Source organism: Enterococcus thailandicus (assembly GCF_001886265.1).
Taxonomy (GTDB): domain Bacteria; phylum Bacillota; class Bacilli; order Lactobacillales; family Enterococcaceae; genus Enterococcus_B; species Enterococcus_B thailandicus.
This window is the reverse complement of the sequence record NZ_JXLE01000015.1, coordinates 1-57671: the sequence shown is the minus strand read 5'-3', so window position 1 is coordinate 57671 and position 57671 is coordinate 1. Positions and strand designations below refer to the sequence as shown.

Genomic DNA, 57671 nt, shown 5'->3' with positions numbered 1-57671 from the left:
CCAACTTTCATCAAATAGAACAACAGTGCTTTCTTCTCGATCACGTAAACCAAATAGTTCACAGAATTTTCCTATAGACATCATCAACATGACCGACTTTCTCTGTGTAGCACTGTAGTCACTGCTAAGTGTTTCTGCACGAGGCATTTCTAAACCTAAGACTTCTAGGACAGTGACTTTATTAGTGAGATTCAGTCCTTCATTTTCACCATAACTAAAGGCTAATTCTAAGATGGAACCCTGTACCGATTTCTTGATTAAGCTGGCTGTATCTCGAACCTCTTCCTGTGTACTTTCTAGCATGAAGTCAACTACATGAAGTAATCCTATCCGTTCGCCTTGATCTCTTCTTTTTAATACTGTTTCTATTCCTTCTAACATTGCCAATCTTGATTTTTTCTCTCTAGCACTAGTAAAATCATAAAGCTCTTCAAATAAATCTTGAGCCATATCTTTTGCAGCTACTCGATTAGGAATAAAGCAGAAGGGATCAAGAACACCCTTGTTACTGGTTTTATTTGGATCAAGTCGTACTTGGTGGAAATGCTGTTGAATGAAAGCGCAAGTGTCAGGATATTTTTCTTGATAAAGTGGATTATTGATAACCTCCATAATCCAATCAAAGAACTCAGATTTAGGGTCAACGTACAAACCTTTTCCATTCATTAAAACTGAAAGGAAGAAAATAAACTTTGCCAAGTAGGATTTCCCATTTCCAGTGGGCCCAGTGATGGCAATGTGCGGACTATTGGCTTTTTTATCGGTGATATCATTTTGGTTCCCAATAGCTGGATTAAAGAAAACAGGTTTTCGACTAGTTTTTGCAATTTCTTTTGGTGTTAGGTTTCGAGTATTTTTCAATTCCGAGACCATACCGATAGGAATCCCTACGTTATCACCAATCCGATTTTCAACACCCAATAACATTTCACTGATGCCTTCAACTGTAGTGTAATGAAGCCAATTTTTTTCTTGTCCCGGTTTGTTACCAGCTAAAAATTGATGGAAGAGAAAGACTTGATCGGCTAACCCTTTTACAATTTCTACATTTCGAGATTGGCATAAAGAAATGACGGTACGAATCCGACTGCGACATTCTTCTGGTGTTTGTCCAAAGACACCAAAAAGCCCCAGCCATTTAATGACAGGGACTCTTAAATCTATTTTATTATTTAGGTCGGTTAAAGCGTAACGATTAAAGCGGCTGGATTTCATTTCAGCATCGCCCATAGAGACTGTTTCTTTTGCGCTGTTTTTTAATCTTTTGGCTGCACGAGAAGACTTTCCTTTTAATCCTCTACCACCTTTTAAGGGTTCAAAATGCCCTTTGAGTCGAAACTCCACTGGAAAGGGGAGGCTTTGCACTACTTCTGCTACATGATTGAATGCCAAATTAGGGGCAAATTTATGAATAGGAAGCAGTGCAATGTAGCTAGATCCTTCGGGGCTTCTTAGCTTTAGTAAGCCTTGTTCTTCTGTAGGATCAAGAATGGTATCTGTTAATGAATAGTTGCTATTTTCCACAAAATCAAGATCAAAAGAAGTCTTCATTCCACGTACATAAGGATAACGGCAGGCTTGTAGCACCTCTTGTTCAGTAAGTCTACGCCCATTAATCGTTCCAACGAGTTGAAAGATTTCTGACTCTATTGAACGGTATCGTTTTAAAAAATCTTCATCAATAGTTAGGTGATAGTGGTTCAGGGATAATAGTTTTCCTGCGTAATAGTCAACGACTTCCATCGCTTTTCCTTTTATGGTTGTTGCAGAAGATAAGCTAGAAAGTTTAACCCCAATATAAAATTTTTCCGTTGTAAGGACTCGAAGTTGATTTTCTAATTCGGAAAGTGTTCGATCAACTAAACTATCGCCCATTGATTTTGCTTGTTCATCAAAATTTTCGGAGAAAGCTGCTAGTCGTTCGCTAAGATTATAAGAATGCGGATTTAGAAATAGTTCAAAGTCTTCAAAGCGGCGTAAGCTTTGCAAAAATTGATTCCATTTTTGTTTGTGTTTTTCTTGAATTTCTTTATTTTGACCAATAACATAGTCGCTAGGGCAAGTGAAGTATGCCCAAACTTCATTATCTGTAGTAAGCAATAAATTATGATAAACCTTATGAAATGGCTGCTTAAACTTCATTTTTTTCCACCTTCCTATAATAATCTAGTGATTCGCTTACGAATGGATTGCTTGATTAGTGACTGATATTGTTCTTTTAATTTAGGGATTTTTGACATTGGAATAACCCCATCTGTAAATTGTCGAAAGAGTGTCTTTTTCATTAATAACACTTCGTCATCTGTTTCAAATAATTCATAGAAACCTTCTTCTTTAGCATTTAGTGATTCAAATTCATGGATTAGTTCTGGAACAACACTATCTTTTATTTCTTGCTTCAATTGGTCAATATCTAAGGTATTCATTTTTTCTTCTCCTTCTTTTTTTAGGAAAAGCTGTTCAATAGTGCAGCGGTCATAAATTACTTTTTCTTGTTTAAATGAGTGAAGTTGTTCATGATAGAGCAATTTATGCCCAAATACAAAGGTAAGAAGATAGACAAAATAATCTTTCAAAAAAATATCTGCTCGCTTTCCGTCTGGTTCAACTCGGTTAAATAGCTGTACTAAACCATAAGGGATAGCTAGAGAAACCATGACGACTAATTGATTTATCCCAAAAAGCATCAAGAGAGCACTAAACACAACCGCAAAACTGATTGTTGCGACAGTGAAGTCCTGTGCATAGACGACAAAAGGTAAGTGGACGTTTTTGGCGATTTCTCGAATCATATAGGGAGCATTGAAGGGCTCTCTATAGTCTAATATCTGCTTTTCTTTATTCATGACTATAATCCAAAGTAGCTTTTTAGATTAGAAAGTGAATTAAGAACACTTGTAGGATCTTTAATAACTGCGTAAATAATACCGCCAAAAAAGAGGATCGCAAAACCTTGAATCCATTTTGAATTCAGAAATTCTTTGATAACTAAATAGACAACAACAACTCCAAAAATTGGCGCAATCCAGTCGTTCAAGATATAATTACTAGCTTCTTTGGCATTAGCATCCGCATAGGCTACAGGAGATAGTGAGAAAAAGAATAAGAGGCTGCTGAATATGGTTGTTAATTTTACGGTCAATAGTTGTCTTTGGTGAGGTGATTGTGTGCTCTTCTTTTGTTTCATTTAAATTCCTCCTAAATAATGATGAATGGTTTCAATGAAATAAGTGTTTTCTCGTTGCTTCAACAATAAAGTCATAGTTTCTTTGTGTCCTATTTTTGTTTCGCCATCAATAACATCAAAGGTAACAAAAGCAAAGAGTTGTTTGTCTTTGAAGAAGGGTTTAATTTGGCTATTACTTATTTGATAATTACCTGTTAGAATTTCTGGTTCTTTCATCATAAATGCCATATCTTCCAATGAAGCAGATACATATTTATCAAGGAATGACTGGATGAAACTGACAACCATTTTTTCTTCTTTGGTATCCACTTGTTGGTACTGAGAAATATCAGGCATTTTTAGTTGCCCATTTTTTGAAGTTAGTGAAGGCTCAAGAGTAAAATAAGGATAGGCAGTCACTTTAAACGATTGATTTTTTAATTGTATAAAAGGGATATTTAACAACACACGATTTTCAATTTTTTCGTAGTCAATATATTTTTCTTTGGTGACTACTTCTTTATTACCTTCTTTTTTCTTTACATCACGTTCTTTTGTAACTTGAGCATTGATTTCATAAGCAATACGGTATTGAGCCACCAATTGTCCATTTTCACTGATTAGATTATAAAAATCAGAAGAGAGTAGTTTTCGTTCAGTCCCCGTATTCTTTTCTTCATCTAGGGTAATCATGAAATAGGTCTCTTGGAGTGAATTAAAACGTTTTTCAAATGCTTGCTGCTCGGTAGGAATATTAATGTAAGCTGTAATGAAAGGCTGTAGAAACTGTTTATACAATTCTGATGTAACAGCTGTATTTGTCTTTTTTGCTAATTCTTTGTGAATCGTTTCAGTTAATGTGGTTTGTTCTTTGCGAATAAGACTTTGCATTTGGGTAGATTTAACAAAGGCAAAGGGACCACTGCTGATTAACAAAAGCGTTAGGATTAGAAAGAAGGTACGAGTCGTTCGGATACTAGCGGCTTTTTCTTCTTTTGGTAAAGCTGGGGGATGATTCTTTTTCTCTTTGATAAATTTCATTGAATTACTCCTTTGCGATTATTAAAAAAGGGAACCCCTTTACCAAATAAAGGAGTTCCTTTGCAGAAAGTTGCGTACCATAAATTTTTAAACGACTAGGCTGAGAATTGAATAGATAGGTAGCTTTGTAAAAATCATACGAATAACCAAGATAAATACCGGAATCGCTATAACGTTCTAGTCCTTCAATATAAAGACTGGTGTGTTTAGAAAGAATTCGTTCAAAACAGACTTCTTTTTTAGAAATAAAAACCAGATTTTCTCGTTGAGTTAGTTTTTTTACAGTGAGAAATTGCCGAGCTTGTCTTTCGGGAATTTGTCCTTCTAAATAGAAAAAGCCATATTTTTTGAGTTCTTCTTTGAGATATTTCTGATTCATGACAATACCTCAATAATAGTATTGTCGTTTGCTTGATAGAGGCGTCCATCTTGGCGTAAATCTTCACCAATTCCCCCATAGTCAACATTCCACTTGATTAAATCAGGAACACCAGATAAATAGCCAAGATCATCCACTAATTGTTCTGCATAGTCTTTATAAGAATAACAGTCAGAGTAGACTTGAATTTCATCAATTTGTTCAAATGCATCTAAAATATCGCTGAAAAATCCGTACTCTACAAGTTCATCTAAATAGTGAATGGCTGGGTGTCCACTATGCTCATCCAGTTGTTCTGCTACTTCATTCATTTCATTAAAATTTTCATAGTGAGAAAGGGTAAATGGTGCCATGTAGTCTGTTATTAAATGTTCCTGCCCATCCTCCAATTCGATTTTTTCTTTGACCTCTTCCCAATCAATAGGTAGTTCAAACCATCGCCCTTTATGGGTATGAAGATTTTCGATATATAATTCAATCATTTTTTTCACCTCTCAATTAAATAAAAATTGTGCTAATAGTTGTTCGACTTCATCTTGTGTAACAGTTACAGAAGAGGGAGTAGCTGCTTGAGCTTCTTCTTGTAGCAATAATTCTTTTATTGTTGTTGTAAGTTTTGCCAGCTCTTCTTGATCTTTTTCTTTTAGCTCTGCTTGCTGAATTCTAGACATTAACTCATTTTTGCCAAACGTTTGATCCATAATCCAAATTTTCTTTAGCGTAGGAGCAAGATAGTTTGAGAGCCAGCGTAACGCTTTGTCATAATTTGGTTTTTCACCCTTCATGGTCAATCGTAATTCTTGCATACTTTCAATGACCATACGCCAATTTTGACTGTAATGAGTGCGCAGTCCATTTGAGTCGCAATCATATACTTTGATGGCAGTATCAATTAATTCTTTGACGATCCATTCAATTGTTTCTCCTGTAGAAAGTAAATACTCAACAAAGAGATAGGCTTTTTCGTCAGCTAAACGGATTTCATAACGATTTTTAATACCATATTTCTGACGAGCCATTTCAACAGATATTTCTTCTTTTTTTGCTAGTTCGTAATCTTTTTGGTAAAAGTTTAAATAAAACGGCGATTGTCTGGAACCAAAATAAAGAGAGAGTCCTTTGTTGAGCCGCTGCCCACTCTTAACAACAATTCCTCCTGTAAAATCAAAATTGCGAAAAGTGGTATCGACTAATCCTTGTTCAACTTTTTCTTTCAATTCAAATAAATCATAATTGGGATAAAGAAGAGAGAGATGTTCATCCAGAGCCAAATCAATTCGCGTAATTTTGGTGTCAATTATTAGACCTTCACCAAAAATATTCGATTGATAAAGCCGCCAAAAGAATGTCGTCCAAGTTTCTTCTTGTTCTTCTAGTACCAATTCATATTCTCGACAGCCTTGTCCACGCAGTTCAATCATCACTCCCATATCTAGGTTTTCTGGATTTGAGAAAACAAAGATGTCACTAAAACAATAGCTTTCAGTATAATGATTAAAGCCATAGTTTTTGTAAATGAATACATCTGGATTCATTTGTAATATTTTCTCAATTACTTGAGAAGGGGAGTGGATTTTGAATCGAACACGAAGAAAATCAATTTTTGCTTCCATGGGTAGAAAGCCACCGTCCAAATGGAATGTTTTGCGTATTTTTTCTATGGATTTTTTTGGGATCGTTCGTTTACCAGTTTCAATCATAGAGAGGTATGATTTACTCCAATCAAGCTTTTCGGCAAATTGCTGTTGTGTTAATTGTAGTCGCTTTCGTAAAATTTTTATTTCTTGATTATTCATGGGTCACCTGCCTTGTTGTTCACAAAATAAATGAAAATTGTTTACAGCTTTATTCTTAAAGAAAAGCTTTATTAATAAGGGATTTTGATAACCAATTTGTCTTTCTTGTAAAAAGTTACCCCCATGTTATTTAGCGGGGGTAACAGGTTAGAGCGAGCGCTGCTCGCCCTAACCACGCACAGTCATAGGCAGGAAACCTGCCTATTCCTTTTCGTTCTACCGCCACACACCAAAGTGTGCGGCTTTCACAAGGAAACCTTGTTCATAAAACGAAGCGGTTAGTATCAGCTTCTTCCATCCGCTGAGGCAACGAAAAAAGGGCAACAAAAGATAAAGCTTTTCCTTTCCCTTTTTTCATTGATATAGGGAGTATCTCACCCTAATTTTTTCTGTGAAAGTCCAAAAGCTGAATGTGCTTCATTAATTTCCTCAGTAGTCATTTCTTGTAAAAGCTCTTTTATATTTAATGTTTGCATAGTACCTATTTGTCTAAGTTCTGCTAGGAAATCATATTTTTTCGGAACAAGAGGGGCATAGAATTCACGAGGAACTCCTGAGCCACTATCGCAGTAGCCTCTGCCTTTCATTCGTTTATTGATGAACGCTTTTCCTTTTTGATCCGATCCAAAAGTCATGTAATAGCCCTGTTCTGATAGCTTTCCCAAGCTAACTCGAAATAGAAGATTATCACGTACACCGCCACCAAAGTTATCTGCATCAGGACGTTGGGTTGCTAAAATGAGAAAAACACCTGCTTGTCGTGCTTTTAGAACAAGTTCCTTTACATATCGCAGAATTTCGTCCTGTTCTTTATAGGTTAAGGTGCCAAAAAAGGCTGCCCACTCATCAACAATAATAAAGTAGGGAGGAATACCATAGTATGCAAAGTTTTTCCCTGTTATATAGTTAGGAAGAGCCTTCATATAAACATAACGTCGATTCATTTCTTCTACAGCATTCTTTAAACATTTCGTAATCCATTTTGTCCCGTAAAATACGTGATTTTTGAATAAATGTAGACTTTCTAAATCTTTTAAATCTGCTTCTTTTGGATCACATACATCAACCGTTCCAATCTGAATGAGCGCATGAATTAAGGTGAGCAGAAAGTAGGACTTGCCACCCCCTGTGCCTCCAGTTACTAACATGTGAGGCACTTCGGCATAGTCCCATACAACGCCATCCATGAGTTTGACTTGTCCATTTGTTACGATACAATCTTCAATTCCAATCCGCTTACTGATCACATCAATCATTAATATATAGGTGGTGAAGCCCATCTCCTTTTGTTCCTCAATGAAGTCAGCAATGTACATTTCTTCAAAAGTCTTTGCAATTTTTTGAAAGCGATCATGCCATTTCATGCCATCTGTGGGAACCGTTAAATAAAGAATTTCCTTGGTATTACGGTAATAAACTTTTGGAAAAACCATTTTTTCAGTAGCCTGTTCTTTTGATTTCCGTTCCTTCTTCTCATACAATCCATTACTTTTCAAGAGACGAGCTAACATTTGTCGTTGGTAGACTCGATAGAAGAAACCACCCTTTAAAAAAGAAACTCTGCGAATCATGACCAAAACTAACAACGGCAAGAAGAGTATTAAAAAAAGCCCTCCAATGGGAACTAAGAGGGCAATCCAATCAATTATTTGTCTTTGTTGCATCATCTGTATTAGCGGATAGATAAAAAGGTAGCTATAGTAACCAGCAAATAATAGAAAAGGAAACCAAGCTAGTAGAAGGTAGGTACGATAAACAGATAGATGTAGAGGACGAATTCTACGTCCACGATAATGAAAGAATGTGTTCATAGTTGCCTCCATTCAATTAGTTTTTCAGATTTTGCTCCCCTTTGGCTTGCTTTACATTAACTGATTCTACTTTTTTTAAGGATTCTGCTCGGATTTTGAAGGCTTGCTCTGACTGAATCGAATCGTTATAACCAGTATAAGAAGAAAGCCAAGCAAGTGCAGTGACTTCTCCTGTAAGCTCTACTTCATCATCATAAGAGAACGCTGTAGTATCAACAGTTTCTGGAACAGTAATATCAATTTGGTCATTTTTAGCTTCGGAATAGACAGTAATGCGTTGTTCACGAACAAAATCTGTTCGGTTACCTTCTGTATCTGTTTCATAAATTTTTTGGCTATTCAAATAGAATAATTTTCCAAATGTTCTACGTGTATCAAAATCTTTCACAATGTTATCTTCAAATTTTAAACTCATCATTTTTCTCCTTTTCTAGTTCAGTGTCAGCAGTTGTTTAGCGAAAATTTGTAATTCAAGTGATCGACTAACTGTTCCAATATTATTTCGTTTGGCACTAGGAACAAGTGTAACTTCATGCAGCTCGACTTCTTTACGACCTTCAAAACGTAGGGAGTTTCGTAAATTTGGAACGATAATTTCAAAGTCAGGATGAAGAGCAGAGGAGGCTGTAAAAATGCGACAAGGGATTCTTTTTCCCTCTACATAAATTTCTCGTTCTTCTTTAACGGTTGCTTTGATTTTATTTCCTAATTGATTGTCCTTTAAGACAATGCTTGTGACACGATTGGACATCTTTTTTCCTTCTTTCTTTTTTATAATAAAAAAGAGACATTGAACTGCCTCCGTTTTTTCTAATTATCGTTGTGATGCTTTTTCTTTTTGTTGTAAAGGTAATAGCCAGCAACTCCAGCTAACAATAAGCTCCCTAAAATAATTCCTGCAAAAGAAACAACTTCACCAGTTTGTGGTAAGCTTCCTGTTACAGAAGTTTCTTTTTTACTTGGAATCATTTCATTTGTCATGTTACATTTGACAACCTCACCATCTTCTTGAATTTCAAACTTAATCGGCGTTTCGTCTATTTGATAGCCAGTAGGGGCTTTATATTCTTGGAAATAGTAAACTCCTCGTGGTAAGTTTTCAAAACTAAAACGACCTTGATGATCCGTCTTTCCTTCAATGATGATTTTTTTATCTTTATCAAGAATACGAACGCCTGTATCTGGTAGCTCTTTTCCATTGGAAACATCCGTTTTGGTTAGTTCAGCAATCCCTTTGACTAAATGATTTTTAATCTCCAGCAGTAGAAGTGGCTCTTGATCGGTTTGTGGTTCCTCAACTGGGGTAGTTTCATTCGTTAATGGCTTGTTTGGATTTTCTTCTTTCTTCTCTTCATTAAGGATTTCACTAAGTAAAGTTCCTTTACTGTCATAGGCTTGAATTCCTTTTAGAGTAGAGACGATTTGATAGGTCTCAGGAGATAGAACATACTGTTCAGAAGCTGATTGTTTTTCTTTCAAATAGAATGTTCCCACAGGGATATTGGTAAAGGTAGCAAGAGATTGTTCATCTACAGTGACTGTTTGAATCACTTCTTTTTCCTCATTTTCTAAAGTGAAAATAGTGCCTTTTCCATTACCTGTGAAAGCAAAATCATAGCCACTTCTTTCTTTTAAAGTGGCTTCTTCATTCACTTTTTTTAGTGAGAATTGGTTGAAGTGAAGCTTATTTAGAAGTGGTACAGATTTATCCTCCGAGCTTTCTTTCGCAGCATAAATGTCGATTACTTTTTCGGATTCGTGGTCAGCAGCTGTAAACTCAAATTCATGATGGCTAGTGTCAATATCATGATTTTCACCAGCATCTAATTCTTTAACATAATAGTTTCCTTCCATTAATTGTTGCGTAGGGAACGTAAGCTCACCATCTTTTACTGTGCCAAATCCTAGTAGAGAATCAGCAGGCAGCACTGTTTTATCTGTCATTGTAAATTCTTGATTAGTGAACAGACCGAATATTTTGTCGTTGGCTTTGATTTCTTCTACAATTGGTTTATTTTCTTTCCATTCCTGAATTTGCTCTTCATTTTTATGGAGAGTGATCTTTAGTTGTTGAAAATCGTTTTTTGCTTCAATAGATTGAGATACAAGTTCAACGTTTTGTCCTCATAGGTGAATTCAAAAGGAAGCGGGGTGGTATTCATCAAATAGCCAGCAGGTGCAGCTGTTTCAATGGCTTCATATTTTCCGAGATAAAGTTTTGGCATATTCGTTAGTTCACCATTGTTATCTGTTTGAACAGTGGCAACTACACCTCCTTTTTTTGCATGAACATAGTTGCCTACTTTAATATCTTCACGAGCTTTGATGGTGAAAGTTACATCCGCCAGAGGAACATAATCAAAAGTGATTTCATGGAGCTTTCCGTAGTCTGAATCTTTTGCTGTAACACTAGAAGCTTTTTGCCCTGTTTTCCTTAGGTGAAGCAATCCTTGTTGGGCTTTATTTCCAAACACTACTTCAATTGTTTTATTGGGTTCAATCGTAATTTCTTTAGATTCGCCTTTATTTACAAAGCCATTGCTGGCAGTTACTTCGGTGATTTTTATTTTGGTACCAGCTTTTAAGTCATTTATTTGAGCTAAACCATTCGTATCAGTGACAATTTCTTTGGATTGTCCGTTAAACTCAAATTTCATTTTTGTATTGGGGACAGGCTGTCCGGTATCCTCATCTACTTTTTTCAATTTGACATTACCGTTTAAATTGACTTTGATATTTAGCTGAAAGGAGCCGGCATTAGATAATTTGAAAGTAGCTACTTTTTGTTCATTGGGTTTGTTGAAAACAAAACTTGTACCAACATCATTCGTATTTGCGATATTGTACTGTAATTTTCCTGTTTCTTTTGATGAACTGTTTGCGGTTAACTTCAATTGGTTTCCGGATTTATTTAGTTGTAGATTAGCAGAATTACTAGCTAGATTGCCATACTTACTTAAAACACCGTTTGTATCATTAAGTGTGATTGTATCGCCAACATTTAACGTGATCGTCTGATTATTGAATGAAGGTTTTGTATTGTGAGCATTCACTTTTGCTAGAATTTCATTTTTCCGATTTTGATAGTTGGGAAGGGTGGTAGACAGTAGCTGATCGCCAAACGACTCCCAAATCATATTTTGAGTGATTCCATAGTTTTCACTTGTAGGATTCGTTTTATAGCCATAATAGGCAATCAGAGACAAGCGGTCTTTTTCAGCAATTGTAAGTTCTGATGGATCAAAACCAGAACCACCGTTTAAAATGGTACCATGTTCAATACAGAAGGCAGGCTCGCCCTCTGCTTTAATCATGTGAACACCGTCGTCTGTCCAGTGAAGACCAGCAGGATTCGCTAAATACCAGGTAGAAACGTAATCAGCAATTCTTGTGTAGTTGACGATAGCAGCAAGAGCAGTGATAGGAGTAACAAAAAAACTAGCCATCATTACTATCAATGCAAGATAGCTGGCTAGTTTGTGTTTTTTATATTTAGTTGTCATTGTTTCTTTTCCTCCTTGAATTATTTTTGTTTTTAGAGTTATGAGAGGGACTTCTGATTGGTGGGGACAAGGGTTTTGGTTCAACTCCTTTTTTATTGTTTATATATTTACGTTTACATTTGCACAATAGGTCTATATTATTAATAATATGATGATTTATTACTTGAGGAGGTATAACTTTGTCAAATGAAGCTATATATATGAAATTGCCCTTTGATTTGTCAGGCTCTCGAAGTAAAAATAGATTTAGATACGAGATACTATGGGGTCTCAGTAAATTATTTGATATATATAATGAAAATGAGTCATTTGTTATGGTATTTGACTATGCATGTGATATCGAAGTACACAAAGATACTGGCTTTGATTTTTATCAAGTTAAATCTAAAAAAGACGGAGCAGTTTATACTCAAGGAGCATTACTAAAAAAGAAAAAACTTGAAGAAGAAGAAAAGAGTTTTTCTATTCTAGGTAGGCTTTATGCCCTTGCAAATAATCAAAATAAGAATATTCATGTAAATTTAGTTTCTAATAAACCATTTCAAGACTCTAGTAAAAAAAATCATACAACAATTGAAAACTTGGATTTCAATAATCTAGATGAGGAAGTGCAAAAAACAATAGAATCTAAACTTCAAGAGGAGCTAGGTTCGGACGTTACACCTGATATGTCAAAAATTAGTTTTATTTATACTTCGATTGACCTTTTCAGTCCTGATGATACATTGAGAGGAAAGACTAGCAAATTTTTCTTTGAATTAACAGGAAGTGAGCCAAACAAACCGAATGCTCTCTATAATTTACTTGTTGAAACGATTTCTGAAAAAGCTTGTTATGAATTGCAATTAAATTGCTATTCAGACATATTAAATAGAAAAGGTGTTTCAAAAGATGATATTGAAAAAATAATTTCACTTTATTCTGAAAAAACTGATAGAGCAGTAGAAAAGGCTTCAATATTTATAGACACCAACATAAACAAACCAATAAAAAGATTGAAAATGAAAACGATGCTTGGTAAAGTGGTTTCCGATATTGAGAGTGGCAATAGATTAGTTTTACAGAATGAAGAGCTTATTGTTCAATCTATCTTTTCAAACTTGGAGAAATATGATGTTGAAGAGACTGTTTTCATTGATTTGTTAGTTTCTGAGTATTCAAAACTTTTCACTATTGAGTATTCAGAAGACTACAGATATGCCTTTTTTTTACTAATCTTAATGAAAGTCGAGGAAAATATTTATGAATACTCTGACATTTAATAAATTATATATTTTTTCAACATTTGAAAATAAAGCGAAGTATATTGAATTTACTAATGGAAAAAACATCATTACTACAGAAGATGATGTTATTGGAAATAAGAAAGGTAAGTCTACAATTCTTAAAAATTTATATTATACTATGGGAGCAGACTGCTATTTTGAAGATAAGTGGGATGTCCAAAAGAAGATATCCGTTTTAGAATTTTCAGTTAACAAGACATCATATATTATCTTTAGGCAGGATAAGCTGTTTAAAATTTTTGATTTAAAGAAAAATCTATTATTTAAGACTCTCAAGAGAAAAGAATTATCAACTTTCTTAGAAAAAATATTTAAGTTTACTGTAAAATTACCTAATCGTCACACAGACAAATTAGAGATTGCACCGCCAGCTTATTTTTATCTCTTAAATTATACAGATCAGGATAAAATGAATGGAAGTTCATTTGATTCATTCAGAAATCTTGGTGAATATTCTAATTTCAAATTAAATACACTTTACTCCCATTTTGGTATTTTAGATGATAGATACTATGAAGTTATGAAGCTAGTTGAACAGTTAAGTGAGCAAATTAAAGCTCTTGATGATGAATGCCAGCTATTTTATAAGATGCTTGAAAAAATTGAAAACGAACTTGTTGATAAAGTTAGCTTTCCTACCAATTTTGATGTTTTACAACAAGAAGTTGATAGCACGAAAAACCAATATGAAAAAATTGTTCATTCATTGCAGCTTACTAAAAATAGATTAATCAATCAACGAAATGATAATTATGAGGTTAAGCAAGAACTAGCCAATTTAAGGAAGATAATTAGAAAAAATGATAAAGACAAAAAGACGATAAACAGTCATACTTGTCCCAAGTGTCACTCCATTATTACTGATAATCTTGAATTGAAAATCAATACTTTAAACAATGAAGAGGACTTTTTGTTCTTAGCTAACGAACTTGAAAAAGAATCTTTGAAAGTAGAGGCTAATATCTATAAAGAAGAAAAAAAATATCAGCAATTATTAGATACTCTAAAAAAATATGAAGATAAATTAGCATTAAGTTCAAAAGAAATTAGTAATGTTTTGAAGCATAAAGGATTAATGGAAGTCAGAGATAAGCTGATTATGGATATTGGGAACAGTCAGGTCAATTTGAAACAGGCTCAGGAATCGTTAAAAGAACAGAGAAAAATTTTGAAAGAATATTTAGAATTGAAAAAGCAAATAAATGAAACTTATTATGAATTAATGTTGAATGATAAAATTCATTTTAACTTAGAAGAACTGGACTCTGATAAATTTAAAAAAATTGATTCTAATATAAGCGCAGGCGGAAGTAATAAACCAATAAATACTATTGTCTGGTATTTTAATCTTTTGAAAGTGAAAAATAAATTTAATCCGGATGCTATACGTTTACCAATTGTTTTAGATAGCCCTGCAAATGCAGAACTTGATAGAGATAGTAAACATACCTTGTTAAAGTATATATTTGAAGAATCAGATAAAGATAGTCAATTAATAGTTTCTACTATAGGATTTTCAACTTCTGACTTTAAAGAAGAACATTTTGATAATGTTATCGAACTTTCAAATTCTAAATATGAGTTATTGAATACAGAAGATTATGAGCTTTATAAAGAACTGTGTAAGGATTTAGTTTTAATAAACGAATAGTGATTAATTAGTCTTGCTGAATGATCAGAAACAAAGAAGCCAATATGCTATTTTGAAAATAGAGTATTGGCTTCTAGGATTGATTGTCTGTCGATATTAAAATCAGGTTGATTGTTTTAGCATTTATTCTAGCTCGCAATTTTCTTACTAAAAATTATCCAAAATATCCATATGTTTTCTAGTTAAAACAGTTTGAAACTAAATCAAAACTAACTACAATTGACAAAAATTACTGGAATTACGCAGCATCTACTAAAAAAATAGAATACTGTTATACCAACGATTAGAGCTTGTCAGAAGCTCTGAGAAAAGCTAACCTTTTGCTGGAAGGGTCTGTGGGGTAAAAGAACAAACAAGAAGCCAAGAATGCTGTTACTATAGCATTCTTGGCTTCTTGTTTGCCTTCGATTTTATCAATTATCTCCTGAAAAATGTTAAAATAGTATTACTTTAAGAGAGAAATTAGGAGGGCTAAATAAAATTTTTATTGTGATTGATATTCTTTCCACCAATCTTCTTTTTGATACTCAAGTAAACGTAGCTTCCCATCAAAAAGTACTTGGAAAACTCGTCTATCCTTACTCAAGGTTCCATCAGGCCCACTTACATTTGGTGGAACTAAGAAGAATGCTAGCTCTCCATAATTAGTTACTGGATTAGTTCCGTGTACACGTACTTCAAAATAGCCATTTGTTTTTTGCGGCATATCAGATGCTTTTATTTCATAATTTCCGTGGGAAGTAATCCCATCCCAATAACCATTTGCAGATAGTGTAGGGAATACAGTAGTTCTATTATTATAATAATCATCTGGGGCATAGCCACCTAAAGTAAATCCAGAGTCTACAATTTTTTTGTTGAAATAGTCACTTGAAAATTGACCAGCAAATGGAGAGAGGTCTCCCTGTAAAACAATTTCATAGTTTTCATTTTCTTTTGGTTTTTGTTTAGTGAAGACCATTTTATGAGTAGGGTCACCGTCTTCCATAATAATTTCAATATCTGATTCATTTACATACGTTACGAGCACATGAAATCCAGAATATTCATCAGATTTTTCCATTGGTGTTTTTGATTGTTTTTCCTGACCTGAAATTTCCCAGTTCGTTTCAAAGGTAGCATTAACTTCACCTTCTAAAGTTGAATAAAATATTTCCCACTTGTTTTTGCTTAATAATTTTACACGTGCAGTATCACCTGATGTAGTATAAAAAGTTCCAGATATATCGATGTATGCCATATCTGCTGCTGGCTTATTTGGTTGTGTCATTTCTGTAATTTGCTCTTTATTAGTTGTTGAACTTTTTTCTTGTGTCTCTTCTGTAACTTGAAGTTCATTGTTATTACTTGCTTTTTGTGTTGCAGAACATCCTACAAGACCTACTATAAGTGTACCTATGAATATCAGTGAGACCTTTTTCAATGTAATAACTCCTCTGCTAAAGATGATGATAATACTCATTTTTTTATTTTTAAATAATATTCATTTATTTGATTTTATCATATACTTTAGGGGATAGACTCTCTAAAAAAGAAGAATGACATTTTATAGGCTAAGTGTGCGTGATAAAATAAGGGGAAATAAGCTTAGCGACAATAGTCAAAAAGGCTCAGTAGGCTAACAGCCATTTTACTTAAATCATTCAAGAAATAGTAAATAAAAAAAACCAAGGACTCGAAAATATTTTTATATTTTCGAGTCCTTGGATCTTTTTGTGGGGATACTATGTAAGATAACTTCACTGGTGATGATTTATAAGTAACTATTTTTGATTGATTTTAGTGATAATCATAAAGAAAAGAATAGTGTTTCTGTACGACCAACTATAGAAGTAAATTGCTAGAGAATTTTTAATAAGTATATGAACAAGTAATTTCAGTGTTTTATGAGATATTTAAAAATGTAACTAGAAAAATAACTATGCAAGTAACTGTCATATACAGAATGTTTTCAAATTTTCGTGTCTTTGTTTTGAAAAATAAACCGGGCTTAGTTGAAAAGAAGTTGCTACGGTATTTGATTGGACTAAATTTTCATTATTCAAGTTTTATTCCTCCATATCGTTTTATGTCATTTTACCATTATCATTGAAGGTTACACAAAAAGTCTTTGATTTATTTCAAGTATAACTGAAAAAGCTAGCGGAACCGACTTTGATTTTACTTGAACCAAGAGCGTAGTTACTGAATTAATTGCTTATTTTATTGATTTTAATAAGTGAATCAGAAAAGATATCTGACAAAAATTATGAACAGAAAGAACAAGTTGTTTTGTCTTCATTAGTACCTTTTTCAAATCAGCATAAGTTTTCACTATTTACAATTCGTAGGTAATTGTAGTAATAGATATAGTTCGTTATAATAACTTTGTAATGATAAAATAAAGTTATTTTATGAGGAGTTATAAAATGAAAAAAGTGTCGATCATCAGTTTATTGTTTACAGTATTATTGTTGACTGCTTGTCAACAAAATAAAGAGATTAATTCTACGGCATCGTCTACTAAAATTACTCAAGAAACAACGGCAAATTCGACAGCTGCTGTTAAAAAAGAAGTGGAGACAAGTACAAGTTTCGTCTCTACAGAATCAAGTAATCAGCAGATGACCATGGAAAGTAGTAGTTCTTCGATTAAAGAAAGTCAAGTGGTGAATATTTTGTGGAATGAGGCTAAGGCACAACAATTAAACACATTTATGGCTAGCTGGGGACAAACTATGAAACAAAGTTATAAAGAATATGGTCCCGGCAATAACGTTAATTTATATGGCTTACAGCTTCCTGATACGGTTCTTGCTAACACAAATGGCTGGCAAGCGACAGTCAATAATGTGCCAATTACTTTAACTTGGTCAGAAAATGGCGAAGCAAATGCTGGCTATGCGTTAGTAGCGGTCTATTCTGATGTGGAGACGCAAGCATCATTAGCTAAGCATGTTTATTTCTTTACGATTGATGCGGGTGTTCCTAAAGTCTTGGTGACGAGCCAGAATCAAGGAAATCCTGATAATTATTTATATTTCAAAGAGACAGAGAACCAACAATTGAAAGATGGCTTTACTGAAATTGTGGGAAATGTATAAAACGAAAGTTTAAAATTTTTTGACAAGAAAATGATTAAAATAACTTGTTAGTAACTCTAACAAGTTATTTTTTTATGCTCCTTGCAAATATAGATTAAAAAATCACCAATCCATCAATGAAAAAATGTTGATTTTTCAACAAAAAAGCGTTAAGTTTATAACTAGTTAATGTAGAATTTTCAACATTTTTTGAGGAGTGAGCCATTTTGATCAATTTAGAAGAAGTATTTAGTCAAGCACACATTGATTTTGAGTTATATAATCATCGCGCGATTTACACCAATGAAGATGCGTTAGTGGTCAAGGCAGAGCAAGGATTCTCTGGCACAGAAACCAAAAGTTTATACCTAAAAGATAAACAAAAGAATAACTATATTTTTCTGACTTTCACAACGAAAAAGAGTGATTTTAAGCGGTTAAGTAAGCTGATTGGCAAAAGAGTATCAGTTGTTTCTGCGGAAATGATGGAAGAACAAACGGGGCAAAAACCTGGAGCTGTATCACCTTTTGGCTACGAAGCACATGTTCCAGTGATTATTGACGAAGAGTTATTGGCGCATGAAAAATTAGTTTTCGCACCAGGACGTCCAGATCAAACCATGGTGGTGAAAGTAGCAGACTTAGATAGAATAATTGAAGTGCTTAATTTGGAAACCTATCTATTGCCTGCAGAGGAGTAAAAAATGTCTGAAATTTTAAGAGAAATTGGAATCATTTCCCGTTCGTTATCATACATCAGTAATGTTGAGTTCAAGGAATTAGAGCTAAACAAAGAACAATATCTGTACTTAACAAGAATCTATGAAAATCCGGGTATCATCAATGATGCAGTAGCAGAGCTGGTCAAGCAAGACCGGACAACTGTCTCGAAGTCTGTTCAAAAACTTGTAAATGCTGGTTTAGTTCGGAAAGAAATTGATGCTGAAAATAAAAAAATTCGTCGATTATATGCAACTGAAAAAGCAGAAGCATTTTATGACTATTTAAAACGTGAGGAAGCCTATTCAGAAAAAGCTGCTTTACTCGATCTTTCAGCCAATGAAAGAGAAACTTTGTTAAAACTATTGAAAAAGGTGAGTAAAAATGTTGATGAAGAGTGGCTGTTTGTTAAAAACGGCAATAAACGAATCTATTAGGTTTTTCTAACAATAAAAGAGCCAAACAGGAGGGTAGTCTGTTTGGCTCTTTGTCTGTAATCAATGTTCTGGACGTATATAAAATAGCTTAAAATCCGTATTTTACGAAAGAAACTTGGGGGAAAGAAGTAGTTTAGTGAATTATCTTATATGTTTACTAAAAATAAAGTCTATGCTATCATGCTTTTTGAAAACGCTTTATTTAGTTGTGTTGCGATTGGATTAAAGGCAGATGCTGTGGGTAAGTCATCTAGGAGGTATTGGATGAAAAAACGGAAGATGATTCAGTGGTTATCGTTAGTGGGAAGTATCATTGTTATTGGTATGTTTCAGAGTACAACAGTAAAAGCAGCGGAGATTTTTGAAACTAATTTTAGTCAAGAAAAAGGGAATTGGTTAGATATCAAAGGGACTTCCAAGACTAGTCTCAGTGAGAATCAATTAGTTATTAGTAATACAACACAAGGCACTTCAATTGAATCTGTGAGTATTTTACAAGATGCACCGTTAAAGAAAACTGGCGAAGTTGAGATGAGCTTTCTTTATGAAGGACAAAAAAACTTTGGGGTGATTTTTAGAGGTAGTGAGACTGATTCAGCGACTTGGCAATCCTTTGCTTACAATGGAGATGGGGACTGGCAGCTAGGGCAACCGGGTGGAAAATGGATTACCACAATTAAAGGTTCACCATTGGTCAAAGGAAAAACATATCGTTTGTTGGTGCGCTATGAAGAGAAAAAAATTATGGCTTATTTGAATGGTCACTTGTTATATGAAAATCAAGAAGTCAACTATCCTAATGGCAATGGAAGCATTGATGGAGATTGGCAAGGAAAAATTGGTATTCGTCTTTTTGGTGATCGTGTGACGTTGAAGGTAGTGGCGTTAAAAAATGGGGAGATTGGTTCAATTCCTTTAGATCCAGAAGAGTCAAATGATCCAACAGAGGCAGAAGCAAAAGAGTTGCAACAAAAATGGAAAACCAATCTTGTTGGTGATTTTGAAAAAAATCCTGAATTGTTAAATGATCCAGATGTTATTGCGTATACGCAAAAGCTGTCAGAACAAGCGAATGAATTATATGGGAAACTAAATAAAGAATCCAGTCGCACATATTTGTGGGAAAAGGTAGCTTCAGACACAGCCTCAGCAGATATAACAACGCAATTTGCTAATCTTTCTGTTTTGGCTCGGGCTTACGGGACACAGGGAACGGCGCTTTACCAAAATCAACAGATAGGAACGGACATTGTCGAGGCGCTTGATTTTATGGTAGATGTTCGAAAATATGATGGGAAAAAATATCACGGCAACTGGTGGGATTGGCAGATTGGTGTGCCACAAAAATTTATTGATATTCTAATGATTATGAAAGACGAACTGACACCGGACCAATTAGCGAAATACACGCAAGTAATTTCACGATATGTTCCAGATCCTTATAAACAATTGTATGGTAAGCCACAAGGAACCTTTGTTGATTTGCATTTTATTCCCAATTTCCAAACGACAGGAGCGAATCGGACGGATTTAGCGTTAACGATCATGGGCTTGGGTATTTTACAAAAAAATGGAGATAAATTAAGTGTTTCCGGAGAAAGTATCAAAGAAGTTTTTGCACTTGTGACAAAAGGAGATGGATTCTATAAAGATGGCTCGTTTATTCAACATTGGGATATTCCATATACTGGTTCATATGGAAATGTTTTGGTGAAAGGAACAAGTAAGATTTTAGGAATTTTAGCCAATTCAAAATGGAATTTACCAAAGGATGTAACAGATTCTTTTGTGACAAACGTGAATAATGCATTTATTCCGTTAATTGAGAAAGGTGAAATGATGCCAATGGTGAATGGGCGTTCAATTTCGCGGGCAACTTCGACAAAAACAACTGGTTTTGGTTCACCAACAATGTATAATTTGTTGCTAGTATCAGAATTTGCAGACCCATCAGCAAACAGTCAATTGAAGGAAAGTGTCAAGTATTGGTTGAAGGAGAATCCAGCTTATTACTATACCAACGCACGTGATTTCAAGGATTTATTGTTAACGAAACAGGTGATGAGCGATGAAACGATTCTTGGAAAAGAAAAACCGTTTCTAGGAAGCAAATTGTATGGTGCAATGGATCGTTATGTGTATGCTAGCGGTGATTTTAGTGTGGGACTTAGCATGTACTCGAACCGAATTTCTTCATTTGAGGCAGGTAACAAAGAGAATAAACGAGGCTGGCATACATCAGATGGCATGCTGTATTTATTCAATCAAGACCAGCAATATGGGGAAGGCTATTGGCCGACGATTGACCCATACCGATTACCTGGTACGACAGTTGATACAGTCAAATTAGCAGATGAAGTGAGCTCATTTACGACGGTGCGTTCTTCAGAAAAACAAGTAGGTGGTGCAACAGACGGGGAAAATGCCGCTATTGGAATGGCGTTAAACAAAGCAGGTACGAAAAATAACGGTACGGTTTTACCAATGGATCTCAAAGCACAGAAATCTTGGTTTGTATTTGATGACCAAATTGTTGCATTAGGATCAGGCATTCAAGGGACGACGTCAGCTTCGATTGAAACAGTGATTGAAAACCGAATGCTTGATTCCAACAGTACGTACCAGTTGTTGACAAATCAAGGTGAAGTTTCCAGCAACGGCGAACAAACGATGCAAGCAAATGAGTGGCTCCTATTGTCATCTTCACAAAAAAATCAGAGTATTGGATATTACTTCCCTCAAGAAGAAACAATTACTTTGGTTAAGGAACAGCGTACTGGAAAATACAGTGATATTAATGAAGGTTTCCCAAACAGTCAAGTGTATACGGAAAACTATCAAAAAGTTTTGCTTAACCATGGTCAAAAACCAATCGATGAAAAGTATGCGTATGTTCTTTTACCAAATGCAACAAAGCAAGGTCTTGAGAATTATGCAAAACAAAATCGAATCGAAATTTTATCAAATGAAAAGGCAAATCAAAGTGTCAAAGATACAGTCACTGGAATAACAGCAGCAAATCTTTGGGCAGCCAATCAAACGGTGGCAGGAATTACCTTTAGCCATCCGGCATCCGTTTTGTTGAAAGAAGAATCAAATAAGGCGAAGGTAACCGTTGCTAATCTGCTACAAACGAATGAAACACTGACGTTGAATTTTTCAAAAGCAGTTAAAACAGTTATTCACGCAGATGAAAATATAACAATTAGTGAAGATGGAAGAAGTGCGCAAGTTCAAACAGCAGGTATGACAGGAGGATCTAGTCAGTTGGAAGTTGAGTGGGAATAAAAGGTTGTGGCGCCAAGCGTTCAGCTCCGAAAAAATAATGAGCAACTGGCAAAAATAGCATTTCATATTTTTGGATCGTTGAGAGTTATTTCGAGGAGTTATTTCGGCATAGGCGTTCACTATTTTGAAATAGTCATAACGTAAGGGTAATTTACTAGCTAATGGCCACGCAAAATGATGAGCTACTGTAAAAATTTATTGATTTAGTTGCTGCAAATCGTAAACAGTGAGAATAGCAGGAAAGACTGAAGTTAAGAAGGAAGAACGGGTTTGCGCTCGTTCTTCTTTTTTTATGTAAAGATAGATGGTCAAAAACATTTAAAATATTTTACTGAATTTTCACTAAACTATTTGAAAAAATAGGTGAATCAATGGTATAGTCTACTAGAATGAAATGAAAGCGCTTTGTTAGGAGGGAGTATGAATGCGAAAAGCTGTGATTCAAAGTAAAATAACGACAACAGAACAAAAAAACATTTTAAAGGTTATTGTTGGAAATGTTTTTTTAGGGTTTGCTTACGCAAATTGGATGAAACCGAATAATATTATCAATGGAGGCGTGACAAGTGTCGCGATGATTTTAGAAAAAATCTCGCAAATACCGATTTTTTATTTAACCTCTGGTGTAACAGTCTTGCTACTGATTTTTTGTTGGTTCTTTCTGGGCAAAGGGAACTTTCTCAAATCAATCGTTAGCAGTATTTGCTACAATCTGTTCTTTACGATGTTTTATTTGCTGAAACTCAATGTGCAAATCAATTTGGTTGTCGATTTTCTTTTTGCTTGTATTTTTATCGCGATTGGGTATTATTGCTGCATTTCCGCGAATGCTTCTACGGTAGGAATGGATGTCATTGCTTTAGCAATCAATAAAAAACATCCAGAATTTAGTATTGCCAGAGGAATCCGTTACATCAATGTGATGGTACTGGCTTTGGGATTTTTGACTTATGGGGTAAAATCAGTAGTGATAGGTATTTTGTTCAGTTTACTGAACTCGTATATGTTAGATTTTTTATTAAAACGAAGGATTGAAGAATGAGGTGCTGACATGGCAACAATTAAAGACATTGCAGATTTAGCAAGCGTTTCTAAGACGACCGTTTCTAGAGTATTGAATTTTGATCAAACATTATCGGTAAGTGATGAAACGAAAAAACGAATTTTTGAAGCAGCAGAGAAACTAGAATATACCAAATATAAACGGAATCGCGTAATTGATAAAGGAAAAATCGCAATCGTTCAGTGGATGACGGAAAAAGATGAACTAGATGATGTATATTATCTTTCACTAAGAATGAGTGCTGAAAAGAAGATTTTGGATGAAGGCTATGAGATTGTGCGCTATTTTTATAACGATACACGCATATTTGACGAAGAGGTAATTGGGATTATTTCGATTGGCGAATGTACGCCAGAACAACAACAATCATTAATTGATTTTACAGATAACTTGGTTTTTGTTGGAATGGATATTCTTTCAACCAAATATGATTCTGTCTCACTAGACTTTGATCAAGCTGTGAATAGTGTGATTGACTTTTTCTGTGCGCGTGGCCATAAGAATATTGGGTTCATTGGTGGTTTGGACTACGGCAAAACATTACCTAATCATCCTGTTGGAAAAGATAAGCGAACAATTGCTTTTGAGAAATACACGAGTTTACGCGACGTGTATCGGGAGGAAAATGTATTTCAAAGTAGCTTTGATGTCGAAAGTGGTTACGAGATGATGAAACAAGCAATCGTTACCTTAGGGCAACAGTTACCAACGGCATTTTTTATCGCAAATGATCCTTTGGCAGTTGGTGCATTAAGAGCATTGCTAGAATCGGGAATCAAGGTACCTGAAAGGGTATCGTTAATTGGGTTCAACGATACGAGTGTTGCTAAACATATTTTTCCAACGTTGAGTTCAGTTAGAATACATACAGAACTGATGGGCGAAGCAAGCGTGGAGTTACTGTTGGAGAAATTAGAAACTGGCAGACAAGTAGCTAAAAAATTAATTATTGCGACGGAACTCAGTTTGCGTGGAAGTACAGGCGATTAAACTGGATTAATGGTTGATTATTTGTTTCACTGTTTAAGCGGATGAATAGGAAAAGGTTGTGGAGCAAAACACTTAACTCCGACGAGATAGCACCCCAAATAGCTAATTCCTATTTTGAAGTGCTTGCAAGCTAGGTGGAGGAGCTGTTTTGGGACAACATTCACTCGGAAACCAGAGGTATGACAATGCGTTTGTCATACCTTTTTTTTATTTAAAAAGACCCTATAAAAATTAATTCCAATAAGTTTAGTGAATAAAATAAAAAAGTTCACTAAACTTATTGACCTTTGACTAGCTTTCGTGTATTCTACGAATGAATAAAGCGTTTACAAAAATTTAGGAGGTACTTTATGAAGTACAAAAAATTGTTGAGCGGTGCTTTAGGATTATTGGCAGTAGTTAGTTTGGCAGCTTGTGGTGGCGGTGATTCAAAAGCAGAAGCCGGGGCAGATTCTGCTAAGGATTTGGCAAAAGAAGAACGCGTGAAAAAAGCAAGTATCGAGGTCTATGTTCCAAAAGGCAAAAATACCGATTATTTGCAAAAATCCATTGAGCTTTACAATCAGAAGTATGATACAGAATTGGAATTGAATCCAGTAGATGTCGCACCTGCCATCCCGATGGTTCAAAAGGTAACGCCAAAATTAGTTGCAAACGAAAAAATGCCAGATTTGATTTTCTTGCAAGATAGTAATGCTGGTTCGGTTTTTGACAAGTTTGAAGATTTGTTTTATTCATCTGAAGACTTTGGCTTTGTAAAAGAGTATGGCAAAGATTTTTATGATGCAAAAATGAACATGTTGGGGAATATTGCACCGTCGAAAAAAGTATTTGGTTTTCCTAATGATTGGGGAAATGCGTGCATGTTCTATAATGAAACCGCTTTTAAAGAAGCCGGGATTGACGTAACAACTATCAAAAATTGGGACGAGTTGATTGATGCAGGAAAGAAATTAAAAGAAAAAACGGGTAAAAAGCTATTATTCATGCGTGATACAGGAGAATTAGATCTTGTTAAATATTTGACGGAACAACAAGGTGTGTCTCTATTTGATAAAAATGGAAAATTGAATTTATTAGATGATGCTGTTAAAAAATCGTACGAAATCATTCAAAAACTTCAAGATGAAGATTTAGTGGCCTATGGTAATTCAAAAGATTATACAGTGATTGGGCAAGAGTGTGGCGTAATCTTTGCCGGTGGCTGGTTGGCTTCTTATCAAGCAACGGATTATCCAGATGATGCAGGAAACTGGCGAATCAGTGCGATTCCTGCGGTGGACGAATCGAAAAACTTTTCACCAATGAGTGGTGGTTCTAGCTATTATGTACCTAAAAAATCAGATAATGCGTTAGCTGCACTACAATTCATTACCTTTGCATTAACGGATAAAGATGCTTTAGATGCTTATATGGAACTAAGTGGTTTGCCTGCAAACGTGACTGCTTATCAAAGTGAAGTTGCTCAAAAAGAGTTTCCTTATTACGGAAACCAAAAGATTTTATTGGCGCTAGATGAAATTAGTCAAAATAGTATCAAGGGTTACGCATTCCCTTACTCAGCAGATTTAGATAATTATATTGAGGCTGCAAGCTATGACATCAAGAATAATGGTATGTCTGTTGATAAAGCATTGAAGAAACAGGCAGAAGATTTTGCGTCGAAATACAACGTAGAAATAAACGAGTAAATGAAACGGGTTAGGATAGTGAGGGCTGCCATACTGTCCTAACCTATTTTTAGAACAGAAAAGGAGCATCTGGACATGGAATTTCCAAAAAAGAAAAAAGGCATTACGAATTATTCCCGAACAGCTTACATCATGTTGTTGCCATTTTTAGCATTTTTCATCATTACTTTATTGATTCCAGCAGTGATGTCATTAGGATTTAGTTTTTCAAAAGTATCGACATCCATTGATTTTATTGGTTTAGATAATTTTACAGCTATTTTTAAAGATCCATTGTTTTTTAAATCATACTTCAATGTATTCATCTTTATGATTTTTTCAATTCCGATTACGATTTTCTTTGCTTTGATTTTTGCTGTTTTGTTGAATAAGCCAACGATTAAAGGAAAAGGTTTTTTCCGAACAGTGTATTATTTACCGGCAATCACATCGATTGTTGCTGTGTCATCCGTATTTTTAACTTTTTATAATCCAACAGGTTTGTTCAATACCGTGTTAACAACTTTGGGAATGGAGCCGATTCCTTGGCTAACGGATCCATTTTGGGCACGAGTATCCATCATCATTATCTCAATCTGGTTGAATGTTGGGTATTACACAGTCTTGTTTTTAGCTGGATTGCAAAATATCTCTTCAGAAATTTATGAGAGCGCGGATATCGATGGAGCAAATAGTTTCCACAAGTTCTTTAAAATCACGATTCCTTTGTTAAAACCAGTTGTGCTGATGGGAATGATTCTTTCGACAATCAATGGGTTAGGTGCTTTTGAAGTGCCAAACATCTTATTCAAAAATGGATTTGGACCAGAATCTTCTGCAGTAACAGTTGGTGTGAATTTGTATAAAACAAGTTTTGAAATGGTTGATTTTGGGAAAGCTTCTGCGATTGCCTGGACGATGGTAATTATCGCTGCAATCCTATCAATCATTCAGTTTATTGTAGGAGGAAAAAACAATGAAGCGTAAATTGAACCCTTTACTTATTTATTTCGTTTTGCTGATTGGTTTAGTGATCTTTGCTTTACCTTATGTTTATATGCTCATTGCTTCAACACAATCGAATGATGTCATTTTAGGGGAAAAAATCAATTTTACGATTGGCCCACATTTTTTGAAAAACCTCGGTGAGATACAAGAAAAATATAATTATATCCGAGTCTTATTTAATTCAGCTGTCATCACATTGGTAGGGACAGCACTTTCGACGATTGTCACAACGTTAGCTGGTTATGTTATGGCAAAATACCGGTTTAAAGGTAGCAATCTTATCTTTAATTTAGTGATGGTTTCGCGAATGATTCCAAGTTTTGCTACATTGATTCCTACCTTCTATATTTTAAGTAAGTTTGGTTTAACGAACACGTTTGCCGGGGTAATCATTCCGAGTGTTGCTTCGACAACTTCCGTATTTATGATGCGTCAATATGCACAGCAGTTTCCCAATGAATTGATGGAAGCTTCCCGGATCGACGGTGCTAGTGAGTGGACGATTTTTTGGAAAATTGCTGTTCCAGTGTTGACACCAAGTATCATTACGACAGCGTTACTGACATTTATGGGCTACTGGAATTCTTATTTGATTCCGTTGATTGTTTTATCCGATTCAAAAAAATTCACTGTACCATTAATTATTCAAAACATGACGCAAAACAATTACGATCCTTTGAATTATGGTGCGCTGATGGCGGTCTTAGCAACGTCAGTTATCCCGATTGTCTTTCTTTATATGTTTTTACAATCAAAATTCAAGTCAAATGGTCTAGACTCTGCAATCAAATAAGAATTTTAGGAGGAACTGCAGGATGAATTTCGAAGTCAAAGAAGAATTTTATGTGGATGGGCAGCCAATCAAGTTGATTTCTGGTGCCGTTCATTATTTTAGAATTGCCCCGACACATTGGCGTCAAACGTTACAGAATTTGCAAGCAATGGGCTGTAATTGCGTGGAAACGTATATCCCTTGGAATTTACATGAACCACAAAAGGGAACGTTTGATTTTACTGGGATTGCGAATGTAACTAAATTCTTAGATATTGCAGAAGAATTAGGTTTGTATACCATTGTTCGACCAAGCCCGTATATTTGTGCAGAGTGGGATTTTGGTGGGTTGCCAGCTTGGTTATTGGCAGATCCAAGCATGCGTATTCGCAGCCAACATCCAGGTTATTTGCAGGCGGTGAAAGAATATTATCATGTATTATTACCAAAATTGGCGCCATATCAAGTTACACGTGGAGGGCGTTTGTTGCTTGTTCAAGTAGAAAATGAATATGGTTCTTACGGCGAAGATAAAATGTATTTAAAATTTTTGGCAGAGGAACTCCGTCGTTACTTTGATGTTCCTTTAGTAACTTCAGATGGTGGCTGGGAAGAAGTTTTAGAAGCTGGAACTTTACCACAAGAAGGTATTTTAGCTACAGCAAATTTTGGTTCTGATGCAAATGAAAACTTCAAATGGTTACAGAATTATCAGGAAAAAAATGGACTGAAGGAACCTTACATGTGCATGGAGTTTTGGGATGGCTGGTTCAATTCTTGGGGGAAACCAATTATTCGTCGTGATCCACAAGAAACAGCAGAAGAAGTACGCCAAGTGTTAAAAAAAGGGAGTATTAATTTCTATATGTTTCAAGGTGGCACAAACTTTGGATTTTATAATGGTTGTTCAGATGCAGGAGCAACCAATGAACCACAGATCACTTCTTATGATTATGATGCGCCATTAACAGAATGGGGTATGCCAACAGAAAAATATTTTGCTATTCAAAAAGTTATTCAAGAAGAAGTACCAACAGCTAAAATTTCAAAACCTGTTTATCCAAAGACAATTTACTTAGGTTCTTATGCAGTGAAGGAAAGTGTCAGTTTGTTTTCTGTTTTGGAAGAAATCAGTGAACCGATAATCAATGACTACACCTTACCAATGGAAAAAATCGGACAAAATTTTGGGTATACTTTGTATCGTAGCCAATTATTGAACAAACGTCATATTGCCAAAATGAAAGTTGTTGATGGTTTGGATCGTGTGCAGTTTTTCATGAATCAGCAGTTGATTACAACCCAATATCAGGCAGAATTAGGACAAGAATTTGCATGCGAATTGACTAAAGAACAAAATGAATTGAGTTTGTTGGTTGAAAATATGGGCCGAAATAATTATGGGCCGAAGTTAGTTGCAGATAGTCAACGAAAAGGGATTCGAAGTGGGGTGATGGAGGATATTCATTACATCTCTGATTGGGAACATTATCCGTTAGAATTGCAACCGGAGCAGTTAGAAAAAATTGATTTTACCAAAGCGACAATCGCGAAAACACCAAGTTTTTATAAGGTTGAGCTATTGCTAGAGGAAGTTGGAAATACGTTTTTAGATTGCAGCAGTTTTGGTAAAGGTGTTGTTTTCGTGAATGGGGAAAACATCGGGCGCTATTGGCAAGCAGGGCCGACCCAGTCTTTATTCATTCCTGATTTCTTTTGGAAAAAAGGGATAAATGAAGTCATTATTTTTGAAACAGAAGGTGTGCCAATCTATGAAATTCATTTTTCTGAAGCGCCTATCATGGCATAGGAGTCAGTGACATGGAGCAAAATTTTAAAGGTTTTTTCAATTGCACAAGTCAAGAAGAGCTGTTTGAATTTAAAGAAGAGTTGCTAAAAAATAACGAAAAAGAGTGTCAAGAACTGCTTGCGAGGAGTCAACGGTTTGTTTCTGGGGAATATCTTTTTGATAACGCATGGGACATGGAAAGAACCCACGAGCCTGTTTTCTGGCAAGTAGCAGACATTGAGTGGTCAACTAGTCCAAATGGTGATTTGGAATGGCTCTATATGTTACATCGTCATCGCTTTTTAGTTGATGTAGGATTGGCCTATTTATTAACTGAAGAGCCAGAGTACCAAGAATATCTTGAACGTTTTTTACACGCGTTTCTTCAACATAATCCGCTAAATCAACTAACAAAACAATCTAGCTGGCGAACCATTGATGTTGGGCTACGTGTAGTCAATTGGTTGAAGCTAGTTGAAATGAATCGCTTCTTGCCACTTTTTTCGGACGAATTGAAGCAAAAAGTAGAAACAGCTCTTGAGATTCAAGGAACGTATCTCTACGAAAATTTATCAATTGAACGAGGGCAGAGCAACTGGCAGGTTTTAGAAATTGCAGGGTTGTATAGTTTAAGTCTAGCTTTTCCCAATTTCGAGAAGGCAGATTTATGGCAAGCAGAAAGTCTCTTTTACTTAACGCATTCATTCGCTTTACAAGTGGAAGCAGATGGTATGCAACGAGAACAATCTTTTATGTATCACAATGAGGTTTTGCTTTGTTTATTGGAAATTTTACAACTCGCTCAAAGGACAGCAACTGACGTACCAGAAAAAATGGTTGACTATGCGAAACAATTGGCAAGAGCAGCAAGCTTGTTTGTGAAACCAAATGGTCAGCAACCAATGTATGGCGATAGCGATCAAGAAGATATGACGGGCTTATTGCAATATGCAGAAGTTATTTTAACCAATCCAGAAGAACCAGTGAAAAAAAATCAAGCAGACTTAACCTTTTTTGCAAAAACTTCTTTAGGAAGAGGTCAATTTCCAATTACCGATTGCTTGTTATTGAAAGAAGCCTTTCATCATTTTGAGCAAGCAGGAATCATGATTGCAAAAAGCCCACTGACGTATCATTTGTTTAAATGCGGACCTCTGGGGGGCGGGCATGGACATGATGATTTACTCCATATTGACTTAGCCTATCAAGGAAAAGATATCTTGATTGATTCAGGTCGATACAGCTACGAATTAAGTAAGCACCGACTGGTTTTCAAAGAAGCAACAGCGCATAATACCATCGTGGTTGATAAAGAAAACTTTAATCAGCATACAGATGCGTGGGACAGTGTCAAAGTGGCGACACCAATCAATCAAAAAGCTACCGAAAAGTCAGGCATCCAGTTTTTTGAAGGTGGACATTTGGGTTATTTTACATTAGCTGATCCAGTGTACGTCGATCGTAAAGTGATTCATTTTCCGGAGGGATTCAGCTTTGTTAGTGACAGCTATATTTGTCGCGGAAATCATGAAATTGAAACCTTTTTTCACTTTGATTCATCAACAGTTCAACAAAAGCAAAGTATGTTAATCTTCCCAGAATTAGGCTACGAGATTTCATGTTTAGCAAAAGAAGCACGCTGGGAATGTTACGAAAAAAATAGTGCGCCAACCTATAATGAATTGCGAAAAATCACTTGTGCGAGAGCAAAGAAAAATATTCAAGGAACAGCCGCAACAACTTATCTTTTAAACCCACAAGGACTGGTTACAAAAGTTGAAAAGCTACCCGTTTATTCAGAAGCAGAACAACAACCAGATGAAGTAGTGGAAGCAATCAAGGTTCAGTTGAAAGATCGCACACAAAAACTCATTCTAATTCAGCATCAAGAGCCTGCCCATGGGCGAAGAGCCTATTGTGTTGAGGGAGAATATTATTATGGCCGAGTGGTTGTAGCTACTGACCAAGAAAAAATTGTTTTGTATTAAATTGGAGGGCAATATGCTAACGAAAGAAAAAGTAGCACAAGAGCTTGAATTTGTTTATCAAAAAATCATTGAGAACCTGACAACATTTGAAACCTTAGTTCCGGCAGCAGTTTCTAAAAACTATTGTTATCCAGCTGTTGAAAACGCAGATTGGACAGATGGTTTTTGGATTGGTATGCTGCATTTGGCTCAAGGCTATCGACCAGACAAGCGAATTCAGCAAGTGATTACCAAACAGCTAGAAGTATTTCAACAACGACTAGATGAAGAAATTGTTTTGAACCACCATGATATTGGTTTTTTATACTCCTTGGCAGCAGTTGCCGACTATCGTGAAAATAACACAGCTTCTTCACGAAAAATGGCGCTCCAAGCCGCGGATGTTTTAATGCGACGTTATAACGAAACAGCAAAGATTTTCCAAGCATGGGGGGAGCTTTCTGATAAAGAGCAACAAGGTCGAATGATTATTGACTGCAATATGAATTTGCCTTTACTGTATTTTGCTTCAAATGAAACAGGCGACCCACGTTATCGAGAAGCAGCTAAAAATCATGTGAAATTGGCACAAAAATATTTGATTCGTGAGGATTATTCGACTTTTCATACGTATTATATGGATATTGAGACAGGAAACCCTCGTTTTGGCGCGACAGCGCAAGGCTACGCAGACGATTCCTGTTGGGCAAGAGGTCAAGCGTGGGGAATCTATGGATTTCCAATCAGTTTTACTCATACAGGTGATGCAACGTTACTAGAGTCTTCTTGTTATTTAGCAGATTATTACTTAGCCCACTTGCCGAAAGATAAAATTGCTTATTGGGATCTGTTTTTTATGGATGGTGAGGAAGAAAGAGATACGTCTGCATCAGCAATTACTGTTTGTGGTTTGTTGGAGTTGGCAAAAAACTTACCGTTAACGGATTCACGACGCCAAAAATATGAAGAGGCTGCGCAGGAAATCATGGTTAATCTGATGAATTACACGACAAAAAGTCATCCTGAATCAAATGGTTTACTAGTTCAAGGCGTATACTCTAAGCCAGGTGGGACAGGAGTTAACGAATGTACTACCTGGGGGGACTATTTTTATTTTGAGGCACTGACACGTTTGTATCGAAGCTGGGCAACTTATTGGTAGGAGGAAACAACATGAAAATTCATTATTTAGGCACGGCGGCAGCGGAAAGAGTTCCCGGGATTTTTTGTAACTGTCGTATTTGTCGTTATGCACGAGAACATGGTGGAAAAGACTTACGAACTCAGACACAAACCTTAATAGATGATGGTGAGTTATTAATTGATTTTCCTGGAGATAGCTATTTTCATTTACGGGAACATCAGCTGAATTTCAATGAGATTGAACATTTATTGATTACACATTGGCACAGCGATCATTTATATGCAGAAGATTTGGCTTTTCGAATGAGCTCGTATGCGAATGATTTGGATAAAAAACTGACCGTTTATGGTAATGCAACTGTTCATCGCTTCTTTGATCGTGCATTTGAATTAGAAAAAATGATTGAACCTGAACGAATCGAGTTTCAAGAATTAGCGCCATTTGAAAAGTATCAAATTGGTGAGTATCAAGTTCATACACTACCAGCTGTTCATGGTCAAAAAAATGGAGATTGTTTCATTTATGTGATTGAACGTGATGGGAAACGCTTGTTTTATACACATGATACAGGATTTCCAACCGATGAAGTTCTGGATTATTTAGAAGAAAATCAATTAAAACTAGATGCGATCTCATTGGATTGTACAGGACAAAACATGACGTATGTTGGTGGTATTCACATGAATTTAGGAGAAAATTTACGACTGATTCAATCGTTGTCCGAACGAGGGTTATGTGATGAAAAGACGACCTATGTTCTTAGTCATTTTTCTCACAATGGAGGTTTGACACATCAAGAAATGAAAGAATTAGCAGATGAGCACCAAATGTTGACAGCTTATGACGGTATGCTGATTGAAATTTAAGGATGAAGAGAAGAGTGGAGCAAAACGTGTGAATGTTTGGCTCTACTTTTTTTCTATTTTTATAATCAAGTTATTTTTTATAAATGAATCAGTGTGCCCAAAATACATTGTTTTGCTGACGCATGGTATAATAAAACTATAGAAGTTTCAACAGGCAGGTTCCAACGCGTAAAGATTTCAAGTTTTGATAAAAAGCAAAATATCGGTGGAAATGGGAGGGATTATGATGGAAGAAACAGTTTTTTTTAATTTAGGAAATGCATTAGCAGCAAAACGTGACCCAAAAGAATTGATTCGTGAAGCACAAATCGTGAAAGACCAACGTCAGCCACTGGGAAAATTGGTCATTGTCGAAGATGAATCAAGTGGAGAACATATATTGTTTGAATTAGCGAGCCAAGAAGAAAAATCGGAACAGACAAAAGAGTTCAAGGTGAAACAAGTGATTGATTAAGTAAAAATAATTCAATAAAGCAGGCTGACTACTGAAGTATGGTATGGGGAAACTTAGTTGCCTGTTTTTTTGTGGGATAGTGCTAGGTAGTTTCTTACCTAGACAAAAATAAGTAGAGAACACAGATGCCTCTGATTTGACACGTGTGTACTGTCTTTCTCCTTTTGATGCCACCAATAAACCATCAATAAACAATTTACTTTCAGAACAAATAAAAAATCCACCAACCGTTAGTAATCTGGGCTAATGGTTGGTGGATTTTTTATTGTTTGCTGCGAGCAATTACTCGGCGAACTTTGGAAATCGAATCACGTGCTTTTTCTTGATTATAAAACATTAAAATGACGTAAAGCGAGTCCATAATGCTTAGTTGAGAAATTCGCGAAGCTAAAGCTTCAGAACGAAATTCGGTTTCTTCTGCAATGGAAATAAAGACCACGTCACCCAACTTAGCCAAAGGAGAATTTGCCTGACTTGTGACGACGATTGCTTTTGCCCCGGTGGCTTTGACGGTTTCTGCTAAACGAATGGTTTCTTTTGATTTACCTGTATGAGAAATCAAGATTGCACAATCAGTGGGTGTTAAAAGAGAAGCCTCCATCAATTGAATATGGTAATCCGTACTATGAAAAACTGAGATTGGTGAGCGTAAAAATTTGTGATAAGCATCGGTTGCAACGATTTCAGATCCACCTACACCAAAGAAAAAGAGCCGATCAGAAGTGTTGATCAGATCAACCGCTTGCTTTAAATCTTCTTGTCGCAATAACCTTTGTGTATCATTCAAAGTTGTGATGTTGGAGTCAAAAACTTTTTGTGCCATGGTTAATTCCGTATCATTTTGATCAATGTTTTCGTGGATGGCAATCGCAGAAAAATCATTTTCTTGAATGAGCATTGCCATTTTGAAATCTTTGAATCCATTGTAACCAAGTTTTTTCGTAAATTGAAAAAAAGTGGAGTCAGCGATTCCAAGCTCATTCGCTAAATCGCTAATGGAACTGTGGGCTACTTTACTTGAATTTTCTAGAACATAATCTGCAATGGCTTGCTCTTTCGGACTGAAATCATTGTACATGGTTCTTATTTGTAAGCGAATGGATACAGACATATGTGTTCCCCCTTTACTCTCTAAATAAAGGATATAATGTTTCAATAAAAAAATCAAACGAAAAAATTTTTATTTTTTATGTTTACAAAAAAATATTTTTTTGTATAATGAGGATATAGAAATGGAGGCGCTATCATGAAAGTGAGTTTTGTTGGATTAGGTAAGATGGGAATGAACTTAGCAATCAATTTGAAAGAGCGTGGCTATGAAATAAAGGGGACAGATTTAGCTGAAGAGACGTTAAATATTGCAAGTCATGAAGGGATCGAAGCCTTTCAAACAGTCGAAGACTTACTAGCTTCTTATCAAGAAGACAAGCTAGAGCAAAAAATTATTTGGTTGATGTTACCCGCAGGCAGCCCAACTGATCGAGTATTAGAGCAATTATTGCCACTTTTAGCACCGCGGGACATTGTGATTGAAGGTGGAAACTCAAATTATCAAGATTCAGTTCGGCGTGCAGCAATTTTTGAAGAACATGGCATTTATTATTTTGATTGTGGAACTTCGGGTGGTATTTCAGGTGCGCGTAACAATGCGTGTTTGATGATTGGTGGAAACCAAGAAATCTTTTTATCTATTGAGCAATTATTTAAAGATCTTGCAATTGAAAACGGTTACCTATATGCTGGACCAGCTGGGAGCGGTCACTTTTTGAAAATGGTTCACAACGGGATTGAATATGGCATGATGCAGGCAATCGGCGAAGGCTTTCAATTGGTGGAACAAAGTGATTATGATTTCGATCTAGCAGATGTAGCTCGTGTTTGGAATCACGGTTCCGTTATTCGAGGGTGGTTAATGGAAATCGCAGAAGAACAATTTCGCCAAAGTCCTGAATTGGCAGATTATCGTGGAATCGTAGCAGCTTCTGGTGAGGCAAAATGGACGGTAGAAACAGCATTAGCAATGAATGTCCCTGTTCCGGTGATTGCGATGAGTTTATTCATGAGAAATCTGTCACAGGAAGAAGACAGTTTTTCTGCAAAAGTTGTTTCTGCTTTGCGAAATGGTTTTGGTGGTCATGAAGTAATCAAAAAAGAGTGAAGGGAGTAAAAAAATGGCTAAGTATCAAATCGCAATTGTGAATTCAAGTAGCTTTGGCAAAATTTTTCCTGAACATTTAAAACGATTAGAAGCGTTAGGAACCGTCAAACACTTTACTGTAGATGGTGAGATACCTGGAAAAGAACTGGCAGAAATGTTGCACGGCTACAATGTGATTATTGCCAGTGTTACCCCGTTTTTTACCAAAGAATTTTTCGAGTATAAAGATGAACTACGTTTGATTTCTCGACACGGCATTGGGTACAACAATATCGACCTCGAAGCAGCAAAAGAAAAAGGAACGATTGTTTCAATCATTCCGGCATTAGTTGAGCGAGATGCCGTAGCCGAAAACAATATCACAAATCTGTTAGCTATTTTAAGATGCACAGTTGAAGCAGATTCTAGTGTGAAAAAGGATCACTGGGAAGATCGTGCACAATTTGTTGGTCGGGCACTCTTCAACAAAACAGTTGGCGTAATCGGGGTTGGAAACACAGGAAGCTGTGTGGTCGAGATTTTACGAAATGGATTTCGTTGCGAAGTTTTGGCATATGATCCTTATAAATCAGAGTTGTATTTACAAAGCTTTGGTGCCAAAAAAGTGGAGCTGGATGAATTACTTGCTTCAGCAGATATTATCTGTTTATGTGCCAATCTTACAGAAGAAAATTATCATATGATTTCAACGGCTGAAATCGAAAAGATGAAAGATCAGGTTTATCTGTCAAATAGTGCTAGGGGTGCTTTGATTGATGAGGAAGCACTGGTTGCAGGGCTAAAATCAGGAAAAATCGCTGGTTTTGCTACAGATGTCTTGGAAGAAGAACCGGGAAGAAAAGATCATCCTTATCTATCATTTGAAAATGTTGTAATGACACCACACACCTCTGCATATACAAGGGAATGCCTAGAAGAGATGGGAAAAAAATGTGTTGAAGATGTCGAGCGAATTGTTGCTGGTCGTTTACCAGAACGAGCGGTCCAAAGTCAGAGCTATTATTTAGTATAAAATTCAGTTGATAAAATCAGTTCGTAGGATAAAGGTCGTTAGGTCAAAACAAAAATGAACGAAAGTTTAGGGGAGGACTTATGGAAAATTTAAGTATCATACAAAGTTTATTGATTGCCTTATGGGTTGCAGCTATCATGTCAAGATGGCTTGGCGGAGGGGCAACGTTAACACTTCGATTCTCGCCATTGATGACAGGGTTAGTTGTCGGAATCATCATGGGAAACGTGGCACAAGCAATGATTATCACCGCTTCATTACAAATGATTTATATGGGTGTCTTTTCACCTGGAGGTTCAATGCCAGCTGAACCATCAATTGCAGCAGCGGTGGCTGTTCCAGTAGCACTTTTAGGAGATCTTTCACCTGAGGCAGCAATTGCAGTAGCTGTTCCAGTAGGATTATTAGGAAGTTATTTATATCAATTGCGCTTCTTTATCAATACATTTTTAGGGAAATATACAGATAAAGCTGTTGAAGACTTGAATGACAAAGCAATCAAACGTTCAATTATCTTATATCCAACCTTGGCTTCATTTCTGTTATTCGTACCGTTAGTATTTATCGCACTTTATTTGGGGGCACCAATTATTGCCGATGTGATTACTGCTTTAGAAGGAACGGTTGTGATTCATATTTTAGAAGTTGTTGGTGGTGGTTTAGCGGCAATTGGGATTGCTACAACAGTTTATGTTATTGGTCGAAAAGATTATATGGTGTTCTTCTTCTTGGCTTATTTCTTAAGTGTTGTCTTCAAATCATTAGAAATCACGATGGTAACTTACGCAATCTTTGGTGTATTGATTGCTTTGATTTTCGTGAAATCACAACAAGGAAAACATGTCCAAGCAGCTGCTGACAATGGTAATGGTACTGCAACGACAACGTTCGATGATGATGACGATGACTATGATGATGGATTCTAAGCAAAGTAAGGAGGAAGAATGATGACAGAAGCAATTGAAAAAACACAAGTAAACAGTCAAGCACCAGAAGAGATTACCAAAAAAGATGTGACGAAAGCCTACTTACGTTGGCATTTCGCTAATGAAATTCCGCACTCATTTGAACGCTATTTGGCACCATCCTTACTTTATGGAATGATGCCGATTTTGAAAAAATTGTATAAAGATGATGATGCTAGAAGAGCTGCTTATAAACGTCAGTTGTTGTTCTTCAATACCCAATTAAGTTGGGGTGGTGGTGTAATCACTGGGTTAATGTCTTCAATGGAACAACAACGTGCAGAAGAAGAATATACTGACAGTGAAGTTTTGATGCAAGATGATTTGATGTACAACACAAAAGCTGGTTTGATGGGGGCTTTAGCAGGAATTGGGGATGCGATTGACTCAGGAACTGTTCAATATATCTTTATTGCAATCGCAGTTCCATGGGCACAACAAGGTAGTGCGTTAGGCGCGTTGTTCCCATTCATCTGTTTTGCCACGTATCAAGCGATTTTAGGGGTGTTCTTTGCAAGACAAGCTTTTGCAATGGGACGAAATGCCACTGGTTTGATGCAAAGCACCGGCATTCAAACAGCAATTGAAACATTATCTGTTTTAGGGCTATTCATGATGGGTGTTTTAGCAGGTAATTATGTCAAAGTAGAGTCAACCTTGAAGTTTGTTATTTCGGGTAAAGATTTCGTCATTCAAGATATTTTGGACCAAATTGTTCCAGGGTTGTTGCCGTTAGCAGTCGTGATGGGTGTTTACTGGTTCTATAACAAAAAGGGACTAAAAGTAACTCAAGCGTTGCTCTGGTTAACATTGATTTTGATTGTCTTAGCAGGTATTGGAATTTTATAAAAATTAAAGGAAGTGTTTTTGATGGGAAAAGTAAACTTAGCACGTGTAGATGAACGTTTAATCCATGGTCAAGTAATGGTGACTTTGTCACAAAAGAGCGGAGTTAATTCCATTTTTGTAGTGGATGATGTTGTCGCAAAAGATAAATTCATGCGTGATCTTTATAAAAACGCGGGAAGTCGTACGGGGCAAAAAACGATTGTCATCACAAGCGATAAAGCAAAATTTTATTGGGATGAATATGAGTTTAAAGAGTATAACTGCATCTTGATTGCCAAAACAGTGAGTGTGATCTATGACTTAGTCAAACATGGTATACCAATGAAAGAATTAAATATTGGCGGGATTGCTCAAAAAGATCCAGAAAAAGATTTATTAGTAACAAAATCAGTTTATTTAAATAAAGAAGATGCGCAAAAATTAAAAGAATTGAACGAAGACTATGGGGTTGAAAATATTTATTTCCAAGCAACGCCATCTGCGCCAAAATCAACTTTAAAAGACATTTTAAGCAAATTTGATTTGTAAAATCACGCATAAGGATAAGCAAATGGAGTCTGGGATTGATTACCAGACTCCCCAAATAAACGAACAAGGATAGGTGGGGAGTACGATGCAAAAAAAGGAACGCTTTCAAGATTGGTTGTTTCGTTACCAATATGTCTATCGCTTACGGCGTACACACAAACAAAAAACAAGATTTATCTCAGCTGTTATTGCAGATATTTTGCCGATGCGAGAAGACGTACAAGTAATTGAATATAACCAACAGAAAAGAACCTCTTCCAGAAATATTTACATTGGCGATGTCGAAAATGCCGAGCGAGTGGTTTGCACGTATTATGACACACCACCTAGACATGTGGGGGCGTACACTTTGTTTCAACGAAAAGAACAAGCGAAGGCTACGACCAAATTTATTTTATTAGGCACAGTCAGCCTGATTTTTATTGGCTTAATGGCGACGATCGTTTACTTAATGAAGCATGCATTGGTTTTTGATGTGACTACTTTTAGTACATGGCTCGTAATAGCTGTCTTTGCTAGTTACTTTTATTTTTTAGGCAAGGTGACTCAAGGATTGTCGAATCGTAAAAATCTTGTTCGGAATACGTCATCGATCTTGACGCTACTAGCAATGATGGAAGAACCCGATGAAAAAACAGCTTATGCACTGCTTGATGAAGGATGCTTTGGTGAGCAAGGAGTTACGGTACTACAAAGTGTAACCAAAAGAAATTGTGAAGTGTACTTGTTGGATAGTGTTGGGGCGAAGGCACCATTGAGAGTACTGGGTACGCCTAAAAAAACAAGTGAAGCTGCTAAAAAAGCAGGCATTGAAGTTGTGTCCGAACAATTGTTAGAAAAACAGCCGATGTATTTGTTTAGTGGTGAAAATCAAGCAGAGACAACTGGCTTTTATCTAAGTCGAGAAGTACTCGATCAAAAAGAACTTAATATGGAAAATATCGTAAAAGTTATGACTTTTTTCAAAAGAAATGAACCAAAACTGTCTGTCGAGGAGGAAGCATCATGTTAGGAATTGTGATTGCAACACATGGTACGTTGAGTGAAGGATTAAAAGATGCTGCAACGGTAATCATTGGGGCAACGAATAATACAGCAACCGTTCGCTTGAACCAAGCGGATGATGTACAACTTTTAGGTGAAAAAATCGGGAAAGCAATCCATGAAGTCAATCAAGAAAATGGTGTCATTGTATTAACAGACTTGGTAAGTGCTAGTCCCTACAATCAGTCAGTATTAGCTGTTAGTCAATTAGAACCAGCACTTCAAGAACAAGTGTATGTTATTGGCGGTGTCAACTTACCAATGTTATTGGAAACGATCAATCATCAATTAATTGAAACGCCTTTAGAACAAGTTGCTCCGGCAATCCTTGCACAGGGAGAAGATAGTTTACAAGCATGGCATACATCAATGACTGAAGAAAATGATGAAGAAGATGACTTTTAAAGGAGGCGTAAGCCAAGATGAAGTGGGGATTTAGATGGTATGGTCAAGGAGACTCGATTCCGCTGGAAAATGTAGGTCAAATTCCGGGCATCAATGGAATTGTAGGGACTTTGTTAGACAAGTTACCTGGTGATATCTGGGAAGTTGACGAAATTCAGGAATTAAAAGATTCTGTAGAAGCTGGAAATCTAGAATTATTAGGAATTGAAAGTGTGGCCATCCATGATGCAATTAAAGCAGGAACAGCCGATAGAGATCATTATATTGATAACTATATCCAGACAATCAAAAATTTGTCGAAGTGTGGCGTGCATTTGATTTGTTATAGCTTTAAGCCAATTTTTGGTTGGGCAAAGACCAATTTGTTTTATGAAAATGAAGATGGCAGCTTTTCGTTAGTCTATGATCAGTCAGTAGTTGACAACATGCAGCCAAGTGAAATGTATACATTGATCCATAGCCAATCAAAAGGATTTCGTTTGCCCGGCTGGGAGAAAGAACGCCTAGATAAATTCAATCGGTTGGTGGAAACTTATGAAGGTGTGACGGAAGAAGTTTTATTTGAAAATCTTTCCTATTTCCTGCAAAAAATTATTCCAGTTTGTGAGGAAATGGATGTGAAAATGGCTATCCATCCGGATGATCCACCATGGGAGATCTTTGGCTTCCCACGCATTACAAAGAACCTGGCAGACTTAAAACGAATTTTATCAATTGTTGATTCTCCTTACAATGGAATTACGTTATGCACAGGTTCCTTGGGAGCAGATCCAGCCAACGATTTGGTTGAAATCATTCATGAAGTTGGAGAACGAATTAACTTTGTCCACTTTAGAAATGTTGGCTTTATGGGTGAAAGAAAGTTCAAGGAAACAGCACATTTATCAACAGAAGGTTCACTTGATATGTATGCGCTGATGCAAGCATTAGTGGACGTTGGTTTTGATGGTGTGATTCGTCCTGACCATGGTCGAACGATTTGGGGAGAAGTGGCGATGCCAGGCTATGGTTTATATGACCGCGCAATGGGGATTACCTATATGCAAGGATTACACGAAGCAATCACAAAAGCCAAAAAATAGATCACGTTTTGTGAGGGAGCGAGCTTGAAAATGCAGACAATTCAAAACGAAGTTTATCAAAAAATCGAAGAAGCAAAGCTATTGCCTCTTTATACTGCAACGAATCTTGACTATCTGGATCGATTGGAAGAAATTCTGTTAGCAAATCAGTTACCGTTAGTTGAAGTCACGTTTCGTAGTGAATTGGCAGAAGCGGCCATCAAACAATTAGCAAGATCTGGAAAATTGTTGGTGGGTGCGGGCACTGTGCGAACGTTGGCACAGGCAAAGGCAGCAGTTAAGAATGGCGCAAAATTTATTGTGTCACCAGCTGTGATTCCTGAAGTCATCGAATATAGTTTAGCTCAAGGTATTCCCGTTTTTCCTGGAACGGCAACACCCAGTGAAATTCAGCAAGCGGTGGATTATGGTATTCATATGGTTAAATTTTTCCCAGCAGATATCTATGGCGGGCTAAAGGCAATCAAGGCCTTGAGTGGACCATTTTATGACGTGAAATTTTTGCCAACGGGTGGCATTGATGAAACCAATGCTCTCGACTATTTGAACCATCCTCAAGTAGTAGCAGTTGGTGGGTCATTTATTCTTTCAGAAGCAAGTTTGAAGCAAGATGACGGAGTAACTGCCAGTCAGCACTTGAACGAATTAATAGAAACAATCAAAGAACAATCTTTCACGGCAAGCAGATAAAGTTGTGAATGTATCAAACGGGTAAAAAAGAGGGTGGGACAAAACGAACAGGCGTTTTGCCCGCCTTTTTGACGGAAATGACTACTAGTTAGGCAAGAAAAAGCAAAGAAAAAACAACGTTCTGAAATGAGCAAATAATTGTAGAAAAAGCTGTGAATCCTCTGCTTTTTCTTTTCGTTAGAGGGTTCCTTAATCGCTTACTGCTGTCCTTTCTTTCCCTTTTGAGGTAGAATGAACCAACTCAAGTTATTGGAGGCTATTATGAATAAAATCGAATTATTTATTTTTGATATGGATGGACTAATGTTTGATACAGGTCGTCTTAGTTATCGAGGCTATTTCAATTCTGCAGAAAAACATGATTATGAATTGAATCATAATGTTTATTATTATTTAACAGGAAAAACGGATCCAGATATTCGTTTAGGGATGAAAGAACTCTATGGCGAGGAGGTACCTTATAATGAATGGCGTGACTCAATGAACGTGTTCAAAAATGAACTATTGGCGAAAGAAAAAACAGTTCATAAAAAATATGGTTTGGTTCCATTATTAGATTTCGCCAAAGAACAAGGGGTTAAAATCGCTGTTGCCTCGTCTTCAAACCGAGAAAAAGTCTTAACTTATTTAGAGATGGAAGGACTTACTGACTATTTTGATGTACTATTGGCGGGGGATGAAGTCGAAGCCGGGAAACCAAATCCAGAGATTTTCTTAAAAGCCAGTCAAAAAGCTGGTGTTGATCCAGCACATGCGCTTGTTTTTGAAGATTCAAGAGTCGGGATCGAAGCAGCGCGTCGTGCAGGAATTCTTTCTGTTCTAGTTGAAGATGATATCACGGATCTACCAGTTAGAAAAGGGCGCTATCCACTGAAAAAAGATCTTTCACGTTTACGAGAACGTCCAGCACCCGCAGATTTTCAGTTTCATGATTTGTTGCAAGCTAGAAATTTTTTGGCGAAAAAAGAGTTGTTTTTATAAGTATTTAGTAAATGAAAGAATGAAAAAGCTCAGTTGTCTAGTGTGGGACAACTGAGCTTCTTTTTTATGCAATCAATAAGTAGCAAACTGCTAACTATCTTTATTTAAAATTTGGTTGATTTCCTGACTCAAAAGATCTGCCTTACCACCAAAAACAGCTTGGATGCCACCTTTAACTTCAAAAACAGCTGTAGCGCCTAATTCTTGGATAGCTTGTTTATTGACCAGTTGTCCGTCGGTGACAGAAACACGCAGACGAGTAGCACAAGCTTCGACTGATTCAATATTTTCTTGGCTTCCGAGTGCAGTAATGATGGTTAGTGACTCGTCATGTAAAGTAGTTGGTTTCTTTTTGTTTTCCTTTTCAAATTCGTTCGGAGTTTCATCTGTAGCTAACTCCATACCTGGAATCGCCACTTTGAATTTTTTGATACAAAATGAAAAGACAACATAATAGATAACTGCCCAAGCAAGACCAAAAGGTAGTAATTTCAACCAATTTGTTTTGTCGTTTCCTTGTAAAACACCAAATAATAAGAAGTCAATGAGGCCTCCAGAAAATGAATTACCAATTCGAATGTTTAAAATATCAGCGAAATAAAAAGAGAGCCCATCTAAAGATGCGTGAATGACATATAGCCATGGAGCTACAAATAAAAACATATATTCAATAGGTTCAGTAATCCCAGTTAAAAAAGAGGTCAACGCACCACTAAAATACAAACCACCATTCTTCTTACGGTTTTGTTTGGGAATCGCGCGATACATTGCATAACATGCAGCAGGTAAACCGAACATCATCGTAGCAAATCTTCCTGCGAAGAAACGGGTTCCGTAAGTGAATAGACCTGTGTGGCTAGAATCGGCTAACTGAGCAAAGAAAATATTTTGTGCACCTGAAATCGTTGAACCAGCAACTGTTTCTGTTCCGCCCAACGAAGTATACCAGAACAGTGGATAAATCGTGTGGTGCAAACCAACTGCACCAGTCAGACGAAGTAAAAAGCCATATAAAAATGTACCCAAACTACCCATTTGTGCAATTTGCTCTCCAGCAATGACTAAGCCGTTTTGAATTGGCGGCCAGATCAAATAAAAAAATGAACCGATAAGAATTGCAGCTAAACTAGAAACGATGGGAATAAAACGAGAGCCACCAAAAAAACCAAGAAACTGTGGTAATTCGATTTTTCGATAACGATTATGCAAAAAGGCGACCGTGCCACCAATGGCAATTGAACCAACAACTCCAGTATCCAAAGAGGCACCCTCTGGAGAAAAAAGTTCCAGAAAGCCACTAATTGTTGCTGTATACACGAGATAGGCAACACCGCCAGCTAATCCAGCAGTTCCTTTATCGCCATTTGCCAAGCCAACTGCGATACCAATCGCAAAAATCAACGCTAGATTTGCAAAAACAGCATTACCAGCAACACTCATAATACTCAAAATCGTGTGTAGCCATGGTTGTGCTAAAAGTGGGTAGGCATTTATGGCGCTTTCATTTGTTAGCGCGCCACCCAGTCCAAGAAGAAGACCAGCGACAGGTAAGATAGCAATCGGGAGCATGAAAGCACGACCAAGCTGTGAAAATTTTTTGAACATAGTGATTCCTCCTAGTTTAATCCATCAACAAAACGCTGTGCAATTTCTTGCGGTCGCGTAATTGCACCACCAACAACAAGTCCAGCAACACCTAAGTCTTTGATTTTTTTTGCTTGTTCAGGTGTGTGGATCTTTCCTTCTGCGATAACACATAGATTTGCATCAACCAATTGTTTGATAAGCTCAATATCTGGCTCGTTTTGGTGTTTACTGTCTGCTGTGTAGCCACTCAATGTTGTCCCAATAAAGTCAACTCCTGCCTTAGCAGCATTGACACCTTCTGCAAATGTGGCGATGTCCGCCATCAATAGTTGATTGGGATACTTATCTTTAATTTGAACAATAAAGTCATTGATTTTTAAGCCATCGTGACGTTTTCGTAAAGTACAATCAAGAGCAATAACTTCCACACCGGTTGCAACAAGCTCGTCAACTTCGCGCATGGTTGCAGTAATAAAAGGTTCTTCAGGTAAATAATCACGTTTGATGATACCAATCATCGGCAAGTCAACTTGTTCTTTGATTTCCAAAATATCACGAACAGAATTTGCACGAATACCAACAGCTCCTGCTTTTTGAGCAGCCAAAGCAAATAAAGGCATTATTCCGCCAGTTTCGCTGTAAAATACTTCGCCAGGTAAAGCCTGACAAGAAACAATCAACCCGCCAGAAATGGCATCTAAAAATGTTTGTTTTTTCATTCTCCTTAATTCTCCATTTTCGTTTTATTTTTGGATAATAACTCCGAACATAGTGTAGCATCCGCTTACAATCATGTAAAGCCTTAATTGGAGAATTTTGGAGAATTCTTTTGTTTTGGAGTATAATGAAGCGAATACGTTGTAGTGAAGGAGAAGTCATGAAGTATACCTATTTGATTCGCGAGCACTATCCATTTTTAACAAAATCTGAAAAAAAAGTAGCTGACTATATTTTGGATTCTGGGAAATCAGTTATTTATAATACAATGAGTGACATCAAGGCAAAAACAAAAGTTGGCGATGCAACAATTATTCGTTTTTGTCAAAAATTAGGTTTTTCTGGTTTTTCTGATTTGAAAATCGAAATTGCGAAAGAAGACTTTAGCCAGAAACAAGAGCTACCGAAAGAAGCAAAATATTTTACTGAAATCGCAGTTGGAGTAAAAGAGGCATTGAATGCAACAGAATCATTACTTAACGAGGAAACATTAGCCGATGCGCTTCAACTGATTAGCCAGTCAAACAATATTTATATATTTGGAGTGGGATCAAGTGGAACGACTAGTTTAGATTTAGCCACTATGTTTCTAAGAGTTGGTGTAAAGGCGCATGCAGTAGTAGATCCGCATATTCAAGCACAGGTTGCTTCACTATTGGATGAAGGAGACACAGTAATTGTTTTTTCACTGTCAGGGAAAACAAAAGATACGTATGATTCAATGAAAATTGCGAAAAAAAATGGTGCCAAAATTTTGGCAATTACGAATTATCTTCAATCGCCAATTGGACGAACTGCCGATTTTGTTTTACAAACAGCAATTGAAGAGTTTCTGAACGGGGCGTCTTTAGCTGGAAAAATCTCTCAGCTTTATCTTTGCGATATTCTGGTTCAAGGTTATGAACGAAAAAATAACGTTGATTCGATTGAGTTAAGGGAAAAGGTACTGCGGGCAATTATCGATAAGAGTATCGATTAAACGCTTAAATAGACATAACGTATGTATAGGAAAAAAGCATCAAGAAAACGCAAGAAGAGGACGAGTCTTAGGCTCGTCCTCTTCTTTATTTTGTGACACTAGTTGAATTTTCAGGATTCATTTCCTGTGCAGTTAAAGACAGTTGTTCTATTTTTTTATTTTCAGCAATCAATTTTAGAACTAAAAAAACAGCCAGTAAGACAATACCTGCTCCGAAAATTGGCGTGTAACCAACGCCGACAGTTTTTGTTACTTGTCCTCCGACAAACGAGCCGAATGCGATTCCGATATTAAATGCAGAAATATTAAATGCTGAAGCTAGAGTAATATCTTTTGGTGTATAGCCTTCAGCTAGTTGAACGACATAAAATTGTAGCCCAGGAACATTCATGAAAGAGAAGAGTCCTAAGACGAGTGTTGCAACGGTTGCTACTAGTTTATTTCCACTCAAAATTGTTAAAAATAGGAAAAGTAGAGAAAGAACTAACAGACCAAACATAACACCTAACGCTTTCAAAGGTTGCCGGTTAGAGTAATGCCCACCAATCGTATTTCCAATGGCAACCATTAGTCCATAGATAACTAATAAGATAACGACAGCATGTGCAGAATAACCAATTTTGTCTTGCAAAATTGGCGTTAGGTAAGTATAAGCAGCAAAAGTACCACCATAACCAAGTGCAGTGATCAAAAAGGAACCAACTAAAAATTTATTTTTAAAGATTCTTAGAATACCTCTCAAGTCTACCGACCCTGGGATAGGTAAGCCACTTGGAATCAAGAATAAATTGGCGAGTAACCCAATGAAACCAACAGCTGCAATAAAAATGAATGTCATGTGCCAATTGGTCTGTTGGCCGATGAAGGTACCTAATGGAACACCTGTAACGGTAGCCACGGTTAATCCAGTAAACATGATGGCAATTGCACTGGCACGTTTATGTGGCTGAACAACATCTGCTGCAATGACACTTGAAACGGACATGAAAATACCATGAGCTAGGGCAGAAATAACACGACCAATTAGTAACATGGCAAAGCTTGCAGCGAATGCAGCAAATAGATTTCCAACAATGAATAAAGACATAATCATCATCATTAAAAATTTTCGATTCCATTTTCCAGTTAAAATAGTTAAGAGTGGCGCGCCAACAGTAACGCCAATTGCGTAAAGGGAAACAGTCAGTCCTGCTTGTGCCAAGCTAACGTGAAAGCTATTTACAATCAAAGGCATAAGGCCAACACTGATAAATTCAGTTGAACCAATGGCAAAGGCATTGATAACTAATGCCATCAATGTAAGTGTGGGTGAGATTTTATTTTTCATTTTTTTCCTCCTAAAAGTTTGTTACCTGACGAATAGAAAATATAGACCTTATTTATGAAAGTAGAAAGTACCTACTTTTTAGTGCAATAGGTACTTTTTTGTAACATTTGCGTAAGTACGCGAAAAAATCGTTTTATTGTAGTATTAGAAATTTTTCATTTTTTATTTAAGACGCTGATTATTAATTGATAGTCTTTGAAAAAAGTTTTTTTGCTTTCAAAAGTTGATAGAAGGTGCTAGTATTTGGAGCGTATCTTTTTTGGAGGAGAGTAAGTGAATGGAAAAAATTTATCATATTGGTGTTGAAGCAACTTTAGAAGTGATTGGCGGAAAATGGAAACCAATTATTCTTTGCCATTTAGGAAATGGGGCTATTCGCACGGGTGAACTACGCCGAAAAATTCCTACAATTACGCAAAAAATGTTAACGCAACAATTGCGTGAGTTAGAGCAAGACGGTATCGTTCATCGAAAGATTTATAATCAAGTGCCTCCTAAAGTAGAATATTCATTAACCGAAGAAGGAAAATCACTACGGGAGATTTTGGTTGCAATGTCTGTTTGGGGTGAGGAGCGAATTGAAAAGCAGCAAGAAGAAGGCAAGTCAGTCAAACTTTTACATACGCACGGCGGTTATTTGAATTATTAAGAAAAAGGTTGTGAAAGAAGTGCCCAGCTCCAATAAATAAGAGTAAATTTCCAGAAATTGTTCCTCAAATTTTTGTGAAATTTGGGCTTATTTTGAAGGAGGTACTTCTTGAACACTGAGAGAAAGGTTGTGGCTCCAGGTGTTTAGCTTCAAGGAATAAGAAAAAGTGGACTTATTGTCGAATAAGTTGCTTGAGGAACACTGAGGAAAAGGTTGTGGCGCAAAACGTTCAGCTCCGAACAGATAGCAAGCAGTTACTCAAAACAGCATCTCATGTTTTGAAGTGGATGAAAGCTATGTGGAGGAGTTGTTTTGGGAACACCGAGGGAAAAGGTTGTAGCGCAAAAGGCTTAACCTGTGACTCCAAGCGTTCAGTTCCGAAAAGAGAAAGAACAACTGACAAAAATATCAAACAGAGATACCAAAAACTTTTCATAAATGGTAAGAGTAGCATGTTATTTTTAGGAGCTACTCCTTAAATAGAAAAAAGGTTGGAACCATTTGTTCCAACCTTTTTTAGTATCAGAATGATTAGCCATCTTGGCGTGTTGCTGCAATGTCAATTTCTCTGATGTTCACTTCTTGTGGCATATCATAAATAAATTTAACCACTTCTGCGACGTGGACAGGATCAAGAGTGATTCCGCCCATTGTTTCTTTCCATGCTTGATAGTCCGACAAAGCACCAGTATCTGTAACATGAGTTAATAATTCCGTTTCGGCAGCGCCAGGGGCAACTAAGCTTACACGAACATTATCTTTTGAAACTTCTTCGCGAATGGTTTCGCTTAATCCGTGAACACCAAACTTTGAGGCAACATAAGCGGCATGATTCACAAAAGTTTTACGTCCAGCTAATGAAGACATGTTGATGATTGTACCGTGCTTTCTTTCAACCATATCTGCTAGTACAGCTTGCATACCATTTAACACACCTAAAACATTTGTGTCCATCATCGTTTTCCATTCCGATGGAGATTGTGATTGAACATTACCTAATAACATCACACCAGCGTTATTTACTAATAAATCAGTTTTTCCAAACTTTTCTTCTGCTGCGGCAATACTGGCTTTGAAAGCTTGTTCATCAGTCACGTCGACAGAGTCAACAAGCACTTGATCAAAATCAAGCGGTAAGGAATAGATTTTTTCTGTACGACGACCTAGCAATAACATGGGATAGTTTTCTTTATTAAATAATTTGGCGATTTCTGCTCCAAAGCCTGAGCTTGCTCCAGTAATCACGATTAGGGGTTTATTCATTTCATTTCCTGCTTTCTTCTGTTAAGATAAACGTAGTATACAACTTGGAGTTAGCTCCAAGTCAAGGAGGAAAAATGAAAACTTATACAATTGGCGAAATTGCTGAAAAGTATCAATTATCAACAGACACCTTACGCTATTATGATAAAGAAGGCTTGTTGCCATTCGTGAAAAAAAATTCAGCGGGGCGACGTGTATTTACCGAGGATGATTTAGGTTACTTGAATGTCATTGAGTGTTTAAAAAAATCGGCTATTCCAGTAAAAGATATTGCAACATTTATGGAATGGTGTATGCAAGGTGATGGGACTCTACCTGATCGCTATGCCTTTATTGTTGAACAAGAAACGATTTTAGAAGCAAAAATTCAAGTATTAGAAGCTAATTTGGCTTTTTTACGTTGGAAGAAATGGTATTATCAAAAAGCAAATGAAGTTGGAACAGAAACAGTTTTTTTTGAACCAGGAACAAGACAAGTCAGCGAAAAATGGCATCAAGAATATGAAGACCAATTATCAAAGACTGTCTACTAAAAAACTTAGTGATAAAAAGAAAGTAGGCCCGACAAATGAACAGTATGGAAAAAGTAAATAAATTTCGTGATGATCGGAATTGGCGACAATTTCATAACGAAAAAGATTTAGCGATTTCGATTTCTTTGGAAGCTTCAGAACTACTGGAACTTTTTCAATGGAAGCAACCTGAGGAAGTTACGACAAATCAGGTAGAACGAATTAAGGAAGAGCTAGCAGATGTTTTAATCTATTCGTACATGTTAGCGGATAATCTTGATTTCGATTTGGATGAAATCATTGAAGAAAAGTTAATCAAAAATAATAGAAAATATCCTGTCGAAAAGAGTATAGGAAAGCGCGAAAAATACACGGAACTCTAAAACAAATGAGTAGTAAGTTACGCTTGAATGATAGACAGAAGTAGGGATATCCATTAAAATGAAGAAAATATGGTGTGGAAAGAGGAGGTCGTACAATGGCGACTGACAACAACACGAATAAAGAGAAAAAAGGAAAACGCGTGAGACGTTGGCTAATGAATTTACTTTTGCTGTTACTCTTACTGGTAGGAATTGCTTTAATTTTTAATGAACAAATCAAAGATTTTTTTGTTAAGAATACTGGTGATCAATACGCGATAGCTAATGTAACTAAAGAAGATTTGCAAAAAAACAACGAACGAGAAACAACGTTTGATTTTGATGCAGTTGAACCAATGAGTTCTGAACGTGTGATTCGAGCAGAGGCCAGTTCTGAAAGTAAGGATCTGCCAGTGATTGCTAGTGTCGCAGTTCCATCTGTATCAATCAACTTACCAATTTTTAAGGGACTTTCAAATACAGCGTTATTGTATGGTGCAGGAACTTTATCACCTGATCAACAAATGGGAAAAGGAAATTATGCGCTGGCTAGTCACCGCTCAACCAATCCAGAGCTATTGTTCACTCCTTTAGAAAATCTATCAATGGGTGCTACAATCTATTTGACTGATTTAGAGAATGTGTACACGTATAAAGCTTTTTTCAAAGAAAAAGTAGCACCAACAGAAACTGAGTTATTAGATGTAGTGGACGGTAAAGAAATCGTGACCCTGATTACTTGTGGAGATAATAATGCAGTAACTCGCTTAGTTGTACAAGGCGCATTAGAAAAAGTAACACCGATAAAAGATGCAACAGATGAAATGAAACAAGCCTTTAACTTAGAAACAAAAACTTTTTAGTACGAAATTTCATAAAAAGTGTGAGCGTTGCTGGAGAATAGAAAGGCTTAAAAACTGAGAACTAAAGGTTCTCAGTTTTTTTATTTTAATAGTTGTCAACAGTTAACAATAGAAGAAAGCCAAAACAAAAAATAAAAAAACTTGGAAGGGGTTGCAAAGAAGAAAAGAAAGTGTTATCATAAATTCAGTTAAGAAATGGATTGTTACTGCTTAGCAGGCAAAACCAGAATTCAGCTGAGGATTTACAGGCGAATTCTAGGTTTTTTTTATTTTTTGGAAAGGGGAAGACGAGATGATTATTGAAAAAGTGTTGAATAATAATGTCGTCATTTCGAAAAATGAATTAGGTGAAGAAATTGTCTACATGGGTAAAGGACTGGCGTTTCAAAAGAAGCCCGGCGATTCGATTTCACCTGAAGCAATCCAAAAAGAGTTTGTACTCAAGGATTCTTTTTCAAGAAACCAATTTCAACAGCTGATGGCTGACATTCCCTCTGAGGAAGTCGAGCTAGTAAAGCAAATCGTTGATTTAGCGGAAGAAAAATTAGCTGTGAACTTTTCACCAAATATTTATTTAACACTAACGGATCACGTTCATTATGCAATTGGACGAGCAAAAGAAAAAATTCAATTGCCAAATCCGTTATTATTTGAAACAAAAAAGTTTTATCCTAAAGAGTATCAGATTGCTAAAGAAGCCTTGCATTTTCTTGAAGAAAAGACTGCTATTGAATTTCCTGAAGATGAAGCTGGATTTATCGCTTTTCATTTTGTGAATAGCCAGCAAGGAAATGGTGATATGCAAGTGACAATGACTGCGACAACCATGGTACGTGATATCTTGAGCATTATTAGTAAATTTTTCGGTGTCGTTTTTGATGAAGAATCATTGAATTATCAACGAATTATCACACATCTACAATTTTTTGCACAGCGTTACCTAAAAGGTGAGAATTCTGACGAAAAAGATGAGTTTCTTTACGCGTTAGTTCAGGGAAAATACCCACAAGCCTTTCGTTGTGTGCAACGAATTAATGATTATTTAGTTCATACGCAGCAGCAAGAGATGGAAGTTGCAGAACAAATTTATTTGACGATTCACATTCAACGTGTAGTGAATGAAAAACAGATCCAATCATAAGGGTTGTTACTGTCAGGCAGGCAAAACCTAGATTGAAAATATGGACACGAGCAAGCAGCTCGTGACCGTTTTTTCAATCTAGGTTTTTTATTTTATCAAAATTTAGTAGAAAGAAGGAAGAAAAAATGGATAACAAAGCAGTTGGCAAACGTGTATGGGAAGCAGTTGGGGGGCAAAAAAATGTCAACAGTCTGGTTCATTGCGCAACACGATTACGCTTTAAATTAAAAGATGAATCTATTGCAGACACAGAAAAATTGAAGAGTGATCCAGATGTGATTCAGGTTGTTCAAAGTGGCGGTCAGTATCAAGTGGTGATTGGCAGTAATGTGGCTGATGTCTATCAAGCAATTGTGGATGAAGAAGGCTTGGCGGATCAACCAACAGAGGAAGAAAAATCAGGTAATTTGTTAAGTAAGTTTATTGATATCATCTCAAGTATTTTTACACCATTTTTAGGTGCAATGGCAGCAGCGGGGGTTTTAAAAGGGTTTCTATCTTTGGCAACTGTTCTTGGCTGGCTAGCTGCAGATAGTGGGGCTTATCAGATTTTGTTTGCAGCGGCTGATGGCGTATTCACATTTTTACCAGTAATGTTGGCTTTTACAGCAGCTAAGAAATTTAAAACGAATCAATTTTTAGCAGTAGCTATTGCAATGGCACTGGTTTATCCAGCAATCACGGCAGCAGCTGGTGCTGGAACAGCATTAGATTTCTTTGGGATATCAGTTATTTTATCGCCATCTGGTTATACTTCTTCTGTTATTCCAATTCTTTTGGCTGTTTGGGTCCAAAGTAAGTTTGAACCACTTGTGAAAAAAATTATTCCACAATTTTTACAGATGATTTTGGTTCCTTTAATTATTTTAGTAGTCATGGTTCCTTTGGTTTTCTTAGCTTTAGGGCCAATTGGAACAATTGCTGGGAATGCGTTAGGTAGCTTGTTCAACTCAATTTATGACTTTAGTCCAATTGTCGCTGGTTTGATTATGGGAAGCTTTTGGCAAGTATTTGTTATGTTTGGAATGCATTGGGGATTTGTCCCAATTATGTTCTTGAACCTTGATCAATTTGGTTATGATATTTTGATGCCAATGCTATTACCAGCTGTTTTAGCACAAGGGGGTGCAGCATTAGCTGTTGCAGTTCGTTCGAAAGATAGTAAATTACGTTCGTTAGGTATTTCATCCACAATTACTGCGTTATTTGGGATTACAGAACCAACTGTATATGGGGTAACATTACCATTGAAAAAACCGTTTATCGTAGCTTGTGTTTCTGGTGGGATTGGTGGTGCCTTGATCGGTTTTGCAGGCGTAAAATCTTTTGCTAGTGGATTAGTCAGCTTGCTAACGATCCCGTCGTTCATCAGTACAATTGATGGTGTAGAGTCCAATGTAACGATGGCAATCATTGCGACAGGAATTTCTTTCATTCTTGCCTTTGTAGGAACTTTATTGGTTGGATTTGAAGATCCTGCAGAAGAAACAAAGAAGAAAGCCACAGCAGGAGAAACACTTTCTTCTGGTCGTCATAATCTAAAGAGCCCATTGACAGGAAAAGTGTTACCATTAAGTGAAGTGGCCGATCAAGTCTTTTCATCTGGTGCGATGGGAAAAGGAATCGCAATTGAGCCAGAAAAAGGGGAACTTGTTGCACCAGCAGATGGCGAAATTACTACGATTTTCCCAACGGGTCACGCAGTTGGTTTAACAACAACGGATGGTATTGAAATCTTGATGCATATTGGAATGGATACGGTGGAATTAAATGGTACTGGTTTTGAAACGGTCGTAAAACAAGGGGACCAAGTGAAAGCGGGTGACCTGTTAGTAAAATTTGATATTGAGGCAATTCATGCTGCGGGTTACAGTACCGTGACACCAATTGTAATTACGAATACCGATCAATTTGCTGATGTTTTAGAACTAGATCAAAAAGAAATTATCTCGAATGAAGATTTTCTAGCAATCGTAAAATAAAGACACTAGGAGGATATAAGTGATGACAACACGTTTTTCAAAAGAGTTTTTATGGGGAGGCGCAACAGCCGCCAATCAATTAGAAGGTGCATTTGATCGTGATGGCAAAGGTTTATCCGTTGCCGATGCAATGCCGGGTGGAAAGCAACGATTTGCGATTATCGGTAGTGAGGACTTTGACTGGACAATTGATGAAGAAACATATATTTATCCAAATCACCGAGGAATCGAACATTATGACCGTTTTAAAGAAGACATTGCTTTATTTGCTGAAATGAACTTTAAATGTTATCGTTTCTCAATTGCTTGGTCACGAATTTTTCCTCAAGGAGACGAGTTGACGCCAAATGAAGCAGGTTTACGCTTTTACGATCAGTTGATTGATGAATGTTTGAAGTATGGTATTGAGCCTGTGATTACGATTTCTCATTATGAAATGCCGTTGAACTTAGCTAAAAAATATGGTGGCTGGAAAAACCGCGAATTGATTACGTTTTATGAACGATTCGCAGAAACAGTGTTGACTCGTTACCACGAAAAAGTAAAATACTGGATGACGTTCAATGAAATCAATTCAGCTTTCCATTTTCCTGCTTTAAGCCAAGGCTTAGTCCAAAGCAATGGGGCAGCAGATTATCAAAATATTTTTCAGGCGTGGCACAATCAATTTGTTGCTAGCAGTAAAGCAGTGAAGATTGCGCATGAATTACGTTCAGATATTGAAGTTGGATGCATGATTATTTATGCGACCACTTATAGTATTGATGCCAACCCAGTGAATCAGGTTGCAACAATGATCCAAAATCAAGAATTTAATTTCTTTTGTACGGATGTGCAAGTTCGTGGTGAATACCCTGCATATACCGCTCGAACTTATGCAAAATATGGCGTGGATGCGAGCCTTCTAGAACAAACAGCTGAAGACTTTGAGTTGTTGAAAAGTTATCCTGTAGATTACATTGGCTTTAGCTACTACATGTCTAGCGCAGTTGATGAAGTTAGTCCAGAAGCAGATACATCAATTGGTAATTTATTAGGCGGGGTCAAAAATCCATTCTTAGAAGCAAGTGAGTGGGGTTGGCAAATTGATCCAGATGGCCTTCGAATTGCATTGAACGAATTATATAATCGTTATGAAAAACCACTATTTATTGTAGAAAATGGCTTAGGTGCAATTGATGAAGTAAAGCCAGATGGAACGATTGATGATGATTATCGAATTGATTATTTACGTCGACATATTGATGCAATGGCGGATGCGGTGGCAGATGGTGTTGACTTGATGGGCTATACGCCGTGGGGTTGTATTGATTTAGTGAGTGCTTCTACTGGTGAAATGAGCAAGCGTTATGGATTCATCTATGTTGATTTGGATGATAATGGTGCTGGTACATTGAACCGTTCAAAGAAAAAATCATTTGATTGGTATAAAGAAGTTATTAAGACGAATGGTGAAAGAGCATAAGGTTGTGAAAAAGGTTGTGGCTCCAAGCGGTCAGCTTCGAAAAAATAAAGAGTAACTGACAAAAATAGCTTTCCATATTTTTGGACAGTTATGAATTATTTCGAGGAGCTGCTTGGGGAACACCGTGAAAAAGGTTGTGGCGCAAAACGCTTTGCTCTGAAAAGATAGTGAGCTGACACTCAAAATGGCTTTCCATGTTTTTAGAAAGTTGGGTGTTGATTCTTGAACACCGCAGATAGAAATTGTGATACAAACACTCAACGCTAATTGATAAAAATTTTTCCTAAAATCGCGAAATTACTCAAAAAGAAAAACGGTATCACTGTTGTATATGCAATAAAGAAGTCTGGGAGATCTATTCAATCCCAGGCTTTTATGTTCTTCTTTTTGTATTTTATTTTTTATGTGCTATTCTTTTACTAAGAGTAAAATAAAGGGTGAAACTATGAAGAGAACGCGGGTATTATACTTAGAAGTTGCAGATAAAATTAAAGCAGATATTTTCTCTGGAAAATATCCTGTAGGTTCCATGCTACCGACGGAAAATGAATTAGAAGAAATGTTTCAGGTAAGTAAAATCACTGTGCGTAAGGCAATTGAATTATTAGCTTCTGATGAATATGTGGAAAAGAAAAGTGGGCGTGGCACAACGGTTTTAAGTAATCGTCCATATAATCGTTTATCTAAAGCAGCAAGTTTTACGCAAATTTTAGAAAACTCACAACATGAAGTACGCAAAGAAACTTTAGAGCTTACCCCAATTGATTTGGCAGAAGAAGATCCATTATTTTCTTCTTTTGGAAATCAAGCGGTACGATTTAAGCGATTGTATTATCTCAACGAAAAGCCATATATTTATTTTGTGCATTATTTGCCAAAAGCTGTTACTGAGCTAGAGGAAAAAATGTTCCATCAAGAATCTTTATATCGTTTGTTAACGCAAAAAGGTTATGCAATTGATCAATTTTCGGATGATTTTTCTGCGGTATTTTTAAGCAAAGAAGAACAAGCAATCTTGAAAACAACTGAACCGCTAGGAATGAAACGAATCAGACGTTCATTGACAGAAGACGGTCAGCTAGTTGAGTATTCAGAAGCTATCTATCACACGGCTTTACATCCGTATCATATTGATTATGAAACGTAAGGAAGCTGAACCGAAAAGTAAGAAGGCACATCAAAAAGAAAAGGTGGGAGGACAGTGAAGTGCGCCCCCTAAGTTAGACCCAAAAATCTAACTTAAGGGG

Annotated in this window: 51 protein-coding genes and 1 pseudogene (1 of these 52 running past the window's edge); 35 read left to right on the top strand and 17 right to left on the bottom strand. The window is 36.5% G+C overall.

Features of this window, described 5'->3' with window-relative positions; genetic code table 11:
* From RV17_RS10470 to RV17_RS13785, 11 genes and pseudogenes are all read right to left on the bottom strand, one after another.
* A protein-coding gene (locus RV17_RS10470; RefSeq protein WP_071869185.1) for an ATP-binding protein crosses the window boundary here: on the bottom strand, positions 1 to 2142 show its 5' portion. It extends 381 nt beyond the left edge of the window; only the first 2142 of its 2523 coding nucleotides appear in the window; it begins with the start codon at positions 2140 to 2142; its stop codon lies off the left edge, out of view.
* Positions 2143 to 2156: 14 nt separating this feature from the next.
* Positions 2157 to 2846: a TcpE family conjugal transfer membrane protein gene (locus RV17_RS10465; protein WP_071869184.1), complete on the bottom strand. Its 690-nt coding sequence runs from the start codon at positions 2844 to 2846 to the stop codon at positions 2157 to 2159.
* A gap of 2 nt (positions 2847 to 2848) precedes the next feature.
* A complete protein-coding gene (locus RV17_RS10460; protein WP_071869183.1) occupies positions 2849 to 3187 on the bottom strand; it encodes a TcpD family membrane protein in 339 nt (112 codons plus the stop codon).
* The gene (locus tag RV17_RS10455; RefSeq protein ID WP_071869182.1) at positions 3188 to 4207 is read right to left on the bottom strand and encodes a conjugal transfer protein; all 1020 of its coding nucleotides are present in this window, start codon (positions 4205 to 4207) and stop codon (positions 3188 to 3190) included.
* A gap of 4 nt (positions 4208 to 4211) precedes the next feature.
* The gene (locus RV17_RS10450) at positions 4212 to 4586 is read right to left on the bottom strand and encodes a hypothetical protein (protein WP_071869181.1); all 375 of its coding nucleotides are present in this window, start codon (positions 4584 to 4586) and stop codon (positions 4212 to 4214) included.
* Complete coding sequence (locus RV17_RS10445; RefSeq protein ID WP_071869180.1) at positions 4583 to 5068, bottom strand: antirestriction protein ArdA; 486 nt, start codon at positions 5066 to 5068, stop codon at positions 4583 to 4585. Before RV17_RS10445 ends, RV17_RS10450 begins: the two co-directional genes overlap by 4 nt.
* A gap of 12 nt (positions 5069 to 5080) precedes the next feature.
* Positions 5081 to 6382 carry an XRE family transcriptional regulator gene (locus RV17_RS10440; RefSeq protein ID WP_071869179.1) on the bottom strand — a complete coding sequence of 434 codons (1302 nt, stop codon included), beginning with the start codon at positions 6380 to 6382 and terminating at the stop codon, positions 5081 to 5083.
* Between the two features lie 374 nt (positions 6383 to 6756).
* The gene (locus RV17_RS10435) at positions 6757 to 8193 is read right to left on the bottom strand and encodes an FtsK/SpoIIIE domain-containing protein (protein WP_071869178.1); all 1437 of its coding nucleotides are present in this window, start codon (positions 8191 to 8193) and stop codon (positions 6757 to 6759) included.
* A gap of 16 nt (positions 8194 to 8209) precedes the next feature.
* On the bottom strand, positions 8210 to 8608 hold the full coding sequence (locus RV17_RS10430) for a DUF961 family protein (protein WP_010823036.1): 399 nt from the start codon (positions 8606 to 8608) through the stop codon (positions 8210 to 8212).
* Positions 8609 to 8623: 15 nt separating this feature from the next.
* Entirely contained in the window at positions 8624 to 8944 is a 321-nt protein-coding gene (locus RV17_RS10425) for a hypothetical protein (RefSeq protein ID WP_003744482.1), read from the bottom strand.
* 59 nt (positions 8945 to 9003) lie between these two features.
* Positions 9004 to 11696, bottom strand: a pseudogene (locus tag RV17_RS13785) (SpaA isopeptide-forming pilin-related protein).
* A gap of 179 nt (positions 11697 to 11875) precedes the next feature.
* On the opposite strand from RV17_RS13785, the gene RV17_RS10415 reads away from it, so the two are divergent.
* A complete protein-coding gene (locus tag RV17_RS10415) occupies positions 11876 to 12958 on the top strand; it encodes a dsDNA nuclease domain-containing protein (RefSeq protein ID WP_002391579.1) in 1083 nt (360 codons plus the stop codon).
* Entirely contained in the window at positions 12939 to 14633 is a 1695-nt protein-coding gene (locus RV17_RS10410) for a hypothetical protein (RefSeq protein WP_002391578.1), read from the top strand. Before RV17_RS10415 ends, RV17_RS10410 begins: the two co-directional genes overlap by 20 nt.
* 484 nt (positions 14634 to 15117) lie before the next feature.
* On the opposite strand, the gene RV17_RS10405 is transcribed toward RV17_RS10410, so the two are convergent.
* Positions 15118 to 16056 (bottom strand): hypothetical protein, encoded by a 939-nt coding sequence (locus RV17_RS10405; RefSeq protein ID WP_071869177.1) that lies wholly within the window; start codon positions 16054 to 16056, stop codon positions 15118 to 15120.
* A gap of 985 nt (positions 16057 to 17041) precedes the next feature.
* Between RV17_RS10405 and RV17_RS10400 the strand changes: the two genes are divergently transcribed.
* The 14 genes from RV17_RS10400 to RV17_RS10335 all read left to right on the top strand — a co-directional run bounded on the left by RV17_RS10400 (position 17042) and on the right by RV17_RS10335 (position 33863).
* Positions 17042 to 17716, top strand: a complete 675-nt coding sequence (locus tag RV17_RS10400; protein WP_071869176.1) for a DUF4767 domain-containing protein — start codon at positions 17042 to 17044, stop codon at positions 17714 to 17716.
* 206 nt (positions 17717 to 17922) lie between these two features.
* Entirely contained in the window at positions 17923 to 18396 is a 474-nt protein-coding gene (locus RV17_RS10395; protein ID WP_071869175.1) for a YbaK/EbsC family protein, read from the top strand.
* A gap of 3 nt (positions 18397 to 18399) precedes the next feature.
* A complete protein-coding gene (locus tag RV17_RS10390; RefSeq protein ID WP_067482753.1) occupies positions 18400 to 18852 on the top strand; it encodes a MarR family winged helix-turn-helix transcriptional regulator in 453 nt (150 codons plus the stop codon).
* 264 nt (positions 18853 to 19116) lie between these two features.
* Positions 19117 to 22140, top strand: coding sequence for a hyaluronate lyase HylB (gene hylB, locus RV17_RS10385; protein ID WP_071869174.1), 3024 nt, complete (start codon positions 19117 to 19119; stop codon positions 22138 to 22140).
* Positions 22141 to 22564: 424 nt separating this feature from the next.
* Positions 22565 to 23182, top strand: a complete 618-nt coding sequence (locus RV17_RS10380; protein ID WP_067482749.1) for a YitT family protein — start codon at positions 22565 to 22567, stop codon at positions 23180 to 23182.
* A 9-nt stretch (positions 23183 to 23191) separates the two neighbouring features.
* Positions 23192 to 24193 carry a LacI family DNA-binding transcriptional regulator gene (locus RV17_RS10375; protein WP_067482748.1) on the top strand — a complete coding sequence of 334 codons (1002 nt, stop codon included), beginning with the start codon at positions 23192 to 23194 and terminating at the stop codon, positions 24191 to 24193.
* 350 nt (positions 24194 to 24543) lie between these two features.
* Positions 24544 to 25884, top strand: a complete 1341-nt coding sequence (locus RV17_RS10370) for an ABC transporter substrate-binding protein (RefSeq protein ID WP_071869173.1) — start codon at positions 24544 to 24546, stop codon at positions 25882 to 25884.
* A gap of 75 nt (positions 25885 to 25959) precedes the next feature.
* The gene (locus tag RV17_RS10365; RefSeq protein WP_067482743.1) at positions 25960 to 26850 is read left to right on the top strand and encodes a carbohydrate ABC transporter permease; all 891 of its coding nucleotides are present in this window, start codon (positions 25960 to 25962) and stop codon (positions 26848 to 26850) included.
* Positions 26840 to 27664 carry a carbohydrate ABC transporter permease gene (locus tag RV17_RS10360; RefSeq protein ID WP_067482741.1) on the top strand — a complete coding sequence of 275 codons (825 nt, stop codon included), beginning with the start codon at positions 26840 to 26842 and terminating at the stop codon, positions 27662 to 27664. Before RV17_RS10365 ends, RV17_RS10360 begins: the two co-directional genes overlap by 11 nt.
* Positions 27665 to 27686: 22 nt before the next feature.
* On the top strand, positions 27687 to 29453 hold the full coding sequence (locus RV17_RS10355) for a glycoside hydrolase family 35 protein (RefSeq protein ID WP_071869172.1): 1767 nt from the start codon (positions 27687 to 27689) through the stop codon (positions 29451 to 29453).
* A gap of 11 nt (positions 29454 to 29464) precedes the next feature.
* Positions 29465 to 31420: an alginate lyase family protein gene (locus tag RV17_RS10350; RefSeq protein WP_071869171.1), complete on the top strand. Its 1956-nt coding sequence runs from the start codon at positions 29465 to 29467 to the stop codon at positions 31418 to 31420.
* 13 nt (positions 31421 to 31433) lie between these two features.
* Positions 31434 to 32561: a glycoside hydrolase family 88 protein gene (locus tag RV17_RS10345; RefSeq protein WP_071869170.1), complete on the top strand. Its 1128-nt coding sequence runs from the start codon at positions 31434 to 31436 to the stop codon at positions 32559 to 32561.
* An 11-nt stretch (positions 32562 to 32572) separates the two neighbouring features.
* Entirely contained in the window at positions 32573 to 33409 is an 837-nt protein-coding gene (locus RV17_RS10340) for an MBL fold metallo-hydrolase (protein WP_067482733.1), read from the top strand.
* Between the two features lie 226 nt (positions 33410 to 33635).
* Positions 33636 to 33863, top strand: coding sequence for a hypothetical protein (locus tag RV17_RS10335; protein WP_067482731.1), 228 nt, complete (start codon positions 33636 to 33638; stop codon positions 33861 to 33863).
* A 262-nt stretch (positions 33864 to 34125) separates the two neighbouring features.
* Here RV17_RS10335 and RV17_RS10330 read toward each other — a convergent pair whose 3' ends face one another.
* Positions 34126 to 34974, bottom strand: a complete 849-nt coding sequence (locus RV17_RS10330) for a MurR/RpiR family transcriptional regulator (RefSeq protein WP_067482730.1) — start codon at positions 34972 to 34974, stop codon at positions 34126 to 34128.
* A 135-nt stretch (positions 34975 to 35109) separates the two neighbouring features.
* Here RV17_RS10330 and gnd point away from each other — a divergent pair, with 135 nt between their 5' ends.
* The 10 genes from gnd to RV17_RS10280 all read left to right on the top strand — a co-directional run bounded on the left by gnd (position 35110) and on the right by RV17_RS10280 (position 43577).
* Positions 35110 to 36021: a phosphogluconate dehydrogenase (NAD(+)-dependent, decarboxylating) gene (gene gnd, locus RV17_RS10325; protein WP_071869169.1), complete on the top strand. Its 912-nt coding sequence runs from the start codon at positions 35110 to 35112 to the stop codon at positions 36019 to 36021.
* 13 nt (positions 36022 to 36034) lie between these two features.
* Entirely contained in the window at positions 36035 to 37033 is a 999-nt protein-coding gene (locus RV17_RS10320) for a D-isomer specific 2-hydroxyacid dehydrogenase family protein (protein ID WP_071869168.1), read from the top strand.
* Between the two features lie 80 nt (positions 37034 to 37113).
* Positions 37114 to 37959 carry a PTS mannose/fructose/sorbose/N-acetylgalactosamine transporter subunit IIC gene (locus RV17_RS10315; RefSeq protein WP_067482724.1) on the top strand — a complete coding sequence of 282 codons (846 nt, stop codon included), beginning with the start codon at positions 37114 to 37116 and terminating at the stop codon, positions 37957 to 37959.
* Positions 37960 to 37980: 21 nt separating this feature from the next.
* Positions 37981 to 38847 (top strand): PTS system mannose/fructose/sorbose family transporter subunit IID, encoded by an 867-nt coding sequence (locus RV17_RS10310; protein ID WP_067482722.1) that lies wholly within the window; start codon positions 37981 to 37983, stop codon positions 38845 to 38847.
* Between the two features lie 21 nt (positions 38848 to 38868).
* Positions 38869 to 39375: a PTS sugar transporter subunit IIB gene (locus tag RV17_RS10305; RefSeq protein WP_067482720.1), complete on the top strand. Its 507-nt coding sequence runs from the start codon at positions 38869 to 38871 to the stop codon at positions 39373 to 39375.
* Positions 39376 to 39460: 85 nt separating this feature from the next.
* The gene (locus RV17_RS10300) at positions 39461 to 40387 is read left to right on the top strand and encodes a hypothetical protein (protein ID WP_067482718.1); all 927 of its coding nucleotides are present in this window, start codon (positions 39461 to 39463) and stop codon (positions 40385 to 40387) included.
* Positions 40381 to 40824 carry a PTS sugar transporter subunit IIA gene (locus RV17_RS10295; RefSeq protein WP_067482716.1) on the top strand — a complete coding sequence of 148 codons (444 nt, stop codon included), beginning with the start codon at positions 40381 to 40383 and terminating at the stop codon, positions 40822 to 40824. The genes RV17_RS10300 and RV17_RS10295 overlap by 7 nt, the downstream gene beginning before the upstream one ends.
* A gap of 17 nt (positions 40825 to 40841) precedes the next feature.
* Entirely contained in the window at positions 40842 to 41906 is a 1065-nt protein-coding gene (uxuA, locus tag RV17_RS10290; RefSeq protein ID WP_071869167.1) for a mannonate dehydratase, read from the top strand.
* Positions 41907 to 41936: 30 nt separating this feature from the next.
* Positions 41937 to 42596: a bifunctional 4-hydroxy-2-oxoglutarate aldolase/2-dehydro-3-deoxy-phosphogluconate aldolase gene (locus RV17_RS10285; protein ID WP_143139940.1), complete on the top strand. Its 660-nt coding sequence runs from the start codon at positions 41937 to 41939 to the stop codon at positions 42594 to 42596.
* 261 nt (positions 42597 to 42857) lie between these two features.
* Positions 42858 to 43577: an HAD family hydrolase gene (locus RV17_RS10280; RefSeq protein WP_071869165.1), complete on the top strand. Its 720-nt coding sequence runs from the start codon at positions 42858 to 42860 to the stop codon at positions 43575 to 43577.
* Between the two features lie 90 nt (positions 43578 to 43667).
* On the opposite strand, the gene RV17_RS10275 is transcribed toward RV17_RS10280, so the two are convergent.
* Both RV17_RS10275 and RV17_RS10270 read right to left on the bottom strand, forming a co-directional pair.
* Entirely contained in the window at positions 43668 to 45182 is a 1515-nt protein-coding gene (locus tag RV17_RS10275) for a PTS transporter subunit EIIC (protein ID WP_071869164.1), read from the bottom strand.
* Between the two features lie 11 nt (positions 45183 to 45193).
* Positions 45194 to 45883, bottom strand: a complete 690-nt coding sequence (locus RV17_RS10270) for an N-acetylmannosamine-6-phosphate 2-epimerase (RefSeq protein WP_067482706.1) — start codon at positions 45881 to 45883, stop codon at positions 45194 to 45196.
* 158 nt (positions 45884 to 46041) lie between these two features.
* On the opposite strand from RV17_RS10270, the gene RV17_RS10265 reads away from it, so the two are divergent.
* Positions 46042 to 46860 (top strand): MurR/RpiR family transcriptional regulator, encoded by an 819-nt coding sequence (locus tag RV17_RS10265; protein ID WP_067482704.1) that lies wholly within the window; start codon positions 46042 to 46044, stop codon positions 46858 to 46860.
* A gap of 85 nt (positions 46861 to 46945) precedes the next feature.
* On the opposite strand, the gene RV17_RS10260 is transcribed toward RV17_RS10265, so the two are convergent.
* Positions 46946 to 48187, bottom strand: a complete 1242-nt coding sequence (locus RV17_RS10260) for an MFS transporter (RefSeq protein ID WP_082294047.1) — start codon at positions 48185 to 48187, stop codon at positions 46946 to 46948.
* A gap of 277 nt (positions 48188 to 48464) precedes the next feature.
* Here RV17_RS10260 and RV17_RS10255 point away from each other — a divergent pair, with 277 nt between their 5' ends.
* Entirely contained in the window at positions 48465 to 48836 is a 372-nt protein-coding gene (locus RV17_RS10255) for a winged helix-turn-helix transcriptional regulator (protein WP_067482702.1), read from the top strand.
* A 531-nt stretch (positions 48837 to 49367) separates the two neighbouring features.
* Here RV17_RS10255 and RV17_RS10245 read toward each other — a convergent pair.
* Positions 49368 to 50099, bottom strand: a complete 732-nt coding sequence (locus RV17_RS10245) for an SDR family oxidoreductase (RefSeq protein ID WP_071869162.1) — start codon at positions 50097 to 50099, stop codon at positions 49368 to 49370.
* A gap of 74 nt (positions 50100 to 50173) precedes the next feature.
* Here RV17_RS10245 and RV17_RS10240 point away from each other — a divergent pair, with 74 nt between their 5' ends.
* From RV17_RS10240 to RV17_RS10210, 7 genes are all read left to right on the top strand, one after another.
* On the top strand, positions 50174 to 50632 hold the full coding sequence (locus RV17_RS10240) for a MerR family transcriptional regulator (protein WP_067482696.1): 459 nt from the start codon (positions 50174 to 50176) through the stop codon (positions 50630 to 50632).
* Between the two features lie 35 nt (positions 50633 to 50667).
* Entirely contained in the window at positions 50668 to 50994 is a 327-nt protein-coding gene (locus RV17_RS10235) for a nucleotide pyrophosphohydrolase (RefSeq protein WP_067482694.1), read from the top strand.
* A 95-nt stretch (positions 50995 to 51089) separates the two neighbouring features.
* Complete coding sequence (locus tag RV17_RS10230; RefSeq protein ID WP_071869161.1) at positions 51090 to 51836, top strand: class A sortase; 747 nt, start codon at positions 51090 to 51092, stop codon at positions 51834 to 51836.
* A gap of 292 nt (positions 51837 to 52128) precedes the next feature.
* Positions 52129 to 52977, top strand: coding sequence for a BglG family transcription antiterminator LicT (gene licT / locus RV17_RS10225; protein ID WP_067482690.1), 849 nt, complete (start codon positions 52129 to 52131; stop codon positions 52975 to 52977).
* Between the two features lie 125 nt (positions 52978 to 53102).
* A complete protein-coding gene (locus tag RV17_RS10220) occupies positions 53103 to 54959 on the top strand; it encodes a beta-glucoside-specific PTS transporter subunit IIABC (protein WP_071869160.1) in 1857 nt (618 codons plus the stop codon).
* A 22-nt stretch (positions 54960 to 54981) separates the two neighbouring features.
* A complete protein-coding gene (locus tag RV17_RS10215; protein ID WP_071869159.1) occupies positions 54982 to 56424 on the top strand; it encodes a glycoside hydrolase family 1 protein in 1443 nt (480 codons plus the stop codon).
* A 445-nt stretch (positions 56425 to 56869) separates the two neighbouring features.
* Complete coding sequence (locus tag RV17_RS10210; protein WP_067482686.1) at positions 56870 to 57571, top strand: GntR family transcriptional regulator; 702 nt, start codon at positions 56870 to 56872, stop codon at positions 57569 to 57571.
* Positions 57572 to 57671 lie beyond the last annotated feature (100 nt).

Bases quoted from the DNA above. Each gene is read 5' to 3' on its own strand.
- RV17_RS10355 (WP_071869172.1), top strand. From the start codon at position 27,687: ATGAATTTCGAAGTCAAAGAAGAATTTTATGTGGATGGGCAGCCAATC.
- RV17_RS10440 (WP_071869179.1), bottom strand. From the start codon at position 6,382: ATGAATAATCAAGAAATAAAAATTTTACGAAAGCGACTACAATTAACA.
- gnd (WP_071869169.1), top strand. From the start codon at position 35,110: ATGAAAGTGAGTTTTGTTGGATTAGGTAAGATGGGAATGAACTTAGCA.
- hylB (WP_071869174.1), top strand. From the start codon at position 19,117: ATGAAAAAACGGAAGATGATTCAGTGGTTATCGTTAGTGGGAAGTATC.
- RV17_RS10310 (WP_067482722.1), top strand. From the start codon at position 37,981: ATGACAGAAGCAATTGAAAAAACACAAGTAAACAGTCAAGCACCAGAA.
- RV17_RS10320 (WP_071869168.1), top strand. From the start codon at position 36,035: ATGGCTAAGTATCAAATCGCAATTGTGAATTCAAGTAGCTTTGGCAAA.
- RV17_RS10460 (WP_071869183.1), bottom strand. From the start codon at position 3,187: ATGAAACAAAAGAAGAGCACACAATCACCTCACCAAAGACAACTATTG.
- RV17_RS10215 (WP_071869159.1), top strand. From the start codon at position 54,982: ATGACAACACGTTTTTCAAAAGAGTTTTTATGGGGAGGCGCAACAGCC.
- uxuA (WP_071869167.1), top strand. From the start codon at position 40,842: ATGAAGTGGGGATTTAGATGGTATGGTCAAGGAGACTCGATTCCGCTG.
- RV17_RS10375 (WP_067482748.1), top strand. From the start codon at position 23,192: ATGGCAACAATTAAAGACATTGCAGATTTAGCAAGCGTTTCTAAGACG.
- RV17_RS10380 (WP_067482749.1), top strand. From the start codon at position 22,565: ATGCGAAAAGCTGTGATTCAAAGTAAAATAACGACAACAGAACAAAAA.
- RV17_RS10425 (WP_003744482.1), bottom strand. From the start codon at position 8,944: ATGTCCAATCGTGTCACAAGCATTGTCTTAAAGGACAATCAATTAGGA.
- RV17_RS10330 (WP_067482730.1), bottom strand. From the start codon at position 34,974: ATGTCTGTATCCATTCGCTTACAAATAAGAACCATGTACAATGATTTC.
- RV17_RS10270 (WP_067482706.1), bottom strand. From the start codon at position 45,883: ATGAAAAAACAAACATTTTTAGATGCCATTTCTGGCGGGTTGATTGTT.
- RV17_RS10240 (WP_067482696.1), top strand. From the start codon at position 50,174: ATGAAAACTTATACAATTGGCGAAATTGCTGAAAAGTATCAATTATCA.
- RV17_RS10335 (WP_067482731.1), top strand. From the start codon at position 33,636: ATGGAAGAAACAGTTTTTTTTAATTTAGGAAATGCATTAGCAGCAAAA.
- RV17_RS10265 (WP_067482704.1), top strand. From the start codon at position 46,042: ATGAAGTATACCTATTTGATTCGCGAGCACTATCCATTTTTAACAAAA.
- RV17_RS10275 (WP_071869164.1), bottom strand. From the start codon at position 45,182: ATGTTCAAAAAATTTTCACAGCTTGGTCGTGCTTTCATGCTCCCGATT.
- RV17_RS10245 (WP_071869162.1), bottom strand. From the start codon at position 50,099: ATGAATAAACCCCTAATCGTGATTACTGGAGCAAGCTCAGGCTTTGGA.
- licT (WP_067482690.1), top strand. From the start codon at position 52,129: ATGATTATTGAAAAAGTGTTGAATAATAATGTCGTCATTTCGAAAAAT.
- RV17_RS10340 (WP_067482733.1), top strand. From the start codon at position 32,573: ATGAAAATTCATTATTTAGGCACGGCGGCAGCGGAAAGAGTTCCCGGG.
- RV17_RS10430 (WP_010823036.1), bottom strand. From the start codon at position 8,608: ATGAGTTTAAAATTTGAAGATAACATTGTGAAAGATTTTGATACACGT.
- RV17_RS10365 (WP_067482743.1), top strand. From the start codon at position 25,960: ATGGAATTTCCAAAAAAGAAAAAAGGCATTACGAATTATTCCCGAACA.
- RV17_RS10435 (WP_071869178.1), bottom strand. From the start codon at position 8,193: ATGAACACATTCTTTCATTATCGTGGACGTAGAATTCGTCCTCTACAT.
- RV17_RS10350 (WP_071869171.1), top strand. From the start codon at position 29,465: ATGGAGCAAAATTTTAAAGGTTTTTTCAATTGCACAAGTCAAGAAGAG.
- RV17_RS10295 (WP_067482716.1), top strand. From the start codon at position 40,381: ATGTTAGGAATTGTGATTGCAACACATGGTACGTTGAGTGAAGGATTA.
- RV17_RS10410 (WP_002391578.1), top strand. From the start codon at position 12,939: ATGAATACTCTGACATTTAATAAATTATATATTTTTTCAACATTTGAA.
- RV17_RS10315 (WP_067482724.1), top strand. From the start codon at position 37,114: ATGGAAAATTTAAGTATCATACAAAGTTTATTGATTGCCTTATGGGTT.
- RV17_RS10450 (WP_071869181.1), bottom strand. From the start codon at position 4,586: ATGAATCAGAAATATCTCAAAGAAGAACTCAAAAAATATGGCTTTTTC.
- RV17_RS10400 (WP_071869176.1), top strand. From the start codon at position 17,042: ATGAAAAAAGTGTCGATCATCAGTTTATTGTTTACAGTATTATTGTTG.
- RV17_RS10210 (WP_067482686.1), top strand. From the start codon at position 56,870: ATGAAGAGAACGCGGGTATTATACTTAGAAGTTGCAGATAAAATTAAA.
- RV17_RS10280 (WP_071869165.1), top strand. From the start codon at position 42,858: ATGAATAAAATCGAATTATTTATTTTTGATATGGATGGACTAATGTTT.
- RV17_RS10285 (WP_143139940.1), top strand. From the start codon at position 41,937: ATGCAGACAATTCAAAACGAAGTTTATCAAAAAATCGAAGAAGCAAAG.
- RV17_RS10300 (WP_067482718.1), top strand. From the start codon at position 39,461: ATGCAAAAAAAGGAACGCTTTCAAGATTGGTTGTTTCGTTACCAATAT.
- RV17_RS10345 (WP_071869170.1), top strand. From the start codon at position 31,434: ATGCTAACGAAAGAAAAAGTAGCACAAGAGCTTGAATTTGTTTATCAA.
- RV17_RS10370 (WP_071869173.1), top strand. From the start codon at position 24,544: ATGAAGTACAAAAAATTGTTGAGCGGTGCTTTAGGATTATTGGCAGTA.
- RV17_RS10260 (WP_082294047.1), bottom strand. From the start codon at position 48,187: ATGAAAAATAAAATCTCACCCACACTTACATTGATGGCATTAGTTATC.
- RV17_RS10455 (WP_071869182.1), bottom strand. From the start codon at position 4,207: ATGAAATTTATCAAAGAGAAAAAGAATCATCCCCCAGCTTTACCAAAA.
- RV17_RS10465 (WP_071869184.1), bottom strand. From the start codon at position 2,846: ATGAATAAAGAAAAGCAGATATTAGACTATAGAGAGCCCTTCAATGCT.
- RV17_RS10360 (WP_067482741.1), top strand. From the start codon at position 26,840: ATGAAGCGTAAATTGAACCCTTTACTTATTTATTTCGTTTTGCTGATT.
- RV17_RS10305 (WP_067482720.1), top strand. From the start codon at position 38,869: ATGGGAAAAGTAAACTTAGCACGTGTAGATGAACGTTTAATCCATGGT.
- RV17_RS10220 (WP_071869160.1), top strand. From the start codon at position 53,103: ATGGATAACAAAGCAGTTGGCAAACGTGTATGGGAAGCAGTTGGGGGG.
- RV17_RS10235 (WP_067482694.1), top strand. From the start codon at position 50,668: ATGAACAGTATGGAAAAAGTAAATAAATTTCGTGATGATCGGAATTGG.
- RV17_RS10230 (WP_071869161.1), top strand. From the start codon at position 51,090: ATGGCGACTGACAACAACACGAATAAAGAGAAAAAAGGAAAACGCGTG.
- RV17_RS10445 (WP_071869180.1), bottom strand. From the start codon at position 5,068: ATGATTGAATTATATATCGAAAATCTTCATACCCATAAAGGGCGATGG.
- RV17_RS10390 (WP_067482753.1), top strand. From the start codon at position 18,400: ATGTCTGAAATTTTAAGAGAAATTGGAATCATTTCCCGTTCGTTATCA.
- RV17_RS10255 (WP_067482702.1), top strand. From the start codon at position 48,465: ATGGAAAAAATTTATCATATTGGTGTTGAAGCAACTTTAGAAGTGATT.